Annotated in this window: 38 protein-coding genes and 1 rRNA gene (1 of these 39 only partly in view); 14 read left to right on the top strand and 25 right to left on the bottom strand. The window is 34.3% G+C overall.

Annotated elements, in window-relative coordinates; genetic code table 11:
• The 6 genes from GCQ56_RS11345 to GCQ56_RS11370 all read right to left on the bottom strand — a co-directional run.
• On the bottom strand, positions 1–283 hold the 5' portion of the coding sequence (locus GCQ56_RS11345; RefSeq protein WP_152734569.1) for a hypothetical protein. It extends 785 nt beyond the left edge of the window; only the first 283 of its 1,068 coding nucleotides appear in the window; the start codon lies at positions 281–283; its stop codon lies beyond the left edge, outside the window.
• 36 nt (positions 284–319) lie between these two features.
• Positions 320–1,201: a hypothetical protein gene (locus tag GCQ56_RS11350; RefSeq protein ID WP_152734570.1), complete on the bottom strand. Its 882-nt coding sequence runs from the start codon at positions 1,199–1,201 to the stop codon at positions 320–322.
• A 22-nt stretch (positions 1,202–1,223) separates the two neighbouring features.
• Positions 1,224–2,039, bottom strand: a complete 816-nt coding sequence (locus GCQ56_RS11355; protein WP_152734571.1) for a hypothetical protein — start codon at positions 2,037–2,039, stop codon at positions 1,224–1,226.
• Positions 2,040–2,067: 28 nt separating this feature from the next.
• Positions 2,068–2,877 (bottom strand): hypothetical protein, encoded by an 810-nt coding sequence (locus tag GCQ56_RS11360; RefSeq protein ID WP_152734572.1) that lies wholly within the window; start codon positions 2,875–2,877, stop codon positions 2,068–2,070.
• A gap of 26 nt (positions 2,878–2,903) precedes the next feature.
• A complete protein-coding gene (locus tag GCQ56_RS11365; protein ID WP_152734573.1) occupies positions 2,904–5,309 on the bottom strand; it encodes an HYR domain-containing protein in 2,406 nt (801 codons plus the stop codon).
• Positions 5,310–6,053: 744 nt separating this feature from the next.
• Positions 6,054–10,058 carry a choice-of-anchor L domain-containing protein gene (locus tag GCQ56_RS11370; protein ID WP_152734574.1) on the bottom strand — a complete coding sequence of 1,335 codons (4,005 nt, stop codon included), beginning with the start codon at positions 10,056–10,058 and terminating at the stop codon, positions 6,054–6,056.
• Positions 10,059–10,298: 240 nt separating this feature from the next.
• Here GCQ56_RS11370 and GCQ56_RS11375 point away from each other — a divergent pair, with 240 nt between their 5' ends.
• Entirely contained in the window at positions 10,299–10,994 is a 696-nt protein-coding gene (locus GCQ56_RS11375; RefSeq protein WP_152734575.1) for a YjjG family noncanonical pyrimidine nucleotidase, read from the top strand.
• Between the two features lie 333 nt (positions 10,995–11,327).
• Here GCQ56_RS11375 and GCQ56_RS11380 read toward each other — a convergent pair whose 3' ends face one another.
• Both GCQ56_RS11380 and dnaB read right to left on the bottom strand, forming a co-directional pair.
• Positions 11,328–12,593 carry a hypothetical protein gene (locus tag GCQ56_RS11380; protein ID WP_227006054.1) on the bottom strand — a complete coding sequence of 422 codons (1,266 nt, stop codon included), beginning with the start codon at positions 12,591–12,593 and terminating at the stop codon, positions 11,328–11,330.
• A gap of 59 nt (positions 12,594–12,652) precedes the next feature.
• Positions 12,653–14,185, bottom strand: a complete 1,533-nt coding sequence (gene dnaB, locus GCQ56_RS11385; RefSeq protein WP_152734576.1) for a replicative DNA helicase — start codon at positions 14,183–14,185, stop codon at positions 12,653–12,655.
• A 189-nt stretch (positions 14,186–14,374) separates the two neighbouring features.
• Here dnaB and ispE point away from each other — a divergent pair, with 189 nt between their 5' ends.
• The gene (gene ispE / locus GCQ56_RS11390; protein ID WP_299994376.1) at positions 14,375–15,190 is read left to right on the top strand and encodes a 4-(cytidine 5'-diphospho)-2-C-methyl-D-erythritol kinase; all 816 of its coding nucleotides are present in this window, start codon (positions 14,375–14,377) and stop codon (positions 15,188–15,190) included.
• A 57-nt stretch (positions 15,191–15,247) separates the two neighbouring features.
• Here the strand turns inward: ispE and GCQ56_RS11395 are convergent, their stop codons facing one another.
• The 4 genes from GCQ56_RS11395 to tgt form a co-directional block, all read right to left on the bottom strand.
• Complete coding sequence (locus tag GCQ56_RS11395; RefSeq protein WP_152734578.1) at positions 15,248–15,556, bottom strand: biotin/lipoyl-containing protein; 309 nt, start codon at positions 15,554–15,556, stop codon at positions 15,248–15,250.
• A 12-nt stretch (positions 15,557–15,568) separates the two neighbouring features.
• A complete protein-coding gene (locus GCQ56_RS11400) occupies positions 15,569–17,113 on the bottom strand; it encodes an acyl-CoA carboxylase subunit beta (protein WP_152734579.1) in 1,545 nt (514 codons plus the stop codon).
• A gap of 199 nt (positions 17,114–17,312) precedes the next feature.
• On the bottom strand, positions 17,313–18,389 hold the full coding sequence (locus tag GCQ56_RS11405) for an LptF/LptG family permease (RefSeq protein ID WP_152734580.1): 1,077 nt from the start codon (positions 18,387–18,389) through the stop codon (positions 17,313–17,315).
• Positions 18,390–18,509: 120 nt separating this feature from the next.
• Positions 18,510–19,640, bottom strand: coding sequence for a tRNA guanosine(34) transglycosylase Tgt (gene tgt, locus GCQ56_RS11410; RefSeq protein ID WP_152734581.1), 1,131 nt, complete (start codon positions 19,638–19,640; stop codon positions 18,510–18,512).
• A gap of 224 nt (positions 19,641–19,864) precedes the next feature.
• Here tgt and GCQ56_RS11415 point away from each other — a divergent pair, with 224 nt between their 5' ends.
• The 7 genes from GCQ56_RS11415 to GCQ56_RS11445 all read left to right on the top strand — a co-directional run bounded on the left by GCQ56_RS11415 (position 19,865) and on the right by GCQ56_RS11445 (position 25,777).
• Entirely contained in the window at positions 19,865–20,980 is a 1,116-nt protein-coding gene (locus GCQ56_RS11415; RefSeq protein WP_152734582.1) for a glycosyltransferase, read from the top strand.
• Positions 20,980–21,594: an RNA polymerase sigma factor gene (locus GCQ56_RS11420; protein ID WP_152734583.1), complete on the top strand. Its 615-nt coding sequence runs from the start codon at positions 20,980–20,982 to the stop codon at positions 21,592–21,594. Before GCQ56_RS11415 ends, GCQ56_RS11420 begins: the two co-directional genes overlap by 1 nt.
• Positions 21,595–21,669: 75 nt before the next feature.
• Positions 21,670–22,290: a 16S rRNA (guanine(527)-N(7))-methyltransferase RsmG gene (gene rsmG, locus GCQ56_RS11425; protein WP_152734584.1), complete on the top strand. Its 621-nt coding sequence runs from the start codon at positions 21,670–21,672 to the stop codon at positions 22,288–22,290.
• A gap of 103 nt (positions 22,291–22,393) precedes the next feature.
• Positions 22,394–22,552 carry a 50S ribosomal protein L34 gene (rpmH, locus tag GCQ56_RS11430; protein ID WP_110363239.1) on the top strand — a complete coding sequence of 53 codons (159 nt, stop codon included), beginning with the start codon at positions 22,394–22,396 and terminating at the stop codon, positions 22,550–22,552.
• 336 nt (positions 22,553–22,888) lie between these two features.
• Positions 22,889–23,716, top strand: a complete 828-nt coding sequence (locus tag GCQ56_RS11435) for a PASTA domain-containing protein (protein WP_152734585.1) — start codon at positions 22,889–22,891, stop codon at positions 23,714–23,716.
• Positions 23,717–23,731: 15 nt separating this feature from the next.
• Positions 23,732–24,790, top strand: a complete 1,059-nt coding sequence (locus GCQ56_RS11440; RefSeq protein WP_152734586.1) for an RluA family pseudouridine synthase — start codon at positions 23,732–23,734, stop codon at positions 24,788–24,790.
• A 15-nt stretch (positions 24,791–24,805) separates the two neighbouring features.
• Positions 24,806–25,777, top strand: coding sequence for a D-alanine--D-alanine ligase (locus GCQ56_RS11445; protein WP_152734587.1), 972 nt, complete (start codon positions 24,806–24,808; stop codon positions 25,775–25,777).
• 401 nt (positions 25,778–26,178) lie between these two features.
• On the opposite strand, the gene gcvP is transcribed toward GCQ56_RS11445, so the two are convergent.
• From gcvP to thpR, 3 genes are all read right to left on the bottom strand, one after another.
• Positions 26,179–29,070 carry an aminomethyl-transferring glycine dehydrogenase gene (gene gcvP / locus GCQ56_RS11450; protein WP_152734588.1) on the bottom strand — a complete coding sequence of 964 codons (2,892 nt, stop codon included), beginning with the start codon at positions 29,068–29,070 and terminating at the stop codon, positions 26,179–26,181.
• A gap of 295 nt (positions 29,071–29,365) precedes the next feature.
• Positions 29,366–30,013 carry an MBL fold metallo-hydrolase gene (locus GCQ56_RS11455; protein ID WP_152734589.1) on the bottom strand — a complete coding sequence of 216 codons (648 nt, stop codon included), beginning with the start codon at positions 30,011–30,013 and terminating at the stop codon, positions 29,366–29,368.
• 62 nt (positions 30,014–30,075) lie between these two features.
• Positions 30,076–30,642: an RNA 2',3'-cyclic phosphodiesterase gene (gene thpR / locus GCQ56_RS11460; protein WP_152734590.1), complete on the bottom strand. Its 567-nt coding sequence runs from the start codon at positions 30,640–30,642 to the stop codon at positions 30,076–30,078.
• A gap of 87 nt (positions 30,643–30,729) precedes the next feature.
• Here thpR and elbB point away from each other — a divergent pair, with 87 nt between their 5' ends.
• Complete coding sequence (elbB, locus tag GCQ56_RS11465; protein ID WP_152734591.1) at positions 30,730–31,383, top strand: isoprenoid biosynthesis glyoxalase ElbB; 654 nt, start codon at positions 30,730–30,732, stop codon at positions 31,381–31,383.
• A gap of 63 nt (positions 31,384–31,446) precedes the next feature.
• Positions 31,447–32,007 (top strand): hypothetical protein, encoded by a 561-nt coding sequence (locus tag GCQ56_RS11470; protein ID WP_152734592.1) that lies wholly within the window; start codon positions 31,447–31,449, stop codon positions 32,005–32,007.
• 4 nt (positions 32,008–32,011) lie between these two features.
• On the opposite strand, the gene GCQ56_RS11475 is transcribed toward GCQ56_RS11470, so the two are convergent.
• Both GCQ56_RS11475 and GCQ56_RS11480 read right to left on the bottom strand, forming a co-directional pair.
• Entirely contained in the window at positions 32,012–32,239 is a 228-nt protein-coding gene (locus GCQ56_RS11475) for a hypothetical protein (protein ID WP_152734593.1), read from the bottom strand.
• A gap of 83 nt (positions 32,240–32,322) precedes the next feature.
• Complete coding sequence (locus GCQ56_RS11480; RefSeq protein ID WP_152734594.1) at positions 32,323–32,970, bottom strand: DUF4294 domain-containing protein; 648 nt, start codon at positions 32,968–32,970, stop codon at positions 32,323–32,325.
• Positions 32,971–33,022: 52 nt separating this feature from the next.
• Here GCQ56_RS11480 and ggt point away from each other — a divergent pair, with 52 nt between their 5' ends.
• The 3 genes from ggt to GCQ56_RS11495 all read left to right on the top strand — a co-directional run bounded on the left by ggt (position 33,023) and on the right by GCQ56_RS11495 (position 36,857).
• Positions 33,023–34,711, top strand: a complete 1,689-nt coding sequence (gene ggt, locus GCQ56_RS11485) for a gamma-glutamyltransferase (protein ID WP_152734595.1) — start codon at positions 33,023–33,025, stop codon at positions 34,709–34,711.
• A gap of 227 nt (positions 34,712–34,938) precedes the next feature.
• Positions 34,939–36,228, top strand: coding sequence for an arginine deiminase family protein (locus GCQ56_RS11490; RefSeq protein WP_152734596.1), 1,290 nt, complete (start codon positions 34,939–34,941; stop codon positions 36,226–36,228).
• 92 nt (positions 36,229–36,320) lie between these two features.
• A complete protein-coding gene (locus GCQ56_RS11495) occupies positions 36,321–36,857 on the top strand; it encodes an RNA methyltransferase (protein ID WP_152734597.1) in 537 nt (178 codons plus the stop codon).
• Position 36,858: 1 nt separating this feature from the next.
• On the opposite strand, the gene GCQ56_RS11500 is transcribed toward GCQ56_RS11495, so the two are convergent.
• The 8 genes from GCQ56_RS11500 to rrf all read right to left on the bottom strand — a co-directional run.
• A complete protein-coding gene (locus GCQ56_RS11500; protein WP_152734598.1) occupies positions 36,859–37,677 on the bottom strand; it encodes a hypothetical protein in 819 nt (272 codons plus the stop codon).
• A gap of 116 nt (positions 37,678–37,793) precedes the next feature.
• Positions 37,794–39,518, bottom strand: a complete 1,725-nt coding sequence (locus tag GCQ56_RS11505) for a tetratricopeptide repeat protein (protein ID WP_152734599.1) — start codon at positions 39,516–39,518, stop codon at positions 37,794–37,796.
• Positions 39,519–39,633: 115 nt separating this feature from the next.
• The gene (locus GCQ56_RS11510; RefSeq protein WP_152734600.1) at positions 39,634–40,269 is read right to left on the bottom strand and encodes a deoxynucleoside kinase; all 636 of its coding nucleotides are present in this window, start codon (positions 40,267–40,269) and stop codon (positions 39,634–39,636) included.
• Positions 40,270–40,409: 140 nt separating this feature from the next.
• Positions 40,410–42,527, bottom strand: a complete 2,118-nt coding sequence (locus GCQ56_RS11515) for a prolyl oligopeptidase family protein (RefSeq protein ID WP_152734601.1) — start codon at positions 42,525–42,527, stop codon at positions 40,410–40,412.
• An 81-nt stretch (positions 42,528–42,608) separates the two neighbouring features.
• On the bottom strand, positions 42,609–43,097 hold the full coding sequence (locus GCQ56_RS11520) for a hypothetical protein (protein WP_152734602.1): 489 nt from the start codon (positions 43,095–43,097) through the stop codon (positions 42,609–42,611).
• Positions 43,098–43,193: 96 nt separating this feature from the next.
• Entirely contained in the window at positions 43,194–45,326 is a 2,133-nt protein-coding gene (gene pnp / locus GCQ56_RS11525) for a polyribonucleotide nucleotidyltransferase (RefSeq protein ID WP_152734603.1), read from the bottom strand.
• Between the two features lie 101 nt (positions 45,327–45,427).
• A complete protein-coding gene (gene rpsO / locus GCQ56_RS11530) occupies positions 45,428–45,697 on the bottom strand; it encodes a 30S ribosomal protein S15 (protein WP_152734604.1) in 270 nt (89 codons plus the stop codon).
• A 270-nt stretch (positions 45,698–45,967) separates the two neighbouring features.
• Positions 45,968–46,052: ribosomal RNA gene (gene rrf / locus GCQ56_RS11535) — 5S ribosomal RNA — on the bottom strand; the annotation flags it as partial.

The following is a 46,052-nucleotide window of genomic DNA, read 5'->3' on the forward strand; positions in this document are numbered from 1 at the left end:
CCCCTGGAGCATAATTCACAAATTGAAATTTAGTAAAATCTGTTAATAGAGTACTAGTACCTCCACTAACAGTAAAAACTCTCCATGTGTAATAAGTATTTTCATGTCCTGTAATTGGAGTATTTGCACCATCCAAGTTTACCTTAAAACCATGAAAAGACCCTACTGAATGATCAATAGCATTCGCCTCTGTTGATCCATCATTTGTACCAATAGCCATTACTGCATTGGTAGAAAGCATTATGCAAAAGCACAATCCGATTGACATTAATATTTTTTTCATAAGGCTATATATTATTTTATTAAGCATTAACTAATTTTAATTTGTTTGAATCTCAGTTGTTGTTGGTACTGACCAAACAATAGAAGTTGCTGTTCCTGCAAATTCTGCCCCACCTGCTTCTTCTGACTCAAGGGTTCCGTAAAGAACATCTTCACCAGCATCAATATTAAATGTAATAGTTACATCTTCGTCAATCCAAAGATTAGTCACAGATGCTGTAGCATTAACTGTAGTAACACCAGTTGGAACAATTATATATCCATCTCCATCTACAGTTAATGTATGATCCGTACCATCATTATACTTATAAGTAGCATTTACAGTAGCGGTTTTATCGGCAGAAACAACCGGCTTAAACTTCCAACTATTAACTGTACCTGTCATGGTAATGTTGAAATCTCTTGGAGTAGAACCCAACTGAACGGCATCTGGAGTATTACCTGTAAATAAAGTACCTGAAGCTGTATTACAGCCATCAGCTGTAACAGCAGCAATCTGAATATCGAATGCATTAGGAATTACATTAATTTGAATTCTTCGCTTACTAATACAACGATTTGCAGAGTATTCTTCAACAAATAAATAGTATGTTTTTCCACTCGCTGCTGCGTTCCAAGTTATATTAATCCTGAACAAATTAGCAACATCGGTACTTTTATCCCAAGCATTATCTGCATCATCAACCTTTGTTACAGCATAATCGCCATCGGTAGCCGCTACATCTCCTGCTTCATTTGTTGCTAAATACCATTTATAAGTATTACCCACATGTACTGCTTCTTGAGTAGCTCCATTATCTGCAGAGTTCACAAAATAAATATGAGTACCTCCAACGTATGGATTTGTTCCTGATTGGGCAAACACATTAATTCCTACAAACAGAAATAAAACAGTTATTATCCCTTTTAATAATTTCATAATATTTAATTTTTACTAGTTACTAATTAAAACGAATATTCGATGTATTCGGAAGTGCATCAATTGTAAGTATTTGCTCTTTATTTCCAGTTCCATTATCTGGAGTAACAATTGAACCTATTTTTGCTTTACCATCTGAAATTTCTAATGTTACACTTTGAGCTATTGCAACAGGTCCCGATAATTCAACTTCAATAGTCACACTTTTTTTATTTCCTGGAATCGAAATCCCATTGTAATCGGTAACTCCACTAACTCCATTCACTGTTACATTATCAATTGAATAATCTGCACTTGTTTTTGCTAGAGTAAAATCAAACTCCCAAGTATCAACTGGTAAAGCATATGTTACATCATCGAGGGTAACAGTAAATTGAACTGTTGTTGTTGCAGAAGCACCTTGAGCTAAAATATGATTATCTTCATCATGACATTCATTAGCATTATCACCTGCTATTAAGAAGAAAGTATTACCCTTAACTGTAATATCCGCCGATCTTACAGAGATACAACCGCCAGCTGGTTTTGATTCCTTAAATTGAATCGTAAAATTAGGATTACCATCAGGACTAATAGAAGCCCAATCTTTATTCCAGGTAATAACCAATTTGGCTTCATTTCCAGTAACCGTTGCATTCATATCTGCTGTTGGTTGAGCTGCTAAAGGATTTCCTGATGCATCAGCAACAATCCATGACGGCGTATTATTTGTCCCATCTTCCATAGTTACCAAATATGTATGCTCAGAGTCTTGATAAGGGTGCTGAGCATCCTGAGCAAATAGATTACTTGCCAAACCAATCAAAGTGGCAATTAGTACAATCTTAAATATTTTCATGATATATAGTTTTGTCGTTTTCAGTCAATTAAAAAGTAATACCAGACGCAGCAGGTAGAGCTTTAACTATAGTAGAAGCAGTGTTCGTATTAGTGTCAGGAGTACCTTCAGCAGTTTTAGTTACACCATTTACGGCAAAAGCTTCTGATAATACAAGCTCTACTGTAACCTGTTCGTTCGCATTACCTGTAACATCAACTTCAATAGTACGTGTATCACCAACAGAAACACCCAAATCAGCATATTTTCCACCTGATTCAGTAAGAGTACTAGCTCCGATTCGCACTGCTGAAACTGAAGGAGAACCAGCTCCGGTAAGGTTTACTGCGAATTTATACTCCCATGTATCTATTGTCCATGCAGCATCCTTAGTCATACTAACGTCAAATGTCACAGTTGTAGTTGCATTATCATTCAAATTAGAAACCAAGTCATGCAATGCATTACATTGAGTTGAATTTCCTTCTGCAATTGTTACATCGAAAGAATTATTGGTCTTATAAACAACATCCAAAGTTCTTACAGTTGTACAAGAATTAGCTTCTTCAGTATATTGAATTGTATAAGTATGCTCAGCTACTAATCCCAAACCCCAAGTAATTTTTGCTTCACTATTAACACCAACTTTATTAACTGTTATTGTATAATGAGTACCAGCAGTCAAAGCAGTTGTTCCATCATAAACAGACCAAGTTATTGTATTATCAATATCTTCTGCCTGTACTCTATAAGTATAAGTTGCACCAGCCAATGGTTTATCAGCTGTTTGCGCCAATGCCACATTAGTAAAAAGAACTAATGAAAAAAGTCCAATTAATGATTTAAGCAATGTTTTCATAGTTTGTATATTTATTTTGTTATTTCTTAGAATGTTATTTCAGAAGGATTAGGATTTGGTTTTACACTAATAGATACTCCTGTATCCATATCCAAAGTACATCCACCACGTTCTGCTTTAATTGTAATATTGTATGTTTTTTCTGTATTTAAAACTGTATTGTTAATGGTTAGAATCAAATCCGTTCCACTAACACTTGCTGAGTATGCCAACGAATTTAATCCCTCAAATAATGTATAATTCACATCCGATTCATATCCTACAATTGTAATAACTCCTGCATCGCCAAAGCAAATATTTGAAGTGCTGATTGTTAAATTTGTAACTATTGCATCAGGTTCATTAATTGTAATATCTTTTTGAGCTACACAATTATTTCCATCCTTCACATATAAAGTGTGAGTACCTGCTGGTAAATTAAATGTATTCAATGCCTGATAATTGATTCCATCATCACTATAGGTATAAGAACCATCACCTCCACCAGCTGTAATAGTAACTTGTGCATTACTACCATTACAAATAATTGATTTGGTTTCGATTACATCAATTGTTACAACTGTCAATATTGTTACATCAAAGCTACATGTTGCCTCATTACTTGCTCCATCAATAGCCGTATATGTTACTGTTGTAGTACCAACTGGAAATACATCTCCAGAATTATGCGTACTTGCAAGAGTTGCAGAACAATTATCGTTTGCTGTTGGAGCTGTCCAAGTTACTGTGTTGGCACATGCACCAACTGTTATATCCGTTGGACAATTAGTAAGGATAGGATCTTGATCATCAGTTACAATTACATCAAAACTAGAAGTAGTTTCATTAGTACCATCTGTTGCGGTATAGGTAACGGTTGTGGTTCCAACAGGGAAATCGTCACCACTGTTGTGATTAGAACTTAAAGTAACAGTTCCGCAATTATCAACAGCAGCAGGAGCATCCCAACTTACATGTGCTCCACATCTTCCATTTTCAGCAATAATCGGAATGTCATTTCGATCGTTAGCTGTACATCCTATCACTTCCACCTCTGCTAAAGAAAGATGATTACGAGCTGAAAGTTGAATCTTAACATATCTTGCAGAATTACCCGAGGTCAATATTCTTTTTAAATTTCCAGGATTACCTTCTACATAGTAACTTTCCACATTAGGATCAATCAATGCATCTGCAAGCGTTACACTTTGAAGATCATTATTAGATAGCATCACATAAAAATTCACCAATCTATCGGTACAACAATCTGTTCTACGAAATACATTCACATAATCCACCGCTTCCTCTGCCCCTAGATCTACTTGCCACCATGCATTCATATCGTTATTAGTATGGGTAACCGAATTGTTAGCCCAAACTCCATTGGTATTTCCATCAACCGCTTTTGAGGCTGTACCATTAGGATAGGTACTAGATTGAATTGCTGTTTTTCCTATAGCGTAATTGGTAGATTCAAAACAAATTAGAGGAGCTGTTCCACCATCCTGAACAGTAATTTTAAAACTCTCCTGAACAGAATTAGTTCCATCATTAGCTGTATATGTAACAATAGTTTCGCCAGCAGGAAATGCTTTACCTGAACTATGATTTGAAGTTAAAGTAGGTGTTCCACAATTATCCGTTGCTGTTGGTTCAACCCAATTGACCACCTGCATACAATTAGTAACTAGAATATCAGTTGGCATATTAGTTATAACTGGATCAGTATTATCTTCTTGCCTAAGTTCTACATCGGCAGATTCGCTCCAACTCCCCTTAACAACAATTGAATTATCTGTACTCAACACATATCTAATCTGAACTTTATATGTTGCAGGATCTAAATCATTGAAAATATGATTTAAATTATCGTTGATCCAATCAGTCTCAGAGCTTGCTGTCACATTAACCAACTTGTATTGAAGCTGTAACGCAGCAGGAACCGTTGCTGTAACTGACACACTAAGACTCCCCTTATCGGAAGCACAAACAGCATGGGTTGGTACTGGTAAAACTAATATTGGTTTTTTATGAACATGAACTGCTAATCCTGGATTCGATACCCCAGTAGAACAAGCTGCAGGATCAGCAGAAATTTCTTGAATTTTAAGACTATGGTTTTCTATAGTGTTGCCTCCAGATAAGCTCCACGTATAATTCAACAAAGCCCTATTGTAAGTTAGTCCTCCATGAATAACATTACCTCCACTTGCTGGTGGATCAATAGTATTATTTGGAACAACTACATCTTTACCAGTCAAATGAACATCATCAACATACCATTCAACCGTTGATCCAGGGAAGCCAAACAAGGTATACTTAATTATAGTATCCGCACACACATGTTGATCTGTTGGGATATCATCACCAATATCCTGCCCACTCACATGAATGAGTCCGGCAAGACAAATAAGTAGAAAGGATAGAATTATATGGCGTAAATGTCTAATCAAATGCTCTCTTTTAGTGATTTTATAGTAGTTACAGCGTTAAAATAAGCTATTTTTTTCCAATTTATAAACACCTATACGCGAAATGTTAAAAAGTGTTTACTTATTTATTGGTTAATTTCATAAATAAAGATCGGTCGCCCCGTTAAATCAATACGTTAATCATTCTTAAACAAGCACTCATAGTACCACAAGAGCACATTATCAATAAATATAATACACTCATCTATTAAATAAATTTCTTCATCAATAGATTACTTCCAAAATCTAGATTGAAAATCAAAGAAATAAGCTCTGTATGAACACAAAGAGGACAAAGATATTGAATGAAGATTGAAAAAAGAAGAGGAATTTATCTTAAATTGATAGAATTTCACAAAACAATTGACTATTCTTTTTTATAGAATTAAGAAAAACATTTAAAACACCTATATATATGGGTGAAAATATTGATTTTACATTCAAAATTCTATCCAATTTTTATTTTAAAAAATTTACAAATAAATATTATATTTTTCATTTTTGCTACGCTACCTAAAGCATCTATTCTACCCCTCCATTTTTTTTCAATCTATTTTCTGTTTAAATTCATAAAGTAATTATGTGTTAGACACAACATCTATATACAACCGATATTAATAAATCAAGATTTATATTAGAGTTTACTATTATCATCTGCATAACTTACAATCGCCAACAAAACTCTACTATTACTTATTACATCGATTAACCTTAATTACGGATAAACTAAGGATTTAATTGAAAAAAAATACCAACAGGTTTTGGCTGTTGCCCCACCTTAACATTAAGTTTTCCTACACACGATTTAGAATCACTAACTGTTATTGTATATGTTTTAGGAGATAAACCAATCGCAACATTAGAATTGATTCCCCCATCATGACTCCATGAATAATCATACTCAGGCGCTGATAATCGTGGTGTTCCACCATCTGCAACAACAGTAATTTTCCCACTAAATTCTTCAGAACAAAGAGTTGACAAGCCTAAATCTAATGTAAGATTCGGATTTGGATAAACTTTAATTCCACTAATGCTTTGTGTAGAAAAACAAGAATTATCCGATGTTACTCTAAAAGTAAATGTCCTAGATGCTAATATGTTAGTTTCAGGTTTTGCAATAATATTCAATTGATTTGAAGAACCAACAATTTCAGAATTAGGAGTCCAGATATAGGTTGGGTTATTAGCATTACTAACACTAGCTGACAAATTAATATTTGCACCACTACAAACTTCCAATTTATCTGCACCCAATCCATTAATTACAGGTGTTGGTTTCACAACAACAATTACATCATCAGATGACTCGCATGCTTTTCCTACTCCATCCGAAACTGTTAATGTGTAAGTATAAGTATCAGCTAAAAGAGAAGATGAAATAGTAGGATTCTCTGAAGTAACGTCCATATCTGTTAGACCTGCAGCTTTATCGCATGTCCAAAGGTAATCTATACCACCCGTTCCATTAAGCGTTTTAGAAGTTTCCTTCTCACACATCTCAAAATCACTGCCCGCGTTTGCTTCTAGATCAGTAGGTTCCGGAATATTTATCGTGACATCTTTCGATTTACAAGAAAACTTATCTTTAATAGTTATTTTATGATCTCCCACAGTAAAAGTACCCTGAAATTTATTCTCAGGCTGAAATGCACCATCATCAAGTGAGTAAAAATAATTAGCAGGGTCAAGTCCATCCTTCAATTCTACAATTATTGTTGATATAGGGGTTCCACCTCCACAAGTCACATTTGATATTGCATTTGCTTTAATCTCTCCAACATCCAATATATCAATAGTTTTTCTAAAATAGTCATCATCATCAGTACTACACGGACAACCTCTTAACACCTCAAACAAAATATTTTTTGCACCACTCACCTCATCACTAGCTATATAATAAATTTTAATCTCTGATTGACCAATGGCAAATGTTATATCTTCGGGAAAATTACCAATTTTAGTTCCATCTTCAGTAACTTGATAATAATCGACACCATTTGTCGCAGATCCACTTATTGTAACATGGAATTTATATTCCTCGTCCAAATTCTCCTTTCTTGTAAAACTAATGTAACTTTTGTCACAACCACGGTACATAATCTCTTTGTCACCATCAAGTCCATCTATTTTATTTTCAACAGTAACCTCATTAGACTTAAAACTTTTAGCTTCCAAAAATACAGCTGAATCAAAATTATCATCTGCAACATCGGCAATTGCCAATTTAATATGATAAGTATTACACTTTTTTACATTATATGTTGCGGTTAAAATAATTGTACGTCCATCATATTCAATATCATAGGAACCTTCTGTATTATAGACATCGCGTATTCTTCCTCCCTGATAAACAATACGCTCCCTATTTTGATTATCAACATACAAATGTGAATTTACTGGAGAACAAGAAGTCTTATCAACCCAATTTGTTTCTCTATAGTATCTTCCTCTCCAATCACTAAAAGCTCCATTCGTATCATAAACCCTACTGACAGTGGTTTTATCTCTTTCATAACCATGAACTGTACTAATCATTACTGGAGTTGTACCATCATCCAAAAGGGCAATATTTTCAGCCTGTTCTCTGGATCCATCGTTAATATCTGGTCCACTTAATAAAAAGGCAAAAACATCATTAAAATTACTACAAGCATATTCCGCATACTCCTCCGATGCAAATACATATCTAAACTGAACTATATCTCCAGCTGGCATAAAATCAAATTCTAAAACAGAAGCATCATTTGTCTCAAGTCCTGCAATACTCGTTAAATGAGAATCTCCAGCTCCTCCAAATCCCGTTGAAGTTTCACTGTCATCATTTTCACCAACTGCATCAACCACATTTCCAGTAGAAAGAATAATCCCCTCGGCAAGAGGAAAATCCGATTCTCCTTTATTAAAATACCCAATCTGTCTACTATCGCCTATAAAAGTTACATCACTAGCAGTTAAACAACCCGTTACTAATACATTTTGTACCAATTCATTTGGAGAACTACCAATACTTGCATCTTGCGTATTTATTTCTATAGAAGCAGTTGATGGCGTGTTATCCTCTTCAACAGTCACTTCAACATTAAAATTCATTAAATTTCCATTTGCATCTTTAATTGTAAGTGTCACAGTATTAACTCCGATATCAGAACTTGAAAAACTAGATTTACTCAAAGTTCTTGAAGTAACGCTACAATTATCTATAAAACCAGGATCAACATCTGCAGCATTAAGAGTAGCCACACCAGACGAGTTAAGCATCAAGGTTGTTTCAACCGTTGTTTGATTAAGAATGGACGATTTAGAAAACACCTCTCTTAATATTCCTGCATCTGAGGACTCCCATTCCAGTTCAATAACAGCCCCTCCTCCATTTTCATAATATTCCAATACAATCGCATGCTCTCCTATAGTCAAATTTACAGTTCCGTTATTTGTTGTTGGCGCATGATTAGTCCAATTATTTATGACATTCGCACCATCAATTGATAAACGCACCCCATCATCGGAGTTGGTATAAAAAGTATAATCTCCTGCTTCAGAAATAACAAAATTTCCACTATAGCGAATTGAAAAATTATCATTGCCAATTAAACTGCTATTTGGAGATCCTCCTCCCCAATTATTATCGACCTCATCTACGGATTCAGAATATTTTAAATCATCAAAATTTCTTCCGTTGAAATATTCGGCATTCAAATTCAGTAACGATGGCGCTATATCATCTTCCACCGTAACTGTAGATGTACAAGTAGATTGATTTCCATCCTCATCTTCAACCGTAAATGTAACAGTATTCGCACCCAAATTAGAACAATCAAAAGTTGCCTTATCTATACTTAAGATCAAATTTGCACTAGATGTTTCGACATCATTACTCCCATCATTAATATCGTCTGTTGTTACACTTGCATTTCCAGATGCATCCAATTGAACTGTAACATCTTTACAATTCGCATTAGGAAAATTTCCTATAGTTGCCTGAATATTTATTGAATAATCCTCCACTTCCCCTTTAAAGCCAGTATCACAACTTTTGGGGTAATTATTCGTTCTACTTGCAGAAACTCTCATTCGTGTTGCCCCTTCCAAAGCATTAGCTGGAATCGTAATACCAATTGGTGAACCTCCTGTTAAACCATCGGAATCTGTAGAACCTAAATTGTACTGTTCGCCAGAATCATTAAAATCACCATTTTGATTCCAATCAATCCATACTCTTGTCCATACATCTCGACCATTATCCGGCGTATTAACACTTACACTTAAGTCATAGCTTCTACCTATTACAACTAAAGTGTTAGTTCCAGTATTATCAGTATAGGAAGGATTTCCAGATGTAGACTCATTAATGGTATTAAAACTTACATTTGTGATTCCAAATCTATTGTTATTTTGACCATAAGAGGAACAATAACTACTTGCTCCGCCCGCTACCAAAGTAACCGTTTCAGGTCCAGAATATCCTTCTGCATAACTATAATAGTATAACTCATAATCTCCAGCTCTTAAACTATTAAAGTTTAAAACATTCCAACTTTGCCAAACCCCATTCAATCTAATAATTTTGCCTCCACTTACAATCCAAGTAACAGAAATACTTCCATCATTACTAGTTGGTGAAGTTGGATGTGTAACGACAGCTGTCTGCGCTAAAAGTATTTCACTCAGCAAACATAATAACACAGTAACAAATACTAAAAAGAAATTTCTAAAAGAATTGAGAGACATATTATTACTTTTGACTTTTAAATAACAAATGGGGAATCAAAAATAAACATTTATCAATATTTTCATATCAATTAAAAAATTAATTTTAATTAAAATTTTAAAATCAAGTACTACAATTACGATTTACATAAATTTTCAAATAAAACTCTTTAATTTAAATCAAACTATTTGACTTGTAAGGAAAAACTTTAAAGAATTATTCATTTTTTAAAGCCGCTTCTGTACTTATATAAAATCATAATGAAAAAATACAAACACATCTTCTTCGACCTAGACAGAACTCTTTGGGATTTCAATTCAAATTCTGAAATTACCTTAAATCAATTGTATCGAGACTATCAATTGCAACTAATTTTTGGAACATTTCTGTTCTTTAAGTCTAGATTTGAATACCACAATAGCAAACTGTGGAATGCTTACTATCAAAACAGAATTAAGAAAGAAGACTTAGTGTACAGAAGATTTTATTTAACCTTAAAAGAAGCTGGAACCGATGATATTGATTTGGCAAAAGAAATAGCTCAAGATTTTATTGAAATCAGCCCTTTACAAACCAAAACATTTCCATATGCACATGAAACGCTTCAGTATCTGAAAGAGAAAAATTATGAATTACATATTATTACGAATGGATTTAATGAGGTTCAGGGGAAAAAATTAAAAAATAGTAAACTCGATTCATTTTTTACTCAAGTAATCACATCGGAAGATGCCGGAGCCAACAAACCTTCACCAAAAATCTTTGAGCACGCATTAAAAATAGCCAATGCTACACCTGAAAATAGTCTAATGATTGGTGATGATTTAAAAACGGATATAGCTGGGGCAAAAAATAGCAAAATCAACCAAATTTACTTCAACAACCATAAAGTAAAACATGACAAAAAGCCAACTTTCGAAATTTTCAGCTTAAAAGAATTACAAGACATTCTATAAGTTTCAACTTGTAATCAACATTGGATGTTTTGCAGCATTTAGTAACATCTTTTAACATTTGAAATAAGATCTGTAAGTTTTCTTGTATTACATTTGTAGCGGTAATAGTTACGATATGGTTCGCAAAGCCTGTCGTACAATCAACACCTTTAAGCTTGTATTAACTTTCATAAAATTCTAAAGGGTTAGTGAAGTTACTAGGTAAAGATCAACAAATGGTTAATAAAATATTGAGTTAGACCATACAAGTGGTGTTGATATAAAGGCTGTGTTTAGGGGACACAGCCTTTTCTTTTTTACAACAAAAAAGGAATTGAATACTATTCAACTCCTTTAGGTTTTTCTTTTTTTCTTCTTTGCTGCAGGGAATAATACATTATTCAATATTAATCGATATCCCGCAGAGGTTTTCTTTAAATCAAGATCGGTTGGTGGATCACCTACCAAATGCTGATAATCTTCCGGATCGTGTCCTCCGTAAAATGTCCAGGTACCTTTTCCATGCTTTCCATGTATGTATCTTGCTTCTCCTGCCGATTTATTCTCACCCATGATAAGAATTCCAGGTTTTATCAATTTTTTATTGAAGGCTGTTGTCTGCCCCATGAAACCTTTAATTAGATTTTTATGATTTTGACAAAGCATTGTTGGTACAGGATCCCATTTTGCCGAAAATTCGAAGAGACTGAAATAATCCTCATCTCTATTCAGTTTTCGTGTTAAAGTAACGTCGATATCTGAGAATTCATAAACGAAAGGGTTTGTTTCTAAGGTGAAATCCGTAAAAGCAAAAGTGTTTGAATAATCCAATTTCTCCTGAGCATGCGCATCAATAGGATCACCATCAAAAACATGATTACAGATATCTGTATCACCAGCAGCCAATGAAATATCGAAGGTATCGGTAGCGGAGCACATGGCAAACAAGAAACCACCTGCCTCAACAAAATCTCTTATTCGTTGCGAAACAGCTTTTTTAAGATCTGAGGATTTTGAAAAACCGAATTGTTTAGCTCTTTCTAAATTTGTTCTTACCTCATCTTTATACCATTGCATATTGCGATAGGAGGCATAAAATTTACCGTGCTGCCCAGTAAAATCTTCATGATGCAGATGCAACCAATCGTAGGATTTCAATTTCCCTGTCATCACTTCCTCATCATAAACAATGTCGTAAGGAATTTCTGCATACGTTAGGGCTAGAGTAACGGCATCATCCCAGGGCTTTTTACCTTTTGGAGTGTAAACTGCAATGGATGGAGCTTTTTCCAATTTCATAATATCCATATTTACTTCTGCACTGGATATCTCATTTGCTATTTTAGCAACCGAAGCATCAGAAAGAACTGTAAAACTAACACCTCTTATTTGACACTCATCTTGTATGCTTTTATTTAATGGCAATAAAAATGATCCGCCACGGTAATTTAAAAGCCAATGAATTTCATACTCTTTCTCAAGAGTCCAGTAAGCAATTCCATAAGCCTTAAGATGATTTTTTTGGGTTTCATCCATTTGAATTAGTAAGCTTGCTGAAAAACCTGAACATGCATAAATCAGCAAGCAAAAACTAAGTGCGAATTTCAAAAGGAATTTCATAGATACAAATATCAGTGATGAAAAAAATTTTAAGGATTATAAATTTTCATACAACTCAGTTAAAATGGAGGTGCATCTTCAAAATCACTTCCTCCAACCAAGCCAGCATTCAAGTCATCGAAACCTCCCTGCTCCTGATTCATTCTTGAACTAAAGGTTTTTACATCTTCCGGACTCTCATCGCCGAATGGATCCATACTTTCACCTTCCAAATCCATAAATCGAGCCAATTGATTACGGAATCGCAACTGAATTTCACCAACGGCACCATTACGGTGTTTGGCTATAATAATATCGGCAATACCAATTAATGAATTTCCTTCGGCATCTTCTGTGATTCCATAACGTTCCGGACGGTGAATAAACAACACCATATCGGCATCCTGCTCAATCGCTCCAGATTCACGAAGGTCAGAAAGCATCGGTTTTTTCGCATCTCCAGTACGTTGCTCAACACCACGATTCAACTGCGATAGTGCGATAACCGGAATATTTAACTCTTTTGCAATAATCTTTAACTGACGCGAGATTAAACTTACCTCCTGCTCACGATTACCACGCATATCAGAACCAGCTGTCATCAGCTGCAAGTAGTCAATAATAACACAACCAATATCGTATTTGGCTTTTAATCGACGACATTTCGATCGCAACTCATAAATTGATAAACCTGGCGTATCATCCACATAAATCGGAGCTTCAACCAAATCTTTAATTTTTACGTGCAATTGTTCCCACTCAAAATCCTCCAAGCGACCATTTCTAAGTTTCTCCGATCCCAATTCTGTTTCACTGGAAATCATACGTTTTACCAGCTGGTCGCCCCCCATCTCCAGAGAGAAAATAGCAATTGGTGATTTATGAGTAACTGCCATATTTCTTGTCATAGACAAAACAAAAGCCGTTTTACCCATAGAAGGACGTGCCGCAATAATTACAAGGTCAGATTTCTGCCAGCCAGAAGTAATTCTATCAAGTGCCATAAATCCAGAAGGTACACCACTTAATCCATCAGGTCGTTTTCCTGCCTCAACAATTTGGTTGATTACCTCATCTGCCAATGGTCTAATATGAGCAGATTCCTTTTTTATATTCCCTTCTGCAATGTCAAAAACATCCTGCTGGGCTTTATCCAGCAAATCTGCAACATCAACACTTTCATCGAAGGCTTGATTCTGAATCTCGGAAGAAACACGAATCAATTCTCTTTGAATGTGCTTTTGAGCAATAATTCTCGCATGAAATTCAATATGAGCAGCCGAAGCTACACGGTTGGTAAGCTGAGTAATGTAGAATGGTCCTCCAACATCATCAAGCGTTCCTTCTCTTTTCAATTCTTCCGTAACAGTCAAAATATCTATAGGCTCTTCCTTTGTAGAAAGGTTCATAATTGCCTTATAAATTTTCTGATGAGCATCTTTATAGAATGTCTCTGCATTTAGCAAATCACCAACTGAAATGATAGCATCTTTCTCAAGCATAATTGCTCCCAACACTGCCTCCTCAAGCTCTACTGCCTGAGGTGGAACCTTCCCGTAATCAAGATCTACCTTATTCTTCGATTGATTTTTGTAATTATTTGCTCCAGCCATAAATTCAATTTATTGAATCCTTCAGAACCACGATTCGAAGGAGAAAAAATAATTCAGGATTCCATATTGCCTGAAATTTTAGAATGCAAAGATAAAGATAGAAAATAAAAATGCCATCCATAGATTTTTTTAGTTTGACAAATGATCTATTTTTACTCAATAAATTTTATCAACTCAAATAGTAGAACAGTGCTAAATTTCCCAAATGCAAAAATCAATTTAGGTTTAAATATTGTTGAAAAGCGATCTGATGGATTTCATAATATTGAAACAATTTTTTATCCTATTCCTTTAACTGATGCCTTAGAAATTACAAAATCAGATAATACTGATCCATACACCTTCAGTTCTTCAGGAATTCCTATTAACATTTCAGATAGAGAAAACATTGTTGTAAAAGCATTTGAATTAATTCATAAAAATTTTAACATTCCATCTACAAACATTCATCTTCACAAAAATATTCCGTTTGGTGCTGGTTTAGGCGGAGGATCTGCTGATGCAGCATTTATGATTAAAATGCTAAACGAATATTACAATTTAAACATCGGCATCAATAAAATGGAAGAATTGGCTTGTGAATTGGGTAGCGATTGTCCTTTTTTTATTTCTAACCAACCTGTTTTTGCCGAAGGAAAAGGAGAGATTTTCTCTTCAGTTAAAGTTGATCTTTCAGGCTACCATATCGTAATGATAAAACCAGACATTCATATCAGTACTCCTGAAGCCTATGCTGGTGTTAGACCAAAACAAAGCAAAACATCACTTCAAAAGTTAATCGAACTCCCAATCCAGGATTGGAAAGAAAATATTTTTAATGATTTTGAAGAAAGTATATTTCCAAATCATCCATTATTGGCACAATTAAAAAATGAATTGTACAGCAACGGAGCTATCTATGCTGCAATGTCGGGAAGTGGATCAACTATCTTTGGACTATTTAAAGAAGAACCTTCTATACAACAAAATTGGAAAAAACATTTCAACTGGGTAGGAAAACTATAACAAACAAAAAGGGATTGTCATTAAAACAATCCCTTTATATTTTTCATCAAAGAAAGATTACTCAATTTCTAACATCAATAATCTGTTAGGAACTTTTATTCCTTCTTCTACATGAATTTTTTTAATTACACCGTCAAAAGGCATTTTGATCTGATTCTTCATCTTCATAGCTTCAAGAATCATTAGACTTTCGCCTTCTTTCACTTCCTGCCCTTCTTTAACGAAAATTTCAACAATTGTTCCAGGAATAAATGAGTTGATATGCTTTGGATTAGGCTTAACCCAAGGCTTTCTATTTTCAAATTTCTTGGTTAGTTCTGTTTTGTAAACAGTACCATCAACGTTGAATTCTTTTAAATTTTCCATAACGAATAATTTTTAGAATGGAGGAATACCGTGTTTTTTAGCTGGTCTTCTATCAACCTTGTTATTAGATACCTCAATAGAATGTAACAACATATTACGCGTCTCTTCAGGTTCGATAACAGTATCGATATAACCTTTAGCTGCTGCAACGTAAGGATTTGCGAATTTCTCTCTGTATTCTGCAACCTTCTCTTTTCTCATTGCTTCAGGATCTTCTGCTGCCATAATTTCTTTTCGGAAGATAATATTTGCAGCTCCATCAGGACCCATAACAGCAATTTCAGCATTTGGCCATGCAAACATGAAATCTGCCTTCATATGACGAGAGTTCATTGCAATATAACCTCCACCGTAAGCTTTACGGATAATAACAGTAATTTTTGGTACTGTCGCCTCAGAGTAAGCATAAAGAATCTTCGCACCATGGCGAATAACTCCCATGTGTTCCTGATCAACACCTGGTAGGTAACCTGGCATATCCTCAAGAGTAACAATAGGAATGTTAAATGAATCGCAGTAACGGATAAAACGCGCTGCCTTATCAGATGAATCACAATCCAATACACCAGCTAAAACAAGTGGTTGATTCGCAACGAATCCTACTGTTTCACCATTCATTCTACCAAAACCAATTACTATATTTCTTGCGAAATTTTCCATAATCTCAAAGAAATCTGAATCATCAGAAATAGATTTGATTACATTACGGATGTCGTAAGGCTGAGTAGGATCAGCAGGAACAATTTCCTCAATTTTGTATTCTGGCTTAGGAGGCTTTGGTGGGAAAGCTTTGGCTTTCTTCGCGTTGTGCCAAGGAATAAAGGTAAGTAGCTTCTTAATTTGTTCGAAGCATTCGTACTCGCTTTGAGCATAGAAATGAGCATTACCTGTGATTTCGCTATGAACTTTAGCTCCACCCAGTTCTTCCATACTAATTTCTTCACCCAATACGGTTTTAATTACCTCTGGGCCGGTAATAAACATTTTCGAAATGTTTTCTACCACAAACACGAAGTCGGTAAGCGCAGGAGAATAAACAGCACCACCAGCACAAGGACCAAGAATAACTGACAATTGAGGGATTACACCTGATGCTAATGTATTACGGAAAAAGATTTCTCCATATCCGGCAAGTGAATTTACACCTTCCTGAATACGAGCTCCACCCGAATCATTAATACCAATCAATGGCACACGCATTTTCAATGCATGATCCATGATCTTTGTAATTTTACGTGCATGCATAAGACCTAAAGAACCTCCAGCTACTGTAAAATCCTGTGCGAAAATACACACTGGTTCACCGTAGATTGTTCCTGTTCCTATAATAACACCATCACCATGAAGTTGTTTCTTTTCCATACCGAAGTCGCGAGCCTCATGCTCAACAAACATATCGTATTCATGAAAAGAATCTTCATCTAAAATAGATGTTACCCTTTCTCTAGCAGTCAACTTTCCCATCGCAACTTGCTTCTGGATAGCTTTTTCACCGCCACCTTGAAGCACTTTTTCTTTTCTCTTTCTAAGATCAAGAATGTTTCGTTTCAATGACATAATCTGTACATTTAGTTAGAAAATATATATCTCTATATATGTTGAATTTCAATAGCTCATGAAATTCCAAGCTACAACGTTAGTAATTTTTGAGCTAGAAAAAAATTCTAGCCTAAACTACCTTAATGTTCCAGCTATATAAAATAAGCTCTTTATCCTGATAATCAAAACAATTCGCAAAAAACTATTTAGAATTATTCTATTTAGGTGCAATTCTATACAAATACAATGCTATTATAGTAAACACAATATTAGGTAACCAAACTGCCAACATAGGATTCATATTGCCGTTTGTCGCGAAAACAACTGATATTTGCATAAATAGTATAAATGAGAAACTTAACAAAAGACCTATTCCAAGGTGTAATCCCATTCCTCCTCTAACTTTTCTTGATGCTAAAGAAGCTCCAATAAGAGTCAATATAAACGTTGAGAATGGATTTGCCATTCTTTTGTACTTCTCAATTTTATATGCATTAATATTACTGTCACCTCTCATAGTTTGCTGATCAATATAATTATTCAGCTCACTATAATTCATTGCTTCAACAAGATATTTTTTTCGCCCAAACTCCTTAGGTCCAAAATTTAAAGTTGTATCAATTTTTCTTCCCGATTCAAAAATTTCTTTTTCTCCATCATAATGTCGAATAAAGTAATCATTAATAGTCCATCGCTTGTTTTCTTTATTCCAACGAATATATTTTGAGGTTAGTTTAGAAACCAATTCTTTTCCTTCAAATTTCTCTAATGCAAATCGATACCCCGTATTACTAGAGGTTTCCCAATTTTGCATATAAATAAAAACACCTGGTTCTATTTGTCGGTGGATATTTCTTTCCTTATTTCGATATTGCTTTTTGATATAAGTTTCGGTAAAATCTATTCTCTTCTGATTTGCAGGTGGAATAATATAATTACTCAGCATAAAAGAAAAAACACCAATAACCAATGCCGATAAAAAATAGGGAAACATCATCCTTCGGAAACTTATTCCACTACTTAAAATGGCAATAATCTCAGTATCGTACGCCATCTTTGAAGTAAAAAAGATTACCGCAATAAATGTGAACAGTGCACTAAAGAGATTGGCAAAATAAGGTATAAAGTTCAGGTAGTAATCAAATAGAACAGCTTTAAGTGGAGCTTCCTTGTCAATAAATTCATCAATATGTTCGGAAAAATCAAATATCACCGAAATACTGATAATTAACACAATAGCAAAAAAGAAAGTACCTAAAAACTTACGAATAATATATAAATCTAATTTTCTCAAAACCTGTTATTTAATTTCTAATATTTTCGAAAATCCTCGAAAATAAACTTACCGGAATAAAAGTAAAACTTATTCTTCAAATAGCAATTAGCCTTTCTCTAATGTAAGATTTTTTAACACTTACAAGCGAGTTGCTAACTTTTTAACCATGATATCTTTCCAAGCAGAAAATGTTCCAGCATTAATATGCTCACGAGCCTCTCTAACTAACCATAAGTAAAATGCCAAATTGTGAATACTACAAATTTGAGATCCTAATAGTTCACCAGAATGAATCAAGTGTCGAACATAAGATTTTGAATAAGCTTGATCCACAAATGAAGTTCCATTTGGATCAATCTTTGAAAAATCGTCAGCCCATTTCTTATTTTTAATATTGATGATACCTTCACTCGTAAAAATCATACCATTTCGTCCATTACGAGTTGGCATAACACAGTCGAACATATCAACACCTCTGGAAATAGCTTCCAAAATATTTACTGGTGTTCCTACGCCCATTAAATATCGTGGCTTATCTTCTGGTAGAACCTCATTCACCACTTCAATCATAGAGTACATTTCTTCTACAGGTTCACCTACTGCTAAACCTCCAATTGCATATCCTTCCCTATCAAGAGATGCTGCATGTTCCGCGGCTTTAACTCTTAAATCATTGTATACACACCCTTGAACAATAGGAAATAAGGTTTGAGAATATCCATATTTAGCTTCGGTTTCATCAAATCTTTTCACACATCGTTCCAACCAACGCTGAGTCAATCCCAATGAATTTTTAGCATATTCATAGGTCGATGTTCCCGGAGGACACTCATCAAAAGCCATTATGATATCTGCACCAATTGTTCTCTGAATATCCATTACATTTTCAGGAGTAAAAAAATGCTTCGATCCATCAATATGAGATCTAAACATAGCTCCTTCCTCAGTCAACTTACGATTATCAGCTAATGAAAATACTTGAAACCCTCCACTATCGGTCAGTATAGGACGTTCCCATCCATTAAACTTATGCAAACCTCCTGCTTTCTCAAGAACATCCAAACCAGGACGCAAATACAAATGGTAAGTATTTCCTAGTATTATTTCAGCATTAACATCATCTCTCAACTCACGTTGGTGCACTCCCTTAACAGACCCCAGAGTTCCAACTGGCATAAATATAGGAGTTTGTATTTTTCCATGATCGGTTGTAATCTCTCCTGTTCTTGCAGAAGATTTTGGATCTGTATTTTGTAATTTAAAATCCATATTGACTGTTTTAATGGTATGTAAAACTCTAGTTTTACAAAAATCGGCAACAAAGATACTAATTAATCTTAGTTCTTTATCGAGATGTATAATTCTAGATGATTTGAGCAGATTGTAACGATTACTTACATCTTTCATTCTTTGAATAAAAACAGACAATTCATCTTTTAAATCCTAAAGATTCTCTTATTTTTGGGAATCATAAAAACTAAAACTTAAATCAATTGCCTACTTATTCTCTCACACCGTTTCAATTATTTATTGCTATTGGATTTTCAATTTCATTCCTTTTCTACTTTTCATTTCAAATCTTTTATTTCATCAAATACAAACGCAATAAATCACCTAGAACTACCCAACACAACAAAAGTGTTTCCATTATCATTTGCTCTAAAAATCAAGCAGAACAACTAAAGGAAAATCTTCCATTTTTCTTAAATCAAAACTATCCCAATTTTGAAATTATTTTGGTGAATGATTGTAGCACTGATAATACAGAAGAGATCATTCGTGTCCTCCAAAGTAAACATTCAAATTTAAAGACTACTAACATTCCTATTGATGAAAAATTTAATCACAATAAAAAACTAGCCTTAACTATTGGAATAAAAGCAGCTAAAAACGACCAACTTATTTTTTCCAACCCCAACTGCAAACCCGTAAATGAAAATTGGCTTACAAATACTATAAACTCCATTTGTGAAAACAACTATTCGGGCTATTCTAATTTTGAGAACAAAAAAGGCTTCTTGTATAATTTCATGAAATACGATTTGCTAATGCAAAGTTTAAAAGTATCTGCATTTTCTTCAATAAGAAAAACCTATGCTGCAAATGGAGATAATATGGGATACTCAAAAACTAACTTTTTCAGTAAAAAAGCATTCGCTGGTCATTCCCACTTCGAAGCTGGTTACGACCATCTAGCACTTCGTAAAATTAGCTCAGATTCAAAAGTTTCCTCTACACTTTCTTACGATACTAAAACTCTTATCAGTTCCACTCAAGCACAAGTTGACTGGAAAAAGGTCAACCTAAACTACTATATAAGTAGAAAATTTATCCCAAAAGGGATTAGGCTTTTAATCAATTTAGATTTTGTGAGTAAAGTTTGTTTGTATTTGTTTCTACTCGCTGGACTACTATTTACAAATCATTACATATTTTTTACCGCCATAAGTGTAGTTGGATTATTTATTTCCGGATACTGTTTTAAAATAATGACAAGGGATTTGAAGGAAGCGAATTTATTTTTATCTTCGTATGTATACGGTCTTATCAGACCGTTTTCGAAATTGCTATTTTATATCAAAAGTCTCATTCTCAGTAAACGATTATAATGGAAATAAATCCGAATCTCTCCGAAAAAGCTCAGTACGATTACAGGCTTGTTTTAGCCTCGGTTAATGGTGATCAAAAAGCTTACGAGGAACTTTTCAAAAGGTATAAGGACGCAATCTTTTTCATGTTATTAAAAATGGTTAATAACAAAAATGATGCTGAAGATTTAACTTTTGAAGCATTCGGAAAAGCCTTTCGTAATATAAAGCAATATTCTCCTAAATATGCTTTTAGCACATGGCTATTTAAAATCGCCTCTAACAACTGTATCGATTTTTTAAGAAAGAAAAAAGGAAATACGATATCAATCGATGGTAAGGATGATAAAGAGAATGAAAGATCTATCACGCTTGAGTCGGGAGGTTTAAACCCAGAACAGGAATTTGTAAAAAAGCAGAAGGCAAAAATAATGCGTAACGAAGTTAGTCGATTAAAAGAAAGGTATCGTCGATTGATCGAACTTCGTTATTTTGAGGAATTCTCTTACGATGAAATCGCTCAAGAGCTTAAATTGCCAATCGGGACCGTTAAAGCTCAACTTTTTAGAGCACGCGAATTACTCTTCAACAACCTTAAAGATTCAGAAGTGAAAATCGAAAAGAAAAAGAAGTAATTTCTTTTTTGCCTTGAGTTAAACTCATAGCTTCCAAATTAGTTTTTATCTTTGCCAACTCAAATTACAATTGGCATGGAAATCATTGAAAAATATTTTACAGACTTAACTGAGGATCAAAAAGACAAATTTTCTCAGCTGCAATCTCTATACACTCATTGGAACGATCAAATCAATGTTATTTCTCGAAAAGATATTGATTCATTGTATCTACATCATGTGTTGCATTCTCTTTCAATAGCAAAGGTGATTCAATTTGAACCAGGAACCAAAATTATGGATGTTGGTTGTGGTGGCGGATTTCCAGGAATTCCTTTAGCTATCATGTTTCCAGAAACTGATTTTTTCCTGGTAGATTCGATCGGAAAAAAAATAAAAGTGGTAAATGAAGTTGCAACAGCATTAGGATTAAAAAACTTACGAGCAGAACACACTAGAGTTCAACAAGTAAAAGACAAATTTGATTTTATTGTCAGCCGAGCCGTGACCGCTTTTCCGAAATTTGTGAACATGGTTCGTAAAAATAGTGAGCAAAAAGATAAAAATAGTTTAGCCAACGGAATCCTCTATATTAAGGGTGGAGATTTTCAGGAAGAAATCGCTGGATACGGTGATAAAGTAATGCTTTTCGACTGTACCGATTTTTTTAAAGAGGAGTTCTTTGAAACTAAAAAAGTTGTACATCTTGAGCTTTAATGAATTTTTTTTCGAACATCCTTTTGTCAGATTAAAAAAAACCCTATTTTTGCAGTCCAAAATCAACGCATATAATAACTTTATTAGATAAAAATTTTTCGCGATGAAAAGAACATTTCAACCATCAAATAGAAAGAGAAGAAATAAACACGGTTTCAGAGAAAGAATGTCTTCTGTAAGCGGAAGAGCCGTATTATCTCGTAGAAGAGCTAAAGGCAGAAAGAAAGTTTCTGTATCTAGCGAACGCAGACACAAAGCTTAATTTTAAATTAAGTAACCGATATACAGAAAGTAAGGAATATCTATTCTTTACTTTTTTGTATTTTACAGAGTTTGCAAAAAATGATGGGAGTTCCGGAGGAACTCTTTTTTTTTGCCTTAAAATCTACACTTTAATAATCAATGCAAGTATTAAATCATTTACAAGCTCGATAAAATATAGGCTCAAATTTCATTTTTAGGTTTCTTAAATCTAAAAATCTCTGTTATTTTTGTAAGATGTGAAAAGATTGAAAAAATAATTTCTTTCGAATCAACACAATTACATAGCTCTGTAAGCAGTTATTTAAAATATCTGCCAATCAAAAATCAAAAACGGATGAAATCAGGAAATTTCTTTAAAAGTAAACTATTCCTCTTCCAAATAGGACTTGCTTTACTAGTTACAATTGTTTTGGTATGGATTACGCTATCCGGATTAAAATGGTATACACATCATGGTGAAAAATTGAGTGTCCCTGATCTTTATGGATCAAGTCTGGAAGATGCAGCCAACAAAATAGAATCAGAAAATTTAAGATACTCTGTTTACGATTCTATTTATGATCCAAAGTTAGAGCCTGGAACCGTTTTAGACCAAAGACCTATTGCCGGAGCTATTGTTAAAAGAAACAGAAATCTATTTTTAACCATCAATGCTCATAAACCAGAACAGGTTCGTTTTCCAAATTTGGTTGACAATTCCTTCCGTCAGGCGTATGAATTACTAATGACCAATGGATTTAAAATTGGACGTCTGGAATATAACGAAAGCCAATTCTTTAACTTGGTACTTTATCCAAAATACAAGGGAGACTCAATTAACACTGGAAGCATGATCAACAAAGGTGCTACTATTGATTTGGTTTTGGGTAGAGGAAAAACCTATGGAATTATAGCTCCAAACCTTATAGGGAAAAGCCAAATCCAGGCAAAAGAAAAAATTATATTATCGAATCTTAATTTAGGTTCAATTCGTTACGATGAATCAGTTTTAAATCACATGGACTCTTTGAAAGCTAAGGTTTTCAAGCAATATCCTACCTATAATGAGGATAGAAAAATAAGACCTGGGAGCAATATTGATGTTTGGCTTACAACCGATACAATAAAACTGCATCAAGCTGATTCAATTTTACAAAAAAGATTAAGCAAATTGCTTTACTAATATACAACTAGAAAAATGACAGAACAGGAACCAAAAGAAAATTTCAACACAGAGGAGGAATTTGATAGCAATCAGGAGGTGTTTGAACATTTTCGATTTGAAGTGGATCCAGGACAGAGCTTGCTTCGTATCGACAAATATTTAGTTGATAGAATGCAAAATGCGTCGAGAAATAAAATTCAGGATGCTGCCAATGCAGGCTGCATTCATGTAAACGATATTCCGGTAAAAAGGAACTATAAAGTGAAGCCAAACGATGTAATTACTATTGTTTTGAGCTATCCTCCACGCGAAATTGAAATCATTGCTCAAGATATTCCTTTGAATATTGTTTATGAGGATGATTCATTTTTAATTGTGAATAAAAATCCAGGAATGGTTGTTCATCCATCCTACGGACACTATTCTGGTACTTTGGTTAATGCTTTGGCATATCACCTTAAAGATCTTCCTCTATTCAATTCGGAAGATCCTCGACCAGGTTTGGTACATCGAATTGACAAGGACACTTCTGGAATTTTGGTTATTGCTAAAACCGAAGAGGCAAAAACAAAATTGGGACTTCAATTTTTTAATAAAACCAGCGACAGAAAATACCGCGCTTTGGTATGGGGTAATTTAGAGAACGACGAAGGAACCATTACTGGACATGTTGGCCGAAACTTAAAAAACCGAAAGGTCATGGATGTTTTCCCTGATGGAGAATATGGAAAACATGCAGTTACTCATTATAGAGTATTGGAACGATTGGGCTATGTTAATTTGGTAGAATGTATTTTGGAAACAGGAAGAACTCATCAAATTCGTGCGCATTTTAAGCATATTGGTCACCCTCTTTTCAATGATGCTGATTATGGTGGAGATCAAATCTTAAAAGGAACTACCTTTACCAAGTACAAACAATTTGTTCAGAACTGCTTTAAAATCTGTCCAAGACAAGCTCTTCACGCTAAAACATTAGGTTTCGATCATCCAGCAACAGGAGAATATATTTCTTTTGATTCGGAGATTCCTGAAGACATGAGTACTGTTATTCAAAAATGGAGAGATTATACATCCTTTAGAGAAGAATAAAATAGTAAGATATCAATGAAAAGAACAATTGCAGTTATTGCCGGAGGCGATTCATCTGAAATAGTTATATCGCGCCAAACAGCAGATCATATTTTTAATACTTTAGATAGGGATCTTTACGATCCATATTTACTTGAGATGATCGGTTTAGAATGGAATGTTAAAATAAATGAGCAATCCTATCCTATCGATAAAAATGATTTCAGCTTTACCAAAGATGGTAAAAAGATAAAATTTGATTTTGCCTATATAGCCATACATGGAACTCCGGGTGAAAATGGGGTTTTACAAGGATATCTGCAATTGCTTCAAATACCACATTCAACTTGCGGTGTTTTAAGTAGCTCTTTAAGCTTTAACAAGCATGCTTGCAATTCTTATCTTCAGAATTTAGGTTTTAAAATTGCCAAATCAGTTCTACTAAAAAAGAACGAAGAATATTCAATTGATGATATTCATACAAAATTAGACATGCCTTGCTTTGTGAAACCAAATGCCGATGGATCTAGTTTTGGTATCTCTAAAGTGAAAAAAGTTGCCGATTTAGAAGAAGCAATTCAAAAAGCATTTAATGAAGGAAACGAAGTTATAATCGAAGAATTTATTGATGGTTTGGAATTCACCTGTGGTTTGGTAAAAACGAAGAAAGAAAGTTTACTTTTTCCGGTAACAGAAGTACTTCCTAAAAAGGAGTTTTTTGATTTTGAAGCTAAATACGATCCAAATATGGCTGAAGAAATTACTCCTGCCAGAATTTCTGAAGATCTTACAAAACAAATTCAAAATCTATCATCGAATATTTACGATGCGTTAAAATGCAAAGGCATTGTGCGTGTTGATTATATGATTAGAGGTGAAGAAATAATTGTTCTGGAAGCAAACACCGTTCCTGGTATGACGGCAAACAGTTTTATACCAAAACAAGTTGCAGCAATGAATCGAGATTTAAAAGATATCCTAAGTTTAGTTATAGAAAATGAATTTTAATCTCTAAAGATAAAATTCATTTAAGGAAGCTTAAACTATTGATAAATTGATATTTACAAATACAGAAAAACGAAAAAAAAGCACTTTTTTTTCGTTTTTTTTTATCCTCTTGAAAGGCTTATAAAAAAAGGATAATTCTCATTTTTATGAAAATAACATGCTTAAAACTAAGTGGAAAAGAATAAAACACACCTAACTTTTTTACAACTCCCACGTAATAGTATGTAGATTTTAATGGATTATTTAATTCATTATTTCATAGTTAAATTTTAGGGTTAGTAATAGAACATGAAAAGGAGGCAGGGGCAGCCTCCTTTTTTATGCGCGAAAATATGATCAAATAAAAAATCCGATGAGTTTTACACTCACCGGATTCAATTTTATCTAAATGTTCTGATTAATCAATCAGCATCAATGAATTCTTCATTGTAAACCTCAAGAGGTGCACAAGTACACATTAAGTTACGATCACCGTAAGCATCATCAACTCGACCAACCGTTGGCCAGAATTTATTATCAGCAACCCATTTTAATGGATAAACTGCTTTCTTACGAGAATACGTATGATTCCACTCGTCATCAGTCATTACAAGATGTGTATGTGGAGCATTTTTCAACACATTATCAACCGTATCAGCTACACCATCTTCAATCTCTTTCATCTCTCCATTGATTTTAGCCAATGCTTCGATAAAACGATCTAACTCTTCCAATGGCTCACTTTCGGTTGGTTCAACCATTAAGGTTCCATGAACTGGGAAAGATAAAGTTGGAGCATGAAAACCGTAGTCCATCAATCGCTTCGCAATATCTGTATCCGTAATTCCAACAGATTTATTAAACTCACGACAATCGAAAATCATCTCGTGACCAACTCGTCCGTTTTCACCTTTATATAAAATCTTAAAACCTAATTTTTCGAATGAAGAAGCCAAATAGTTAGCATTTAAAATTGCCATTTCGGTAACTTCTTTCAATCCATCAGCTCCAAGCATTGCAATGTAACCGTAGGTAATTGGCAATACACTTGCCGATCCGAAAGGTGCAGCAGCTACCGCTGTAATTGCATTTTCGCCGCCAGTTTTTACATATTTATGAGAAGGTAAGAATTGTACCAAGTGTTCAGCCACTCCAATTGGACCAACTCCAGGACCACCACCACCATGAGGAATCGCGAATGTTTTGTGCAAGTTCAAGTGACAAACATCAGCACCAATGATTCCAGGATGTGTTAAACCTACCTGTGCATTCATATTCGCACCATCCATGTATACCTGACCACCATTATCATGAATCAGATCCATCATTTCCTTGATACCTGATTCGAATACACCGTGAGTAGAAGGATAAGTAATCATGTAAGCACACAAATCATCCTTATGCTTTTCAGCTTTCGATTTCAAGTCGTCAAACTTCACATTTCCATTCTCATCACAAGCAACGATTACCACTTTCATACCAGCTACTGTTACCGAAGCAGGATTTGTTCCATGAGCCGATGAAGGAATCAAAACAATATTTCTGTGACCTTCACCACGAGAAATATGATACTCTCGAATCACCATCAAACCAGTATATTCGCCAGCAGCACCAGAATTAGGCTGTAAAGTACATCCTGCAAATCCAGTAATAACTGATAACCACTGTTCCAATTCTGTGATGATTTGAGTATAACCATCAACCTGATTCATTGGTACAAAAGGGTGAATTCCACCAAACTCAGGCCAACTAATAGGTAACATTTCAACAGCAGCATTCAACTTCATTGTACATGATCCCAAAGAAATCATAGAAGTATTCAACCCAATGTCTTTTTTCTCAAGACTTTTGATGTAACGCATCATTGCCGTTTCGGAACGATAACGATTAAATACATCAAGAGTTAAGAAATCACTTGTTCTTGTGAATTTTGAATCGAAATAGAATTTCTCTTCTAATTCCTTATATGCAACTTCTGCTTTACCAGCAGCTTTTGCAAAAATATTTAAGATGGTATTAATTTCTTCCTTACTAATTTTTTCATCAGTAGAAATACCAATTGTTGTATCGTTAATGTAACGGAAGTTCAATTCTGCTTTTAATGCAGCTTCACGAATTTCTTCAACAGAAACTCCAGCAGGAACTACAACCTCTAATGTATCAAAGTAATTTTCTACATTTTGCTGATATCCTAATGCTTTTAATCCATCAGAAAGTTGACCTGCAGCAGAATGAATATGTGTAGCAATTCTCTTTAATCCTTCAGCACCATGATAAACACCATAGAAACCTGCCATTGTTGCCAATAAAGCCTGTGCTGTACAAATATTCGAAGTTGCTTTTTCACGCTTAATGTGTTGCTCACGAGTCTGCAATGCCATTCTAACCGCGTGATTTCCCTGAGCATCTTTGGTTACACCAATAATACGACCTGGAACATTACGTTTGTACGATTCACGGCAAGCAAGATAAGCTGCATGTGGTCCACCATAACCCATTGGAATACCAAAACGTTGAGTAGTACCTACAACAATATCAGCACCCCATTCTCCTGGAGGAGTTAACAATGTCAAACTCATTAAATCAGCAGCTACAGAAACCAATGATTCAACGGCATGAGCACGTTCCACAAAATCAGTATAATCTTCAATACTACCATTTGATGCAGGATATTGAACCACAGCGCCGAATACCTTATCAGTAAATTCAAAAGTCTTATAATCACCAATAACCAACTCAATTCCAAGAGGAGTTGCTCTGGTCATTAAAACATCCAAAGTTTGAGTATAAATTTTCTCATCAACAAAAAGTTGATTCGCTCCAGCCTTCTTCTTAGCACGAGAACGAAGTCCCTGCATCATGTACATGGTTTCACCCACTGCTGTTGCTTCATCAAGAAGAGAACAGTTTGCCAATTCCATTTTGGTTAAATCCAAAACCATAGTCTGAAAGTTCAACAAAGCTTCTAATCTACCTTGTGAAACTTCTGCCTGATACGGAGTATAAGGTGTATACCATCCTGGATTTTCCAGCACATTTCTTTGAATTACCGCAGGTGTAATGGTATCGTAGTAACCTTGTCCAATAAAAGTACGGAACAATTTATTCTTAGCAGCAATTCCTTTAATCTTCGAAAAATATTCGTATTCCGATAACGCTTGAGGTAAATCTAACGCTTTATCTAATCTAATATCCGAAGGGATTGTTTCTTCAATCAGGGCATCAATTGATGATGCGCCAACAGTTTCCAACATGGTTTTGATATCGCCATTGCGAGGACCAATGTGACGGGAAACAAACTTTTCGCTTGCCATATTGTTGTTAAAATTAGTTGTTGTTATAAAATATTTGTGAGTGTAAATGTAAGAAAAGAATTAAGATTTAGAAGTCTAAGTTATCGATTTCGGACTCTGTTTTTTAACATTCTACCACAATCTACACAAAGCTCTTAACAAATTGTTTTATAGACGAATACAAACCTGATATTTGTCATATTTTCTATGGTAAATTTGGTCGTTCTCCATTCTTTAAAAATCTTATTAAATCCTTCTCGAAATCTATAATAAAAAAAACCTCTTCTAAGTGAAGAGGTTTTTTCTAAAAATATTTTTATAAGCCTTTCAGAAACACATTGTTATTTCTTTCGTGCCCTATACTGGTTGCAGGTCCATGTCCGGGGTAAACACTCACTTCATCATCTAAAACAAGAAGTTTGGTTTTGATTCCTTCAATTAGCTGTTCGTAATTACCGTATGGCAAATCTGTGCGTCCAATACTTTCTCTAAACAAAACATCGCCAACAATGGCAAACTTTTGATCTTCATTGTAAAAAACGACATGACCTGGTGAATGACCTGGCACATGCAATACTTTCAATTCAGAATTTCCAAATTTAATAATGTCACCATCAACAATTGCAGTTCCCATTTTTGGAGGCTCAACTACATTTTCCAAGCCCAAACGAACACCATAATTTGGAGCTTCAGCTAAAAGAAATTCATCATCTTTATGAGCATGAGTAAGCAATCCGAACTGATCCTTCATGAACTGATTTCCCAAAACATGATCGATATGCAAGTGAGTGTTCAATTGTTTTACCAATTTCAATCCTTTTTTCTCAACAAAATCGATTAGTTTTTTGCCTTCATCTTCGAAAAAAACACCACAGTCTATCAAAACTGCTTCTCCTGTTTCATCGTGTAGAATATATGTATTTTCTTGCCAGTGATTAACCACCAAAGTTTCAATCGTAATCATATCATTATTTTTTAAGTAGCCCAAATTTACATCTTATTACATTAGTAGAAAAATCAAAGTGTTTAAAATTTCAATTCAAATTTATCCAATACTTTATATACAGGTCCTGATTGATTTAAAATACTCTCCATTAAAACAATCTCTTCAACAGCAAACGACTCATCCTCCCAATTTGCATAAGAATCTAAAATGGAGTTAACCCAGTCAGGATTTTTAACGCCCATTTTAATTCTGCCTAATGTTACATGAGGTGAAAAGCGCACATCTCCTATTTCCACAATATATTTTAATTGCTTTACTATTTCTGCATGAAGATTGTAAATTATTTCATCGCTGTTAACGCCCAACCACAATACTCTTGGTTTAGAATTGCTAGGGAAAGCCCCTAGTGATTCTAGTTGAATATGAAACTGAGGAATATTTCTCACCAATTCTCTCAACCTGTTTTTTATCAAAGGAATTTTTCGAATATCAGTAGTACCTAGAAAGCAAAGAGTGATATGTAATCCTTTAATATCAACCCATTTTATCCATTCATCTTTTAATTCGACTTGTACTTGTCGAAAAATCTTACGAATTTGATTGGTATTGGCTATCTTTATTGCTATAAATATTCGCTTTGTTTCCATGAGCTTGTTTCGGTTTCTATTTCTGATCAATTTCTAAAGTTAAAAGTGATTCATAAATCAAGTATCTTAAAACTAAATCATATCAAAATGAATTCAAAGAAAAAATTTGCTGTTGTTCTTGCTGGTTCGGGTGTATACGATGGATCTGAAATTCATGAGGCAACTTTGGCTCTTTATGCGATCTCGAAAAATGGAGGTGAATATCAAATATTTGCTCCCGACAACGATCAGTTTCACGTAATCAATCACATTACAGGTGAAGAAATGCCAGAGAAAAGAAACGTGTTGGTGGAAGCTGCTCGAATTGCTCGTGGTAATATTAAAAACCTGAAGGAATTTAAAGCCGATGAATTTGATGCAATTCTTTTTCCAGGAGGATTTGGTGTAGCAAAAAACTTATGTACATTTGCTTTTCATGGTCCAGATTGCCAGGTGAATACAGATGTTGAAACAGCATTAAAAGCTATGCACACAGCCAGTAAGCCTATTGGTGCACTTTGCATTGCTCCAGCTCTTATAGCAAAAATTTTGGGTAAAGTAGAAGTTACAATTGGTCAGGATACAGGCACTGCTGAAGCTATTACTTCACTTGGTGCAACGCATGTAAATACCAATCACGGTGAAATCGTTTTTGATAAAGAAAATAAAATCGTAACCACACCTTGTTATATGCTTGATGCAACAATTGCTCAAATTGGCGAAGGAGCCGAAAATGTGGTAAAAACAATTATGGCATTATAAACGAAAACCTAATTGTTGGCTTAATGTTATTTTACTTTAAGCCGACAAAACCTTATTTCATCTATGAAAAATCGCAATACAAAAGATGTTGGTGAAAATCACATCTATGCTTTTATCCTTTCCAATTTATTTTTATTTGTCGGAATTTTCTTCTCTTTAAATTCAGTATCAGAAGTTGCCATTCTTTTTTATTCCCTATCCTTAAACCTATTTTCGATATGGGTTATTTTTTATTCTTCATTAAAAAAGAAACTTGCACATTACACAGAGTATTTTAACAATTTGAAAATTGGTATTTTATGTGTTGCTGCAATTTTACCTGTATTTTTAATGCTTATCCCCCTATTGGTACAACCCGATTTAAGTAAAACATTATTGTTGGGTTTAAGCTGGATTGTATGTTTAATAAGTAAAGCTCTCCTTTCTAATTATTACTCGTGGGAATTAAATGCCGAACAATTAATGAATAATTATAGAATGAATATTGGTGATACCAGAGATGCAAAATTCGAAGAATTAAAGAGTTTTATTGAGATCAATCCTGATAAGTTTGCTCGTTATGTTGAAAAATCTGAATTGTATGATGATAGGATTGAGGATTTTATTACATCCAAAACTCATTAAGAATTTAAACATCTCCTCCTGTTAAATTATTCCAATTATCTGAGAATCCATTTTTATTATCTCTTTGTTTCAATTTTACCTTAATATCTGATTTATCATCTTTTAAAATATTATAAACAATAAATCCCCAAATAAAAGGAACTAAAAATGTTAAAATAATATTATAATTCTTTTGCTTTTCACTTAAGGAATTAGAATTACTAATTTGTCTAAAAACAAAGTATAAATACACCAAATAAATAATTATTCCACAAATTAAGATGAGCTCATAATTTTTAAAAGAAAGTTATAACTCTTTCTATAAATATCAGATATTTAATTAATCCTTTTCATTGGTAATTTTCGTGGAGGTCTTAATTCCTGATTTTTCATTCTGTCTAATATTTCTTCTACCATCCAATCATCACCTAAAGGATCGTATTCAGCTTTTAAGGATGTGCCAAACATTACAGCTATCGATTGCCAAAAAATGGCAGTAAACGATCCTTTCAATTCTTTTAAATGATGATAACTGCTATTTCCTGTTTCTCTATCAATCAATTTCATTAAAAGTTTACCTTGAGAGATTTTCAATTTCATTAAAGGCTTCTTATACTCCTTCATTAAACCTTTGTATTCCTTTCGAATTAACTTTCTTCTGGCTTTTTTACTATCAAGAGATTTAAGTTGAATATTTAATTGCTCAATGGTTTTATTGGCAGCTTCAGCATACGGATAGACAACTCGAATATTTCGAACTGTCCTCCAATATTTACGAGTTGACCGATAATGTTTTCTCCTCTTTCTCTTGTAGTGCTTAATTTTAACTTCGTCGAGATTGACATGCAAATTGGTATCAAGAAAAACAACTGTATCCATCTTATTATGAACAAATAGTAAATTAATTGATTTTGCTTCTACAACACTGGTAAAAACAAAAACGAATATCAAAACCAGACCTATTTTAAAATATCGAATATCCACAATTCAAATTTAAACTTTCTATCTTTAAACGAACTTCCTAAATCCTATTAACATGAAAAAAATTACTCCTCTGTTTTTTTTACTGATACTATCCATATTTGTTAATGCTCAAGACAGAATTACCGGATTAAACTTCACAACAAGATCTGAAGTTATAGCTCAAAACGGAATGGCTTGTACCAGTCAACCTTTAGCAACACAGGTTGCTTTAGATATTTTAAAAGCAGGTGGTAATGCCATTGATGCAGCCATTGCAGCGAATGCTACACTTGGTTTAATGGAACCAACAGGATGCGGGATTGGTGGAGATATTTTTGTAATTCTTTGGGATGCAAAAACTCAAAAATTATATGGATTAAATGGTAGTGGAAGATCTCCAAAATCACTAAATCTTGATTATTTCAAAGAAAATAAATTCGATAAAATACCATCATTTGGTCCTCTACCAGTTTCTGTTCCAGGTTGTGTTGATGGTTGGTTTACTTTACATGATCGATTTGGTAAAATGGAAATGGCAGATATTTTAAATCCCGCTATTCAATATGCTAAAAATGGTTTTCCAGTTAGTGAACTAATTTCATATTATATGAATGCCAGTGGAAATAGATTAAAGAAATACAAGGGATTTGCAGAAACCTATATGCCAAATGGCAAAATGCCACAGAAAGGTGAAATCTTTAAAAATCCTTATTTGGCTAATACCTACAAGAAAATTGCAAAAGGAGGTCGCGATGCATTCTATAAAGGTGATATTGCAAAAACAATTTCTAAATACATAAAAGAGCAAGGAGGATTTCTTTCTTACGAAGATTTGGCATCTCATAAATCAGAATGGGTAGATCCAATACCGATAGATTATAGAGGATATACTGTCTGGGAATTGCCTCCCAATGGTCAGGGTACAGCAGCATTACAAATTTTAAATATTCTAAAATATCATGATATTGCAAAAATGGGTTTTGGCAGCACTGATTATTTACACACATTCATCGAAGCCAAAAAATTGGCTTTCGAAGATAGAGCAAAATTTTATTGTGATCCTGATTTTTCCAAAATTCCAATTCGCCAGTTAATTTCAAACGAATATGCTTTGGAAAGAAAAAAACTAATCAATCCAAAAAGAGCAGCAAAAGAATATCCTGCCGGGGAACTGGAACAAGGAAATACAATTTACCTAACCATTGCCGATAAGGAAGGAAATATGGTTTCCTTAATACAAAGTAATTATCGTGGAATGGGATCTGGAATGACTCCTGATAAATTAGGTTTTGTACTACAAGATAGAGGTGAACTTTTTAGTTTGGAAGAAGGGCACGCAAATGTTTATGCACCAGAAAAGCGTCCTTTTCATACAATTATTCCAGCTTTTATCACTAAAAATGGCAAACCATTTATTAGTTTTGGTTTAATGGGTGGATCGATGCAACCACAAGGACATGCACAAATTGTAACTAATTTAATTGATTTTGGCATGAATCTTCAGGAAGCTGGAGATGCTCCTCGACTTCGTCATGGTGGATCATCTCAACCTACTGGCGAAAAAATGACTGATGGAGGTTGGGTTAGTCTGGAATCGGATTTTTCATATCAGGTAATTCGGGAACTTTTACAAAAAGGGCATAAAATTAAATTTGATGCAGGTGGATATGGTGGCTATCAGGCAATCATGTATGATGCTGAAAAAGGAGTCTATTTTGGTGCTTCTGAATCTAGAAAAGATGGTCAAGCTGCAGGGTATTAATGATTAATTTTAAATCATTTTATTTTACATATCTCATAATATTAATCGTGAATGGTGTCGCAGTCTATTTATCAAGATTTAAAAGGTTTTAAGCTCATTTCAGAAAAAATGAAATTTACTTAACGCATTCCTTTTGTATGCACCGAAATTTTATTTCTTTTGCAAATTACAAAATCAAGTATTTTTACAACAAACAACTTTATATAACAAGAGATAACATAGCAGGCATGACTAAGTATGTAGAATTAGATGTTAGATCGGAGATTGGTGAATTGGAGGGAGTAATCCTTCATACTCCGGGTTCGGAAGTTGAGAATATGACTCCTGAGAATGCCGAACGAGCACTTTATAGCGATATCTTAAACCTTGCTGTTGCAAGAGAAGAGTACAAGCAATTAAGCGGAGTACTTGGCGAGATAGCTGAAACTTATCAGGTAAAAGATTTATTGGCTAATGTTCTGAAAAACGAAAAAGCCAAAGAAGAAATTATCGATAAGATTTGCCTTATGGAACCACAGGTAGGTATTAAAGGAAATACCTATTGCATTAAGGATTATTTGCTTGATCAGGATCCAGTGGAACTAGCAAGATTATTAATTGAAGGTGTACCTCTTAAAGCTGATAATTTAACCAAGTTTCTAAGTAAAGAACGCTATGCAATGCGTCCATTGCACAATTTCTTCTTTACTCGTGATGCTTCTATGTCAGTGCTAGACGAAGTATTAATCGGGAAAATGGCTAATGGTGTTCGTGATCGCGAATCACTAATTATGCAAGCCATTTTTGATTATACTCCAGAGTTCAAAACCAAAACAGTTAATCCAATTGACAATCCTTTAGTGGATCCAAATTGTATGATTGAAGGTGGTGATGTTTTAATTGCTCGTGATGATATTTTAGTTATTGGGAATGGAACAAGAACAACTTCTCAAGGTATTGACTTTATATTGGCTCAATTACTTTCTCAAAAAGAGAAAAAACAGCGTCATATCTTAGTTCAGGAATTGCCTTCTCATCCAGAATCCTTTATCCACCTAGATATGGTTTTCACTTTGCTTGATGTAGACAAGTGTATGATTTACGAACCACTAATTGTTCGTCCTAACAAATATCAAACTGTTCACATTACTATAGAAAACGGTAAGGTAATTAACATCAAGCGAGAAAATAATCTACTTGAAGCTCTTAAGAAATTAGGAATGGATCTTAAGCCTATTTATTGTGGTGGAAATAATGATCCTTGGAATCAAGAAAGAGAACAATGGCATAGTGGTGCTAATTTCTTTGCTGTAGGACCTGGTAAAGTAGTTGGATATGGAAGAAATATCCATACTATGGAAGCAATGAATAAAAATGGTTTCGAAATTCTTCGTGCTAAAGATATTATTCGTCATAAGATTGAACTTTCTGATTACGAAAAATACGTAATTACAATTGAAGGATCTGAATTACCTCGTGGTGGTGGCGGTGCACGTTGCATGACAATGCCAGTGCGTCGTAAACCAGTTAATTGGTAATCATTTCAACAAAATAACACACAAAGGAATCCTATTCGGATTCCTTTTTTTATTTTTGTGCCTGATAAAGTAAGAATAGTAGCAAGATTGATATGAGAAAATTAAAAAACAGCGAATTAGAACGCAAAAGCATTGACGAGTTTAAGCAATCGGAGAAAACTCCAATCGTAATTGTTTTAGACAATGTAAGAAGCCTGAACAATATTGGCTCGGTGTTTCGCACTTCTGATGCCTTACTTATCGAAGCTGTCTATCTGTGTGGTATAACAGCTACTCCTCCGCACCGTGAATTACATAAAACTGCATTGGGAGCTGAAGATTCTGTAAATTGGGAATATTTCAAAAATACTGAAGATTCAGTTGCCCAACTTAAAGAAAATGGATTCGAAATTTATTCGGTAGAACAAGCTCAGAATAGTATTTCGCTAGAAAAATTTGAGGCTGACACATCAAAAAAATATGCTCTTATTTTCGGTAATGAGGTAAAAGGAGTTCAGCAAAAAATTGTAGATTCTTCTGATGGTTGCATTGAAATTCCACAATTTGGCACGAAACATTCTTTCAATATTTCAGTTAGCTGTGGAATTGTTTTGTGGGATCTATTCTCAAAACTCAATTATAAGAAATAGTCTACTCTTTAAGATTAAACTCTAAAGTGGTAACTGTTCCCGGAAAGGCTTTATCTGTCATTTTCGAAAAGGTGCGATATCCAACTTGTTTCCAAACACCATTTCCCGATAGAATTTGTATTTTCCCTTGATTCTGTTCTATAAATTGGCGTATGGTAAACAAACCTATGCCACCTTTTTGAGCTCTTTTTGAGCTTGTACCACTTTTAACAGCCCATTCAATTGCTGAAATATCATTTCTTGAAAATTCCTTATCCGTCACAACTTCTTTTAATGTTTTTCCCCTACTCGCAACAGTAATATATAGTTTCTTATTATACACCGAAAAATAATGAGCTATAAAAACTTCATGACACTGACTGTGTACAAATGCATTACGGAAAACTTCGGCAACACAAAGTTGAACCGCCATTTTTAAATGTGGATTAAGTGTTACATCTGGTCTTTCAGGAAAAATTCTTGTTTCCAGATATTCTGATAATGCTTCTTCATCAGCTGTTCCAAAATACTGACATTTGATTAAATGCTTCCAAAGAAATTTTTTGGTTGCTCCATTAATCAGTTTTTTAGTATTGAACAGATTCGAAATAGATTCCTGTAATCCGAGTAAACGAACTTTGTTGCGTTTTTTTTCTAATGTAGCTATTAAACATCCCAAAACCGAAAACAAATTCGATTCAAAAACTTTAGTTTCTTCAAAGTTCAAAACAACCTCTTCAGCGTAACATTTTCTGGTTTTTTCATATGTTTCAATGAAAAAAACCATAGCCTGAAAATTATTTGTCACTTTTTGCGGAATATCAACAACTGTCTTTTTCATACTAAATCCTTAATTAATAGGATCGACTAAGATAAAAAAATCACTCTATATAATGCATATATAAATAAAAAAAGGCGCCCGTAATGGGCGCCTTTCATATATATCGTAATTCTAAATTACTCAACAATAGCTTTGAATTTAGCATCTTCAAATACTTTTGCAAATTCCATATCAGTTTTTGCAGTAGCTTTTAAAGCAGCATCCTTAGCAACAGCAGTTTCAAGGTTTGTGAAAACCAAGTTGTTGTTGTCAGTTCTAGCACCAACTACAGCTTTCAAATAGTAAACCATAGCAGCATCGCTAGTGTTAGCATTTAATTTATCAAGAGCAACATTGTATTTTCCATCAAGGATGTTAGCTAAAGCAGCATTTACACCGTTACACTCACCAAAGTGCTTAACAGCAGTGTTGTATTCAGCTTTCTTAACAGATACAATACCTAAGTTGTAGTTAACTTCTTTACCAGCACCTGTAGCAGCTCCGAAAAGAACTTCAGCTTCAGCAACGTTACCGTTAACCAACTCAACAGCACCTAAGTTATTCTTAACAACCGCATTGTTAGCAGATAATTTATCAGCTTTCTCGAAGTTAGATTTTGCATCAGCAACTTTATTCATTCCGAATAAAATCATACCAGCATCGTTAAAACCTCTCCAGTCGTTAGAGAATTGCTTCTTAGCAGCTTCGTAAATTTTCAACTTATCATCAGCAGAATCAACTAAAGTTGCAGAAAATAATAATTCTTCAACGTTTAATTCAGCAGGATTATTCATTGCAAGATCTTTCAACTGAGCGTCAGTTTTACCAATTAGGTCAACGTTAACAGTAAATTTAGATCTTCTTAATTTAGGAAGTACTTCTTTCTTTACATCATCAAAAGCAGCAGAAATGTTTCTGATTTCTTTTTCACGTACTTCAGGATCTGAGTACATAGAAAGAACACGTAGAATCAATTCTTTATCCTGGATGTTTGAAGCTTTCATCAACTTCTGGAAACCTTCCCAGTCTTCTGGAGTTACTTTAGACTTGAAGAAATCTTCAGCAGCATACTCTTGCATCTTAGCTTTCTTCATCTCTTTTTTGATGTACTTTGAAGAAGAAACTTCACGCTTACCAGCTAGTTTCTCATTCCAGTCTTGCTTTCCATCAGGAGAAGCATAAGCTGAAACTTCTACACCTTTATATTCTTTGTTCTCGTCAGCTTTAACTGCATCTAAATATGCTTTTAATGCTTTCACATCTTCAGCTTTCATTTCTGACCAACGAACCTGAGAGCTGTTGATTAGGTAATGAAGATCTGCTTCCTGAGTTTCAGGAATAATTCTTTGGAAAGCATCTTTTCCTACGATGTTTCGAGGAGTGTTTTGAACCATAGTAGCTGTTGCGATAACACCATCAGCAATTTTATATGGATCAAAATCTACAGATTTTTCACCTTTACTACCAACCATTCTTACTTCAAGGTCAGAAATTCTCATCGCTTGCTCGTAAGGAATCTTACCAGTATAAGTGATTGTTTTACCAGTTTCAAAAGGAACTACAGTATTGTTTCCTTGAACTTTTTCACCTTGTAAAGTCTTAGAAGGAAAAGCTTTTTCGCCACCTTCATATTTAAGAACCGGAGTTGCAACAACAACTACGTTCTTATTAAAATACTTTGCAGGAATGTTTACAGTAACTTTTACATCAACCATATCAGCATGTGCTTCCAATACTTCAGGAGTCACCTGATACTTGATGTTACTAGCTTCTTTCTTCATTTTGTTTAGTCCGGCACAACTTGAAAGTACGATACCAGCTAACGCTAAAGAAGCTAAGGAAATAACCTTTGATCTTTTCATAACAACTACTTAATTATTTTAACTTTTAAAATTATAATCCAGTTCAAAAACAAATTTAAGAAAATTTTATGCAAATTAAATTTATTCGATCTTTTTATTTGAATATTCGGGGCTTTCAGAGAATTACTCTATTAACACCAAATTTACATTCAGTATTAAATATTGTTTCTGTAATTTTCTTATAATCTTCTTTGTTATTTACAAAGTCAATGTCGTTAGTATCAATCACTAAAAACTTTAAACCTCTTTGCTGTTTAAAGAAATCGAAATAGCTTTCCTGAATCTTTGTTAAATAATTTGCGGTAATATCTTGTTCATATTCTCTTCCTCTATTCTTAATGTTATGCAACAATTTTTCCGCATTTGAATGCAAATAAACATACAAATCAGGCTTAGGTAAAGAGTTGTAAATAATATGAAAAAATTGACGATACAAAGTATACTCATCATCTTGCAAGGTTTGCTTCGAAAAAATGAGAGACTTCATGAAGTAATAATCTGAAATGGTAAAAGATTTAAACAAATCTCTTTCACTCAGTTCTTTTTTCAATTGATTATATCGATCGGCAAGAAACGACATTTCTAATGGAAAAGAATACTTATCTGGATCTTTATAAAATTTCGGTAAAAAAGGATTCTCAGCGAACTGCTCCAATATCAATTTTGCATTACATTCCTCTGATATTTTGCGAGAAAGCGTTGTTTTACCTGCGCCAATATTTCCTTCAATTACGATAAAATTATAATCCATTAAAAACAAGTTTCAGTTTTGGAGACATAAAAATAGAAAATGAGCGGCAAATATCAGTCTTTTTTTGAAAAAAGGAAAAGCCATTTCGAATAAAAAATTCAAGAATGACTTCTCTTTGATTAAACTATTTTTTAAAACGACTAATTAAGTTCAGGTGTTATTCCCATATTGTGGAAAATAAAAGACCAAATATCAGTGTATTCCTCGATTTGTTTTGACGTTGGCATTCCGCCTCCATGTCCTGCTTTAGATTCAATCCTAATAAGCACAGGATTAAAACCCGAGTACTTTTCTTGCAAGGTTGCGATGTATTTAAATGAATGAGCTGGCACAACACGATCATCATGATCAGCAGTGGTAACCATTACAGCAGGATAATTAACATCCTGAATGTTGTGTATTGGCGAATATTTCAATAAATAATCAAACATTTCCTTATTATCAGCACTAGTTCCGTAATCTCCAGCCCAAGCCCAACCAATTGTAAACTTGTGATAACGCAACATATCCATTACTCCAACTTCTGGTATAGCAACTTTAAATAAATCAGGACGCTGATTGATAACTGCTCCTACTAACAAACCACCATTCGAGCCTCCTTTTAAAGCCAGTTTATCGGGATTGGTATATTTATTATCAATTAAATATTCTGCCGCTGAAATGCAATCATCAAATACATTTTGCTTGTTTAATTTTGTTCCTGCCTGATGCCAATCTTCACCATATTCTCCACCACCACGCAAATTAGCGACTACATATACACCTCCATTTTCTAACCAAACCAATCTTCTAGGTGTAAAATAAGGAGTTAAACTAACATTAAATCCTCCATAACCATACAGTAAACATGGATTATCTCCATTCAGTTTTGTCCCTTTTTTATACACAATAAACATTGGCACTTTTGTTCCATCCTTACTTGTGTAGAATTTTTGTTCGGTTACAAAATCATCTGGATTAAAATTAATTTTAGGTTGATAAAATATTTCTGATTTCCCTGTTGTGAAATCGTACTTATATGCTACATCAGGAGTCGTAAACGATTCGAAACTGTAAAATGCAATGTTCTCATCTTTTTTACCCGAAAAACTTCCTGCAGTTCCAATCCCAGGTAATTCTACATTTGATTCAAATGTTCCGTCTAACTTTAAGATTTCAATTTTTGAGTAAGCATCGTTCATATATGAGGCTACCATTTTTCCTCCCGCCAGCTTAACGCCACTCAAAACATTTTCCTTTTCAGGAATAAGAACCTCCCAATTCTCTTTGGTAGGATTATTTACATCAACTTCAACAACCTTGTATTTAGGTGCACCATTATTGGTAAACATTAATAATTTTCCATCAACATCATCAATAATGCTATGATTCAGTTCAATATCATCTGTAATTAATGTAAACTCGGAAGATTTATTTGTCAGATCTTTAAAATAAAGGGCATTTCCATGACTCGCTCCCATTTCTGAGAGAATCAAGTACTTTTCGTCATCGGTTACTCCAACTCCATAAAGTCTTTTCGGAAACTTCGAATTCTCATAAATCAACTCATCCTGTTCCTGTTTGTTTCCCAACTTGTGATAATATACTTTGTGATATTCGTTAGAATTTGACAATTCACCACCTTTTTCAGGTGCATCGTAACGAGAATAAAAAAAACCATTTTTATACCAGGAAACTCCGGTAAACTTTAACCATTGTAAATGATCATCTAAATCTTTTCCTGTAGTAATATCACGAATATACAATTCATTCCAATCCGATCCTGATCGAGCAATTCTGTATGCTAAATACTTGCTATCTTCAGACACAGCTATACCTGCAAGAGCAACCGTACCATCCTCCGATAAGGTATTTGGATCAAGTAAAATTGTTGCTTCATCGTCCAATGATTTTTGAACGTATAAAACATACTGATTTTGCAATCCATTATTCCGATAATGAAAATACAAATCGCCCTTCTTAAAAGGAACTCCAACTTTAGGATAATTCCATACCTCAGTAAGTCGTTTATTAATTTTTTCTCGATTCGGTATTTGCTCGAGATAAGCATCGGTGATCTTATTTTGTGCAATCACCCAATTCTTAGTTTCCTCCGAATTGTCATCTTCAAGCCAACGATAAGGATCTTGAACTTCTGTGTCGAAATATACATCAACAGTATCGACTTTTTTCGATAAAGGATAATTCATTTTTTCTTTTGGATTTGAACAAGCTCCAACAATCATGCAAGCGATTATGGGCAAAACTATGTGTTTCATGTAGCAAAAATTTAGAATTTATAGAAGTATTGTTGTGTATTTAACTAGTTAATCTAAAATACAATATACTTCACTCAAATCCTAAATCTGTTTGCCCTCGCGTTTACACAATTTATCTTTTTTACTTCCTAAAATATTGCCTGCAGTTAATCCAACTCCTGTGCATAAAAAGAACGTTGTTGGATTAAAACTAAAAAACATACCGTAAGAAACCAATAAACCAAACACAAGACCAACCAATGAGAATATGGCAGAATAAGTGTAGGTAAAATGATGAGCCTGATAAATCTGATGCGCATCCTTTAAATGTTTTATAAGTTTCTCAACTCTCTTTTCGTATTCGCTTCGATTTACACCCGATTTATTAATCAATCGATCCAAATCATCAACGATATTCTCTAATTCTTTCCTTCCATATTTACAATCTAAACACGAAGATTGCTTATCCAATATAGCTGCGATTCGTTTTAACTTCTCGATCTGATAAAATCGATAATCACGCACCGAAATCAATTCTTGTGCTTGTTCATCAACTTTCTTCGATATTTTATCAAGCCAGGTTTCTTCCATATTACTTTTTGTTTGAACTGCTAATTTAAGTATTCAGTTTAGAGCAAAAAAAAATCCCGGAATAAATCCGGGATTTCAAAACATATAATAAAATAATTATTTGTCTTTTTTCTCTGGCTTAGGCAAAAGAACCTTTCTTGAAAGTTTCAATTTACCAGATTTAGCATCAATATCGATCAATTTCACTTCGATTTCCTGACCTTCTTTCAATACTTCATCAACAGTGTTTAGTCTGCGATGCTCGATTTCAGAAATGTGAAGTAAACCATCTTTACCAGGAAGAACTTCAACGAAAGCACCAAAGGCAACAATCGACTTCACTTTTCCTTTATAGATAGTTCCAACCTCTGGAACAGCTGTGATACCTTTGATACGACCTAGTGCAATATCAATGGCTTCTTTGTTGTCAGCTGAGATATCAACATGACCTTTTCCATCAACTTCTTCGATAACGATAACCGCACCCGAAGTTTCTTGAATCTCCTGAATAATCTTACCACCTGGTCCGATTACTGCACCAATCATATCCTTAGGAATAACAAGTGATACAATTCTTGGAGCGTGAGGTTTAAGATCTTCTCTTGGAGTCTCAATTGTCTCAGAAATCTTATCTAGAATATGAAGACGACCGTCACGAGCTTGCATTAGAGCTTGCTCCAATACTTCGTATGGAAGTCCGTCAACTTTAATATCCATTTGAGTCGCAGTAATACCATCTCTGGTTCCTGTTACTTTAAAGTCCATATCACCCAAGTGATCTTCATCACCTAAGATATCAGAAAGAACAGCATATTTTTTAGCACCTTCAGTCGAGATTAATCCCATTGCGATACCTGTTACTGGCTTTTTGATTTGAATACCTGCATCCATTAATGCTAGTGTACCTGCACAAACTGTTGCCATTGAAGACGAACCGTTTGATTCAAGGATATCAGAAACAACACGGATAGCATATGGAGAATCTGCTGGAATCATACCTTTAAGGGCACGGAACGCTAGGTTACCATGACCTACTTCACGACGGCTAACACCACGGTTTGGACGGGCATCACCGGTTGAGAATGATGGGAAATTATAGTGAAGAACAAACTTCTCTTTTCCTCTGTAAAGTACATCGTCAACGATTTTTTCATCTAACTTAGTACCTAAAGTTACTGATGTTAACGATTGAGTCTCACCACGTGTAAATACAGCTGATCCGTGAGCACCTGGAAGGTAATCAATTTCAGACCAGATAGGACGAATTTGATCCGTATCACGACCATCAAGACGTTTACGATCTTCCAATACCATTTCGCGAACAGCATCTTTTTCTACATCGTGGTAATAACGTCCAATTAGAGACATGTTGATATCAGAAGCTTCTTTTCCTTCTGAATATTCTTCAACAAATTCTTTTTTAATTGAAGCAAATGCTTCAGCACGCTCGTGCTTATTTGGGTTCTGCAATCTTGCAGCTGCTAATACCTTAGCGTATGTTTTATCCACGATTAACTGACGAAGTTCTTCATCACTCTCCTCATGGCAATATTCTCTTTTTACAGTTTTACCTGTTAATTCAGCCAACTCAATCTGAGCTTGACATTGAATTTTAATGGCTTCATGACCAACTTTGATAGCTTCTAACATTTCAGCCTCAGAAACTTCGTCCATTTCACCTTCAACCATCATGATGTTATCCATGGTAGCCGCAATAATCATATCAAGATCAGCAGTAGCTAACTCTTCACGACCAGGATTGATCACCATTTTTCCATCTATTCTGGCAACACGTACTTCAGAAATTGGTTCTGCAAATGGCACATCTGAAACTGCAATTGCAGCAGATGCAGCTAAACCAGCAATTGCATCAGGCATATCATTAGCATCAACCGAAATAAGGTTAATTGTAACAAAAGTTTCTGCATGATAATCTTCTGGGAATAACGGACGTAGAGCACGATCCACAAGACGACAAACTAGAATTTCATGATCTGAAGGTCTACCTTCACGCTTCATAAAACCACCTGGAAATCTCCCTAAAGCACTAAATTTTTCTTTATATTCTACTGATAATGGCATAAAATCCACATCAGGTTTTGCATCCTTTGCGGATACAACTGTAGCCAACAGCATGGTCTTACCCATTTTTACTACTACAGATCCATCAGCTTGTTTTGCTAATTTCCCTGTTTCAATTGTGATGGACCTTCCATCACCTAAATCAATTATTTTTTCGATCACTTTCATCTTTGTGTAGTTTAATTCACACTTTTTTTTGGATAAGCAACAAGATGTTGCCTGAAATATAAAAAGCAATCCCGATTTCTCGGGATTGCTTTAATATGATATTATTTACGAATATTTAAAGCTTTAATGATAGCTCTGTATCTTTCAATATCTTTTGCTTTTAAGTAATCAAGAAGATTTCTTCTTTTACCTACTAGCAATTGCAGTGCACGTTGGGTACTGTAATCTTTTCTATTTTTTTTCAAGTGGTCTGTTAAGTGACCAATACGGTATGAAAACAAAGCGATTTGAGATTCTGCAGTCCCAGTATCTTTGTTAGACTTCCCGTACTTCTCGAAAAGCTCTTGCTTTTTCTCTGCTGATAAATACATAATTCTTTTATTTGAAAATTTAAAATTGTTTTATAGATTGCATTCCACAATCAATCTGCAAAATTAATCAATATTTTCTACAAAGCAATTTATAAAAGGAAAAACAGCAGAACTATTTACTGAATTTTACTGAAAGTTAAAGAGATAGATTGTACCTCTCAATTATTGAATAAGTAGTAGTGCTTAAAGAAGTGTAAATTGTATTTTCAATCTGAAAAAAGAACAAAAAAAAAAGAGTCTTACTCCATTTGGAATAAGACTCTTTTTAAAGGTTGGCGTCGACCTACTCTCCCACATTTCTGCAGTACCATCGGCGCTAACGGGCTTAACTTCTCTGTTCGGAATGGGAAGAGGT

The organism is Marinifilum sp. N1E240 (assembly GCF_009295825.1).
Classification (GTDB): domain Bacteria; phylum Bacteroidota; class Bacteroidia; order Bacteroidales; family Marinifilaceae; genus Marinifilum_A; species Marinifilum_A sediminis.

Excerpts from the sequence above, each read along its gene's own strand:
- GCQ56_RS11350 (WP_152734570.1), bottom strand. The coding sequence starts at position 1,201 with ATGAAATTATTAAAAGGGATAATAACTGTTTTATTTCTGTTTGTAGGA.
- GCQ56_RS11355 (WP_152734571.1), bottom strand. The coding sequence starts at position 2,039 with ATGAAAATATTTAAGATTGTACTAATTGCCACTTTGATTGGTTTGGCA.
- GCQ56_RS11360 (WP_152734572.1), bottom strand. The coding sequence starts at position 2,877 with ATGAAAACATTGCTTAAATCATTAATTGGACTTTTTTCATTAGTTCTT.
- GCQ56_RS11370 (WP_152734574.1), bottom strand. The coding sequence starts at position 10,058 with ATGTCTCTCAATTCTTTTAGAAATTTCTTTTTAGTATTTGTTACTGTG.
- GCQ56_RS11375 (WP_152734575.1), top strand. The coding sequence starts at position 10,299 with ATGAAAAAATACAAACACATCTTCTTCGACCTAGACAGAACTCTTTGG.
- GCQ56_RS11380 (WP_227006054.1), bottom strand. The coding sequence starts at position 12,593 with ATGAAATTCCTTTTGAAATTCGCACTTAGTTTTTGCTTGCTGATTTAT.
- dnaB (WP_152734576.1), bottom strand. The coding sequence starts at position 14,185 with ATGGCTGGAGCAAATAATTACAAAAATCAATCGAAGAATAAGGTAGAT.
- GCQ56_RS11395 (WP_152734578.1), bottom strand. The coding sequence starts at position 15,556 with ATGGAAAATTTAAAAGAATTCAACGTTGATGGTACTGTTTACAAAACA.
- GCQ56_RS11400 (WP_152734579.1), bottom strand. The coding sequence starts at position 17,113 with ATGTCATTGAAACGAAACATTCTTGATCTTAGAAAGAGAAAAGAAAAA.
- tgt (WP_152734581.1), bottom strand. The coding sequence starts at position 19,640 with ATGGATTTTAAATTACAAAATACAGATCCAAAATCTTCTGCAAGAACA.
- GCQ56_RS11420 (WP_152734583.1), top strand. The coding sequence starts at position 20,980 with ATGGAAATAAATCCGAATCTCTCCGAAAAAGCTCAGTACGATTACAGG.
- rsmG (WP_152734584.1), top strand. The coding sequence starts at position 21,670 with ATGGAAATCATTGAAAAATATTTTACAGACTTAACTGAGGATCAAAAA.
- rpmH (WP_110363239.1), top strand. The coding sequence starts at position 22,394 with ATGAAAAGAACATTTCAACCATCAAATAGAAAGAGAAGAAATAAACAC.
- GCQ56_RS11435 (WP_152734585.1), top strand. The coding sequence starts at position 22,889 with ATGAAATCAGGAAATTTCTTTAAAAGTAAACTATTCCTCTTCCAAATA.
- GCQ56_RS11440 (WP_152734586.1), top strand. The coding sequence starts at position 23,732 with ATGACAGAACAGGAACCAAAAGAAAATTTCAACACAGAGGAGGAATTT.
- GCQ56_RS11445 (WP_152734587.1), top strand. The coding sequence starts at position 24,806 with ATGAAAAGAACAATTGCAGTTATTGCCGGAGGCGATTCATCTGAAATA.
- gcvP (WP_152734588.1), bottom strand. The coding sequence starts at position 29,070 with ATGGCAAGCGAAAAGTTTGTTTCCCGTCACATTGGTCCTCGCAATGGC.
- GCQ56_RS11455 (WP_152734589.1), bottom strand. The coding sequence starts at position 30,013 with ATGATTACGATTGAAACTTTGGTGGTTAATCACTGGCAAGAAAATACA.
- thpR (WP_152734590.1), bottom strand. The coding sequence starts at position 30,642 with ATGGAAACAAAGCGAATATTTATAGCAATAAAGATAGCCAATACCAAT.
- elbB (WP_152734591.1), top strand. The coding sequence starts at position 30,730 with ATGAATTCAAAGAAAAAATTTGCTGTTGTTCTTGCTGGTTCGGGTGTA.
- GCQ56_RS11470 (WP_152734592.1), top strand. The coding sequence starts at position 31,447 with ATGAAAAATCGCAATACAAAAGATGTTGGTGAAAATCACATCTATGCT.
- ggt (WP_152734595.1), top strand. The coding sequence starts at position 33,023 with ATGAAAAAAATTACTCCTCTGTTTTTTTTACTGATACTATCCATATTT.
- GCQ56_RS11490 (WP_152734596.1), top strand. The coding sequence starts at position 34,939 with ATGACTAAGTATGTAGAATTAGATGTTAGATCGGAGATTGGTGAATTG.
- GCQ56_RS11495 (WP_152734597.1), top strand. The coding sequence starts at position 36,321 with ATGAGAAAATTAAAAAACAGCGAATTAGAACGCAAAAGCATTGACGAG.
- GCQ56_RS11500 (WP_152734598.1), bottom strand. The coding sequence starts at position 37,677 with ATGAAAAAGACAGTTGTTGATATTCCGCAAAAAGTGACAAATAATTTT.
- GCQ56_RS11505 (WP_152734599.1), bottom strand. The coding sequence starts at position 39,518 with ATGAAAAGATCAAAGGTTATTTCCTTAGCTTCTTTAGCGTTAGCTGGT.
- GCQ56_RS11510 (WP_152734600.1), bottom strand. The coding sequence starts at position 40,269 with ATGGATTATAATTTTATCGTAATTGAAGGAAATATTGGCGCAGGTAAA.
- GCQ56_RS11515 (WP_152734601.1), bottom strand. The coding sequence starts at position 42,527 with ATGAAACACATAGTTTTGCCCATAATCGCTTGCATGATTGTTGGAGCT.
- GCQ56_RS11520 (WP_152734602.1), bottom strand. The coding sequence starts at position 43,097 with ATGGAAGAAACCTGGCTTGATAAAATATCGAAGAAAGTTGATGAACAA.
- pnp (WP_152734603.1), bottom strand. The coding sequence starts at position 45,326 with ATGAAAGTGATCGAAAAAATAATTGATTTAGGTGATGGAAGGTCCATC.
- rpsO (WP_152734604.1), bottom strand. The coding sequence starts at position 45,697 with ATGTATTTATCAGCAGAGAAAAAGCAAGAGCTTTTCGAGAAGTACGGG.